Source organism: Tenacibaculum haliotis (assembly GCF_025215075.1).
GTDB lineage: Bacteria > Bacteroidota > Bacteroidia > Flavobacteriales > Flavobacteriaceae > Polaribacter > Polaribacter haliotis_B.
Genome location: NZ_JAOBTH010000027.1, coordinates 346,030 through 398,404 on the forward strand (window position 1 = coordinate 346,030; position 52,375 = coordinate 398,404).

The following is a 52,375-nucleotide window of genomic DNA, read 5'->3' on the forward strand; positions in this document are numbered from 1 at the left end:
CTTTTTTAATTATCAACAAAATAACAACATAAATAACTGATTACAAACTTATAATTTTCTTCTTATTCATAAACCAAGTAAAATATGTACTTTTATCCCTTTAATTTTCTAATAATGAGATACATTTTATTCGTTTTATTTTCTTTTATATTGATTGTTTCTTCTTGTAAAAAAAAGGACATTGAAAAAAATGTTCCGGTTCAAAAAACTGGAATGGATGCCATTGTTAAACACTCGAAATACACACGTTTAGACGAAACCTCTAGTAAAGAAATAAAGGAATGGAAAACATATTTTACTGCGGAAGAGTTTATTCAGCAATTAGAAAACGTTTCACCTACTGAAGCTTTAAATAGCGCATTAGAGCTAAAAACACTAACAAAACAACTAAAGGATAGCTTAACTATAAAAACGCTAAAAACACCTGCATTTAAAGCACGTGCTAATGTTTTTGAAAATGAAGTTTTAAGGTTGGTTGATATGACTTATATCCCGGCAATTACTTCCAAAGAAATAAACGCTCAAGTAAAAAAAGTACTTGCCCTTTTTGGAAGCATGAATCATAAAATAAATACCGTTTACGCTAAAAAAAGATTTGATAAAGAAATTGCACTAGATAGCCTTTTTAATTTTAAATAGATTTTAACGCCTCGTATACCAAGCTACTTTCAAAACCTCGATACAATAAGTAATCAGCTATTTTCTTTTTTCTTTTAAATAAATTTGTTTCTGTTACTAACTTGTTTTTTTTATTAACTAAACTATATAGAGTAGTTATATAATCTTCTTCATTAATTTCTTTTAAAGCCGTTTTTATATTGTATTCAGAGATGTTTCTGAATCTTAACTCTCTAACTATTCGTTGTTTTCCCCATTTTTTTATTCTGAACTTTCCTCTTGCAAAACTTTTAGAAAATCGCTCTTCATTTAAAAAATTATCTTTTAGTAAACTTAAAAGAATTATTTCTCGAGCTTCAGGAATTATACTATACTCTCTTAACTTATTTTCTACCTCTTTATGGCAACGATCTTGGTAAGCACAATAATGCTCCATTTTTCGCTTAACCTCATCAACAGTAAAAACTTTTTTATCCATAGATCAAAAATAAAAAAAGAGTTGAAAGTATATACACTTTCAACTCTTTTTCACTAACAAAAACCAAAAATTATTATATGTTTCTTCTCAACCACATTTTAAACTTCGTTATTAAGAAGAATAAAATAGGTACAGCAATTAAGGTTAAGAAGGTAGCTATTAATAAACCGTAAATTACAGTCCATGCTAATGGCCCCCAAAAAATTACGTTATCTCCTCCCATGTATATTTTAGGGTCAAAATCTGCAAACAACGTAAAGAAATTTATGTTAAACCCTATTGCTAAAGGGATTAAACCAAGAATCGTTGTAATTGCAGTTAATAATACGGGTCTTAAACGTGCTTTACCTGCTCTTACAATTGCCTCGAACAAATCGCTTGTTTCTAAATAAGCTGTTTCCTCTAAACCTAAATCAAGTTTTTTTCTATCAATTAATAGTTGTGCATAATCTAGTAATACTACGCCATTATTCACCACAATTCCTGCTAATGATATAATTCCCATCATGGTCATCATAATAACAAAAGAAGAACCTGTAATTACCATTCCGCCAAACACACCTATAAGGCTTAACAAAATAGAAATCATGATGATTGTTGGTTTTGAAATGGAATTAAATTGAAAAATCAATATAAAGAAAATCAACCCTAAACCAGTTAATAATGCCCCCATTAAAAAAGCCATTTGTTTGTTCTGTTCTTCAATTTGCCCTGTATAATCTATTTTGATGTCTTTAGGCATTCCTTCAAACGATTTCATTTCGTTTTGTACTTGATTTACAATCGCGCCAGCATCTGTAAAACCTGGTGACAATTGAGAATATACCGTTACAACTCGCTTAACATCCTTATGCTTAATGGCACTAAATCCTGAATTATTACTATGCTCTGCCACTGCAGAAATTGGGATTTCTTTTATTTGCCCCGTATTGTCTCTAAAAGTTATTTTCTGATTAAAAATAGCACTAGAATTGTATCTATTCGCTTTATTAAAACGAACATATATATCATAATCCTCACCATCCTCTTTGTAAATTCCTGCTTTGGCACCAAAGATAGAATTACGAATTTGTTGTCCAACTTGTGATGCGTTAACCCCTAATTCTCCAGATTTTTTTCGATCTATAAGAACTTGCATTCCTGGTTTATCTTTATTTACATCTATCTTAATTTCATCTACTCCAGGTATATTTCTTGCATTGATGAAATCACGCATTTTTTCTGCAATAGCAATTAACTCACTATAATCATTCCCTTCTATCTCAATATTAATTGGCGCACCAGCTGGTGGACCATTCGCATCTTTTTCAACAGAAATTAAAACTCCAGGATAAATACCTACTAAAGCTTGCTGTACTTTTTGACGCAATAATTCACTATCTTCTCCCCTACGGTATTTATACTCGCGCATTGAAGCTGTAATTTTTCCTTTGTGCGGTAATTCACCTCCAGAACCTGCATCAGCAGTCGGATTCCCAGCACCTTCACCTACTTGCGAAACGGTACTTTCTACTAAGAAGTTATAATCACCATCTGTATATTGTGCATCATTTAAAACAACATCAACCCTCTTTTCAATTTGCTTGGTAATTCTGTTTGTTTTTTCAATATCTGTTCCTTGCGGATACTCGATATAAACAATAATTTGATTTGGCTTATTATTAGGGAAAAACTCAACTTTAGTACGTTGTGAAGCTAATGATGCTCCAAATGCAATAAAAGAGATAATAAGTAAAGCAAAAGTTCCTCCTATTAACCAATATGGTCTAGATTTAGATAATGCGCGACGTAGTTGACGCTCATACCAATTTTCTAAACGAGGTAGTACTTTTGTTTGAAAAGCATTTGCCCAACCGCGCAAAAAGAATCGATATACCCAAAGCATGATTGCTGTAAAAACCATTAACACTCCTAAACCTCTATAAGTTCCTCCGATTAAGTATACCAAAACTCCGATAATTGTCATAATTACCGTTGTGGTAATTATCTGTTTTAAAGGCATATTTTTATCTTCAGTACTCATAAAATTAGAGACCAATACCGAGTTAAAAAAGATAGCTACTATTAATGAAGAACTTAATACAATAGCCAATGTAATTGGTAACAATTTCATAAATTCTCCCATTACTCCTGGCCATAAACCTAATGGAATAAAAGCTGCTACTGTTGTTGCCGTAGAAATAATAATAGGAAATGCAATTTCTCCAATACCTTTTTTGGCTGCATCAACTCTACTCATTCCTTCCTCATCCATTAAACGATATACGTTTTCTACAACTACAATACCATTATCTACCAACATTCCTAGTCCCATAATCAATCCGAAGAGAATCATGGTATTTAATGTGTAGCCTAATAAATTTAAAATCATCAACGACATAAACATAGACATCGGAATTGCAAAACCTACAAAAATTGCGTTTTTAAATCCTAGGAAAAACATTAAAACCATCACTACTAAAATAACACCAAAAAGAATGTTATTTACTAAATCATCTACTGCTGCTATAGTTACTGAAGATTGATCGTTCGCTATAGTAACCTCTAAATCTGAAGGAAAAACATTCTCTTTCGCATCCTGAACCATTTTCTGAATCTGCTCTGCAGCAGCAACCATATTTGATCCAGCACGTTTTTTAACGTCTAGCATAATAACTTGCTCCCCGTATTGTCGTGCATAAGTTGTAATATCTTTTTCTTTAAATGTTACATCTGCAACATCTTTTAAGTAAATAGAATTTCCTTTTTCAGATTTTACAACAAAACTTTCTAAGTCTGACGGCTTTTCTATTTCGCCCAAAATACGAATCGTACGACGTTGTCCGCTTGTAATTAAATTACCTGCAGACATGGTTGAGTTACCACCGTTAATCGTATTTATAATATCACCAAAGCTAACTTTTGCTGCTTGCATTTTATAAATATCTACAGCGACTTCAACTTCTTTGTCTTGTACACCACGAATATCTACTTGTTTAATTTCTTGCAATCCTTCAATTTCATCCTGAAGATATTCTCCAAACTCTTTTAATTTTCCTACCGTATAATCTCCAGAAATATTAATATTAAGAATTGGCATTTCTTCACTCATACTTAAAGCAAAAACGTTAGGTTCTACTTTTGCACCATTAAAAGTTGGCCAATCCTCACTAGACGTTTCAGAATCTATTTCGTCTTTAACTTTTTGTTTTGCTGCTTCTACTTCTATATGCTCGTTAAACTCAACAATTACCATTGAGTAATCTTCTTGAGATGTAGAAGTGATTTCAACAACGTTACTTACCGTTTTTAGTTTTTCTTCTAACGGATCTGTAATAAGTTTCTCGATATCTTCGGCCGTATTACCAAAAAACGGGGTACTTATATAAATTTTTGTTTCTTTAATTTCTGGGAAACTCTCACGAGGCATTTCAAAAAAAGCAGAAACACCTAAGTAAAAGATAACTAACATCACCACATACATGGTAGTTTTGTTGTTAATTGCCCAAGAAGATAAGCCAAATTCCTTATCTACCTGTTTGTTCTTTTTAGACATATTTATAATTTTACTTATGAGTTAGTTTAAAATTTGTACTTGCTGACCATTTTGAACACTACGAGCACCTTCCATAACAATTTGATCACCCGCTTTAACACCTTCTAAAATCTCTACATCATCTCCTTGTGTTTTTCCTGTAGTAATAATTACTTGTTTTGCTGTACCCATTTTATCTTTTAAAGCGGTAACAACATACACATATTGTTGTCCTTTTGCATTTTCGGAAATGATACTTTGTGGAATTAACAAGGCTGCTGTATTCGTGTAATCATTAATTTTTAACTTCGCTGATAAATTTGGTTTTATACTTCCGTCTTTATTATCAACAGCTATTTCTACTTTAAAAGTACGATTTGCTGGATTGATAAAATTACCTGCCTGACGCACACTTGAATTGATCTTTTTTCCTAAAACAGGGAATTCAACTTCAACATTTTTTCCTTTTTTAATAGAAGTAATATAACTTTCTGGTACTGCTGTTTCGATATACATTTTAGAAAGATTTACAATTCTAAAAATTTCAGCTCCCATTCCGGGTGCAACCACCGTTCCTTGCTCCTTAATTACATCGTCAATAACTCCAGAGAAAGGCGCTTTTATTACCGATTTTCCTAATTGTCTTTTTAATTGACTTACAGTATTTTTTTGTGCTTCGTAAGTAGTTTTAGCTTGTAAAAACTGTATTTCTGAACCTATTTTTTGATTCCATAATCGTTTTTGACGTTCGTAAGTAGTTTCTGCAAGTGCTGCCTGTGCTTCTACTTGTGCTAATTGATTAGATAACCCACCATCATCAATTTTAGCTAATGATTGTCCTTTTTTTACATATTGTCCTTCTTTTACATAAATTCGAACCAATTGCCCAGCCATTTCTGGATATATTAAAACGTTTTGCTTCGTTTTTACATCTCCTTGTAATTCTAAATAATGATTAAATACTGTTTGTTTTGCTGATATAATTGTTATTAACGGTACTTTTTTATTAGTATCTAATGTCGCTATTTTAGCGTTTAATACTTTAACACTTGCTGATAATGTTTGTATTTGAGTATTTAAAGCTGTTTTTTTAGCGCGTATTTTTACCAAATCGTTAGAAGCAATTACATCTTCAACTGATTGTTTTTTATTTCCTCCGCAGGAAGCTAAAATTAGTGTTACTGCGAGTAGTGAATATATTTTTTTCATTATAGGTAATTTTATTTTAGTGGTATGTTTAATGCGTTTTCTAATTGTGCCTTTACTGCTATTACGTTCAACATAGATTGTACGTAATTATTTTGTTGCGTGTATAACTGATTTTGCGCTTGTAATAAATCGAAACTTGATGAAAGCCCTTCAAAAAACTTTATTTGTTGTTTTTTCTCTATACGCTCAGCCAATCCTAAATTTTTCTTTGCAGTTTGAAAACTTTCAATACTAAGCTGATAATCACTTTTTGCAGTTTCTGCTTGCAATTTTAATTTTTGCTCAATATTTTTACTTTGTATTTCTGCGTTTTCAAGTTCTATTCTTGCTCTCGCTGTTTTTGATCGTCTTCCGAAACTACTAAATATTGGCACATTTAAACTTACTCCTAATAGTGAGTAATCAAACCATTCTTGAGAACCTTTAAGAAAATCAAAGTCATTTGAATTTGCACTTGCACCGTAATTTACAAATGCCGATAATGTTGGCAGTGCTTTACTTTGCTCTAATTTCATTAAAAGCTTTTTGCTTTCCGTTTCATTTTCTGCTATTTTAAAATCGATATGATCATCAACATTAAAAACTTTTGCTAGCAAACTTAAATCTGTATTTGCAAGAACTAAATCATCTAAATTATCAGTTACTACAATCTTTTTTTCTATTGAATTACCTAAGGCAATGTTTAACATTTTATAAGCAATGCTTTTCATTCTTTTGGCATTACTATAATTGTTTTCAATAGTACCAAGTGTTATTTGTAGCTGCTCTACGTTTTCTAACTCTGTTAATCCGTTTTCGTATATTTTTTGAGTTTCATCTAGGTTTTTTTGAAGTGCCGTTCGGTTATTCTCTAAAATATCAATTGTTCTCTCTATAACCAATACATTTCCGTACGAGTTAATAACAGCTTCTCTTGTTGCTAACTCCGTTTTCTCTTTAGCCTGTTCTGATATTTTTAAATATGTTTTTGCCGATTGTAATCCGACTAAATAAGAACCATCAAAAATTAATTGTTTTAAAGTCAATGAAGCGTCCATTGTTTGTTTCGTTCCAAAGTTCACTGGCGTAAAAGTTCCTGGAGCACCACCAGAAATTTCAGCAGGCAATAACGAAACTTGTTGTTTTAACCAATTTTGATAATCTACCTTTCCGTTTATTTGAGGTAAACCCATCGTAGTGGTTTCCCATTTTCTCTCTTTAGCTGCTTCAATATTATTTAAAGCTATCTTATTTTCGTAATTGTTCTTTATCGCATAATCAATTGCTTCTTGCATTGATATGTTAAGTTCTTCTTGCGCAAACAGAAAGCTCGTACAAAAGAATATAAATACACTGTATATGTATTTCTTCATTGGTTTTAATTTTGATTTATTGTTTTTAATTGTTTCTCTAACTCGTTAATTCCTTTTGGTGTTGCAATTGCTCTTATATGGTATTCTAAAATTTGGTACTCAATCTTCATTAACTCTTGCATTTCACTACCATACATTTCGGTTTCAAAAACACCAAAAATTAATGTGAAATAAAAATTAACTATCAATTCAATATTTAAACCTTTTCTATAAAAACCTTGTTCAATTCCCTTTTCAAGGTTATCAACATTACAATCTCTAAACATACACACTTCACGCTCCATTAAGCTCGTGTATGTTTCTGGGTAATACTTTTTAAGCTGATACATTGGTGAAGTTTTTGCATTTTTAAACATTTCTTTAAAAATTGCTTTTACAGCAAACTCTTCCTCAATTGCGTTATACCCTTGCTCTTTAATGTTAATAATAGCCTCATTAATCGTATTATGAACTGCTCCTGTACTGGCATCAACCAAAGCTGTTTTATTTGAAAAGTACTTATACAACGTCTTCTTAGACACTCCAAGTTCTTTGGCAATATCATCCATCGTTATGCTCTTAAACCCTAAGGTTAAAAACATTTCTCCTGCTTTATTTATAATTTTATCTCTCATAATTCGAGTGCAAATGTACGTATGGAAACTTTAGAAACAAAAAAAGTTTCCATAGTTTTAATCATTTTTTAACATTCTCTTGATTCTACAATTTTTGTTTAGCTTATTTTTACAAAAAAATTAAGATTTGGACATACTACAATATCAGTCAGACTTTTTATCTTACCTAGATTCTAAAAAAACTATAAAGGAACCGAAAAACCTTTATGAACCTATCGACTACATTCTTCAAATAGGCGGAAAAAGAATTAGACCCATATTAACTCTTATTGCTGCTGATATTTTCTCTGGAGACTATAAGAAAGCAATGCCTGCTGCTTTAGCTGTTGAAGTTTTTCATAACTTTACATTAGTGCATGATGACATTATGGATGATGCTCCTTTAAGAAGAGGTCATGAAACCGTTCATGAAAAGTGGGATATTAATAGGGGTATTTTATCTGGTGATGCAATGCTAATACTCGCTTATCAATATTTTGAAAACTACGAACCTACAGTTTTTCAAAAATTAGCACAATTATTTAGCAAAACTGCCCTTGAAGTTTGTGACGGACAACAATTAGATGTTGATTTTGAGACAAGAAACGACGTTACTATTGAGGAGTATATTAAAATGATTACCTTAAAAACGTCTGTTTTAGTTGCTGCCGCATTAAAAATGGGAGCTATTGTAGCCGAAGTTAATGATGACCAAGCAGAGCATTTATATAATTACGGATTAAACTTAGGAATTGCTTTTCAATTACAAGATGATTATTTAGACACCTACGGAAATCCAGAAACTTTTGGAAAGCAAGTTGGTGGTGATATCATCGAAAACAAGAAAACTTTTCTTTATTTAAAGGCTTTAGAAGTAGCAAATGACGATGACAAAAAGAAATTAAGTGCTCTTTACAATGAAAAACAAGAAAATATTTCAACAAAAATAAGTACTGTTTCCGCTATTTTTTCAAAAAACAACATCCCCAAATTTACGCACGAACTTATTGAGTACTATACAAATAAGTCTTTCGAAAGTTTAGCACACTTAAACATTTCTAATCAAGCCAAAGAAGGCTTGCGTTTGTTCGGTGAAAATTTAATGAGCAGAAAAGTATAAAAAAAGTTTTTTTATTTAAAAAAGTTACTATTTTTGCAGTCCTAATTTAACCGGTCCTATAGCTCAGTTGGTTAGAGCACCTGACTCATAATCAGGTGGTCCGAGGTTCGAGTCCTCGTGGGACCACGTTTAAATTCAACCACTTACAGCAATGTAAGTGGTTTTTTATTTTAATTGAGTTAATCTTGCTACATATTTACCAATCACATCAAACTCAAGATTAATCTTACTACCAATAGTAAAGTTCTTAAAAGTAGTATGCGCCAATGTATAAGGTATAATCGCAACACTGAATTCATCTTTCTGAGAATTCACTACTGTTAAACTTACTCCGTTTACAGTAATAGACCCTTTTTCAATAGTTACATTATCACCATCAAAATCATAAGAAAAAGTAAAAACCGTGCTCCCATCTTCATCCTTAATGTTTTTACATACCCCAGTTCTATCAACATGCCCCTGTACGATATGACCATCTAAACGAGCACCTAATTTCATTGCTCGTTCTAAATTAACTTCATTTCCTTCTTTTAAATTTCCTATATTAGTTTTATCCAGTGTTTCTTTAATTGCTGTAACAGTATATTCATCATCAACAATATTAACTACTGTTAAACAAACACCATTATGAGCCACACTCTGATCTATTTTTAATTCACCAGTAATATCACTAGCAACAGTAATATGTAAGTTTTCTTTATCTCTTGTGATTCTTTTTACAATTCCAAGAGTTTCAATTATTCCCGTAAACATTCTCTAAATTTTAATTACTTTTGTTAACATCAAAAATACAACTTTTACGTACGAAAGTAACTATGGATACTACAAACAAAATTATTGTTGGAATTTCAGTTGGAGATATAAACGGAATTGGAATTGAAATTATTTTAAAGACTTTTGAAGACAAGCGTATGCTTGAGTTTTGTACTCCTGTTATATTTGCTTCAACAAGATTGATTTCTTACCACAAGAAAAACTTGAAATTAAATACTAATATTCAAGGTATTAATTCGATTGATAAAATTTCGCATGACAAAATCAACTTAATGAATTCTTGGAATGAAGAAGTTAAGATTGAAATAGGAAAAACCACTGAAATAGGCGGTAAATTTGCTTATAAATCACTTGAAGCTGCTACAAAAGCTCTTAAAAACAATCATATTGATGTTTTACTTACTGCACCAATAAGCAAAGAAAACATTCAATCTGAAGACTTTAATTTCCCTGGACACACAGAATATCTAGAACAAAACTTAGACGGCAAGAGTTTAATGGTTTTAATGACTGATGAATTACGAATCGGTTTAATTACAGGTCATATTCCCATTTCTGAAGTAGCACAAACAATTACTCCAGAATTAATTAAAGAGAAAGTTGAAATTATGCACGCTTCATTAAAGCAAGATTTTAGCATTAGCAAACCTAAAATTGCCATATTAGGACTAAACCCTCATTGTGGTGATAACGGAATTATAGGAAGCGAAGATGATAAAATTACACGCCCGGTAATTGCCGAAATTAAAGAATCTGGAAAGTTAGTTTTCGGGCCTTATGCCGCTGACGGGTTTTTCGGATCTCAAACTTATAAACAGTTTGATGGTGTTTTAGCAATGTATCATGACCAAGGACTCGCTCCTTTTAAAACGCTATCTTTTGGTAACGGTGTAAATTTCACTGCTGGATTAAACAAAGTAAGAACCTCACCTGATCATGGAACAGGTTTCGATATTGCTGGTAAAAACAAAGCAAATCCTTCGTCATTCAAAGAAGCTTTATTCACCTCATTACAAATATTTAAGAACCGAAAACAACATATAGAACTAACAAAAAACATACTAAAAGTTAAATAGTATTTTTTTTAACGTAAAATATAAAAATATAAACATTTTTTATATCTTTGCACGCTCAAATTGATCTTACAGATGAAAGACATAAAAGAATTCAATATACCTTTTGTAGGTTTAAAAGAAGGAAGTCATTTATTTCAATATCAAATTGAAGAAAAGTTCTTTGAAGCATTTCAGTTTGATGAATTTAACGACACAAACCTAACCGCGGATATTAATTTTGTAAAAAAAAGCACCTTATTCGAGCTTACTTTTACAATAAAAGGTACTGTAAACGTACCTTGCGATACCACTGGAGAACCATTTGATTTAGAAATTGATGGTGTTTTAGATTTAATTGTTAAATTTGGCACTGAATATAATGACGAACATGATGAAATTTTAATACTTCCGCATGAAGTATATGAAATGAACGTTGCTCAATATATATATGAGTTAATTGTCTTATCAGTTCCTAGTAAAAGAATTCATCCAGATGTTTTAAACGGCACAATGAAATCTGATGCTTTAGATAGATTAAACGAATTAAGAATAAACGAAGAAAAAACTGTTGAACAAACGTCAGCAGACCCAAGGTGGGATAAATTAAAGGATTTACTAACAGATAAATAAAACATAAAATGGCACATCCAAAGAGAAAAATATCGAAAACTAGAAGAGATAAAAGAAGAACTCACTATAAAGCTTCTGTACCTCAAATAGCTGTTGATCCTACAACTGGAGAAGCTCATTTATACCATAGAGCTCACTGGCACGAAGGTAAATTATACTACAGAGGTCAAGTAGTATTAGAAAATGCAGTTGCTGAGGCTTAAAAACTAGCTCTCATAAAACAAAAAAACCCTCTATTTGAGGGTTTTTTTGTGTTTTTGCGTTAAAAATTATTTTTTTTGATGTTTTTTCTTTAAAAAAGTGAAATAATTTTCAGTACTTTTGAAAACTGGTTTTACCACAAAACAAACAATTATGACTAAAATAACTGCAGCGATTTCCGCAGTAGGAAAATTTGTTCCTGAATACATTTTAACAAATGAGGAACTAGCAACAATGGTAGATACTAATGATGAATGGATCACTAGTAGAACGGGAATCAAAGAAAGAAGAATTCTGAAAGGCGAAGGCAAAGGAACTTCTTTTATGGCGATTAAAGCAGCTGAAGATTTACTTCAAAAATCAAAAATAGACCCTAAAGATATTGATTTAGTACTAGTTGCTACTGCAACACCCGACATGCTTGTTGCCTCAACCGCGGCCTACACTGCTTCTCAAATAGGAGCTGTAAATGCTTTTTCTTACGATTTACAAGCAGCATGCTCTAGTTTTTTATTCGGAATGTCTACGGCTGCTAAGTATATAGAAAGCGGTCGTTATAAAAAAGTATTACTAATTGGAGCCGATAAAATGTCCTCAATTATCGATTATACGGATAGAGCAACATGTATCATTTTTGGTGATGGAGCTGGAGCTGTATTATTCGAACCAAATACTGATGGTTTAGGCTTACAAGATGAATACCTAAGAAGTGATGGTGTTGGTAGAGAGTTTCTTAAAATTGAAGCTGGAGGTTCTATTTTACCTACTTCTGAAGAAACACTTAAAAACGGACAACATTTCGTACATCAAGAAGGAAAAAGTGTTTTTAAATACGCAGTTTCTAACATGGCAGATGTTTCAGAAAAAATGCTTACCCGAAATAATCTTTCGAAAGACGATATTGACTGGTTAGTTCCGCACCAAGCAAACAACCGAATTATCGAAGCTACAGCAAATAGAGTTGGTTTAGAATCTGAAAAAGTAATGGTAAACATCCATAAATATGGAAACACCACTTCAGCTACTTTACCTTTATTAATTGCTGACTATGAAAAGGATTTGAAAAAAGGAAATAACTTAATTTTTGCAGCATTTGGTGGAGGCTTCACATGGGGAGCTATCTATTTAAAATGGGCATACAATTCATAAAAAACCAAACAACTAAAATTAGGAATATGGATATTAAAGAAATTCAAAATCTTATAAAATTTGTAGCAAAGTCAGGCGCAAGTGAAGTAAAGTTAGAAATGGAAGATATTAAAATCACCATTAAAACTGGAAGCGAAACTCCTGAAACTACAATTATTCAGACAGCTGCCCCAATGGGTGTAGCTCCTCAAATGATGGCGCAACCTCCTGTAGCAGCAGCTCCAACAGCTCCTTCAAATGATAATTCAAGTGCTGAAGAAGATTCTAAATACATTACAATCAACTCTCCAATTATTGGAACTTTCTACAGAAAACCATCTCCAGACAAGCCAAACTTTGCAGAGGTAGGTAGTGAAGTAAAAGTAGGTGATACTGTTTGTGTTATTGAAGCAATGAAATTATTTAACGAAATTGAATCTGAAATTTCAGGGAAAATCGTTAAAGTATTAGTAGATGATTCTTCTCCTGTAGAATTTGATCAACCATTATTTTTAGTAGATCCATCTTAAATAATATAGCACTCCAAATAAAAGTAAACACTTCATATTTGGAGTTTTAAAATTTTTAGAACGTATGTTTAAAAAGATATTAATTGCCAATAGAGGTGAAATTGCGCTACGCGTAATTAGAACCTGTAAAGAAATGGGAATAAAAACTGTTGCTGTTTATTCTAAAGCAGATACAGAAAGCTTACATGTAAGATTTGCCGATGAAGCAGTTTGTATTGGACCAGCACCAAGTAATGAATCTTATTTAAAAATGGATCGCATCATTGCTGCTGCAGAAATTACAAATGCTGATGCTATTCACCCTGGATATGGTTTCTTGTCAGAAAACGCTAAGTTTTCTAAATTATGTGATGAACATGATATAAAATTCATTGGAGCTTCACCTGAAATGATTGACCGTATGGGAGATAAAGCAAATGCTAAATCGACCATGATATCTGCTGGAGTACCATGTGTACCTGGTAGCGAAGGTGTTATAGAAACTTTTGAGGCTTGTGAAAAAACAGCCATAGAAACTGGCTACCCTGTAATGCTAAAAGCATCAGCTGGTGGTGGTGGAAAAGGAATGCGTGCTGTATGGAAACCTGAAGATTTAAAAGAAGCGTGGGATTCTGCACGTCAAGAATCAAAAGCAGCCTTTGGTAACGATGATATGTATATGGAAAAGCTTATTGAAGAGCCTCGTCATATTGAAATTCAAATCATTGGAGATTCTTACGGTAAAGCATGTCATTTATCAGAAAGAGACTGTTCAGTTCAACGTCGTCATCAAAAATTAACAGAAGAAACACCTTCTCCGTTTATGACGGATGAGTTACGTACTAGAATGGGAGAAGCTGCTGTAAAAGCTGCTGAATACATTAAATACGAAGGTGCTGGAACTGTAGAGTTTTTAGTAGATAAACACCGTAACTTCTTCTTTATGGAGATGAATACGCGTATTCAAGTAGAGCATCCAATTACTGAAGAAGTCGTTGATTACGATTTAATTCGTGAGCAGATTTTAGTAGCTGCTGGGGTGCCTATTTCAGGTAAGAATTACTTACCTCAATTGCATTCTATTGAGTGTAGAATTAATGCAGAAGATCCTTTTAACGGATTTAGACCTGCACCTGGTAGAATTACTTCATACCATGCTCCAGGAGGTCATGGAGTTCGTATAGACACGCATGTATATGCTGGTTATATGATTCCTTCTAATTACGATTCGATGATTTCAAAATTAATTGTAACTGCACAAACTCGTGAAGAAGCAATTAACAAAATGAAACGTGCATTAGACGAATATGTAATTGAAGGTGTTAAAACAACAATTCCTTTTCATAGACAATTAATGGATCACCCTGATTATATTGCTGGTAATTATACCACCAAATTCATGGAAGATTTTGAAATGAAAGCGTAAATATTAAAAAGCCTACTATGTTTTAAAACTAGTAGGCTTTTTTTATTCTTTAATATAAAATAGAATATTGTCTTCTATTTTTCGAAACTTGATTTCTCTGGTAATATACTCTCAAACGCATCACTTATATCTTGCATCACTTTATTGTAATTTCTGATATGTATATTATCATTTAAACAAACAAGCTTATATGTTTGTTCTTTAACTGCCTTAATAGCTTTTTTTGACTTAATGAGTAAAGGAAACATTTTTGTATCTTGATACGTATTATATGGCACAAAATTCGAACTACATATTTGCCATGTTTTAAATAACTCAGGAGTATAATCATCATTACTTCTAAACCTATGCTCAGACATTTCAGTAAGTTCCTCATTACAATGCTTCCAAACATCTTCAAAAGTAGATTTTAAAAAAGGTTGTGCATTATGAGGAGTACGAAGTGTAATAAACTCATTATAATACTTCAATAACTTTGTTAACCTTCCTCTCTTACCGTAAGACGGATCGTACCATTTTGCGTGATCTCTTTTAAAAACCTCCTTCTTATCAAAATGTTTATTGATAAGTCGTATGTTGTTTTTAAGCATTTTTTCGAATTGAGAAATACCTGTGTTTTTTCTAAAAGTAGCAATATCTTTAGGTAGTCCTCCTTCAAAAAAACGAGTCTCAGGAACAGTATTCGTAATAAAAAAATCATCATTAAAATACACAAATCGCTCTGACAAATCAGGAATTTTGTGCATGTAAATTTCTATTAAATTCGAATTAAAAACTGGTAAATACTGTTTTGGAATATAATCTGAATGACTTACCAAATTTATTTTAGGATGATTTTCATCTAACCACTCTGGTTTTTGACCACTCGTAACAAAATGAATTTTTCGAACCCAAGGAGTAAATTTATCAATACCTCTAAACCAATATTTTAAAAATCCATGATCACGAAAACGCGCTTCAGAAAGCTCATTCACTGAATTATCTATTTTATTAGAATACTTCGAAAATTCCTTAATCCATTTAGGATCATCCATATCAACCCAAGTAACCACAAAATCTATCCCCATCTTATTTATATAAAAATTAAACGAATCTGTATAAGATTCAAAAGTAAGTTATTTTCAATATAAACATAGTCATATTACCTAAGAATTACAGGTTATCCAATAATTCTATATCACTAAAATATTAACATTTCAATAAAATAAAAAAACTAACAGAGAACAATCATAAAGAAACAACGGGTTTACCAAAAATAAGCAGTGTTACAATTGTTACAAATAATGAGGAATTTTCCAGTACTTTTACAACGCTAAAAACAGTAGTGTTTTAATAACTAAATTAGGTGGCACAAACCAAAAGTGCATAGCAAACAGTATTGGTGGCTACTAAAATCATAATAGCATATATTAAAAAACTTTATAATGGATATTATATTACAACCATGGCCTTGGTATCTATCGGGTCCACTAATTGCCTTTGTGCTTTTCTTGTTTTTTTACTTCGGAAAAAACTTTGGCATCTCTACAAATTTAGAAACCATGTGTACCATTGCAGGTGCGGGTAAAGTTTCTGATTACTTTAAAAAAGATTGGAAAGAACGTGATTGGGCACTTACTTTTTTGGTAGGATTAATTATTGGCGGCTTTATAAGCATTACTTATTTATCAGCAACAAACACAATTAATTTAAACCCAAAAACCGTACAAGAATTAGCCGATTTAGGTTTTGCCAATGCAGGAAACTCATATGTACCTTCTGAAATTTTCAGTATCGAAAACATGCTTACTTTAAAAGGTTTTTCAATTTTACTAATTGCCGGAGTTTTAATTGGCTTCGGAACTCGCTATGCTGGCGGATGCACTTCTGGCCATGCTATTACAGGCTTAAGTAGCTTACAATTACCATCGTTAATTGCGGTAATTGGTTTTTTTATAGGTGGTTTACTAATGACATGGGTATTATTCCCTTTAATTTTCGGATAACATGAAAAATATAAAATTTTTAATAGTAGGTATTTTATTCGGAATTATTATGACAAAATCCGAAGCCATTTCATGGTATCGAATTTATGAAATGTTTAAATTCCAATCCTTCCATATGTACGGAATTATAGGATCAGCAGTAGCAGTTTCTATGGTTTTGATGTATTTCTTTAAAAACGGAAAAATAAAAGATTATCAAGGAAACAAGATCAATATTAAAGAAAAGAAAAAAGGGATTATAAGAACACTTGTTGGCGGAACCATCTTTGGGTTGGGTTGGGCTTTGGCAGGCGCTTGCCCTGCTCCTATTTTTGTGTTAATTGGTCATGGTATTTTCCCTGTAATTATTGTTTTAATAGGTGCAATGTTGGGTGCTTTTATTTATGGACTACTAAGTAAAAAACTACCTAATTAATTCTTAACAATAATTAGTAGCTATTTCCCGCTTTTCGCACTCGCTCTCTGCGAGGAGCTCAGACAATTACTACAATCGGGGCTAAACTTATTTATTGTGTTTAGCCTAAATTTTTAGTCTCTTTTTTCTATTATATCAGTTCGAGTGAAGTCGAGAACTACTTTTATAATCAATAATAACTAGCCTTAAAATTAAATAATTTATCAATTATAAAGTTTTCACTCCTTCATTAAAACAGCATCCAATAAATTGGAGTTTGTGTTATCAACCACACTCCAATTATATATTTTAGAAAGTTGATAAATCTTCGATAATTCTTCAAGTAAACGCACTTTAGCATCCTTTTGTAGTTTAGACACTGTAATTGTCGATTGTATCTTTTCAATCGCTTTAGCATTCAATTTATTAAACTCAGTCTTTGAAAAAGTATTAAACTGACTTTGTTGTAAATCGAAATACTGAATATCTGGAGATATCAAAACTTCTTCTTTCGGAATTTTGTTGATGATTATTCGTCTACCAATACTATCTATTTGAATTTCTAACTTCGATAAATCATAACCAACCTCAACTTTAGCATTAACAGAAAGAATTGCTTTTTTTTCGAAAGACAAATAATCGTATAAATATTTTTTAGTATCAGAGAAACTATACATTTCAGAAAAAACACCTTCAGAAACTACTAATTTACTTAGGTTTTGTATGCCGTTTAAAACAACTTTAATTTCTTCTTTTTGATGTTTCTCTACTTTCTTTTCATACCAAAACTTGGCAATTAAAAAGCCCAATAAAAAAATAGCTAAATATTTAAGAATACGCATACTTTTATTTTTCTATAAATATAAATGATAAACAATCAATTATAAATATAAAAAAATATATTTACTGAAAGGTTTATAGCTTAAACTTCTTTTTCTTCTTCTTTCGGAAACGCTTGCTTATTAAATATGAATAACAACGCAACTCCGATGCTTATCCAAGAATCTGCTCCGTTAAAAATAGCATTAAAAAAAGTAAAACTTTCTCCTTCATACATCGGAAAGTATAACATATCTACCACTTTTCCGTAAAATAATTCACCGTAAGGCTTATCAGAAAATAATGTTGCTACATTATGGTACGAGCTATCGAAGATTACTCCGTAAAAAACAGAGTCGATAATATTACCTACTGCACCAGCTAAAACCAATGCAATTGCAATAACAACAGCTGTATGTGCTTGTCTTTTTATGGTTTGCCATAGCCAGTATACAATACCAGAAACTGCTACAACTCTAAATAAAGTTAAAAATAACTTACCCGCTCTACCGCCAAATTCAAAGCCCCAAGCCATACCATTATTTTCAGTAAAATGTATTTTAAACCAATCACCAAAAACAACTACTTCTTCTCCTAGTTGAAAATGTGTTTTAACATATATTTTACTGATTTGATCAATTAAAATTGCTAAAACTACGGTAAGTATTGCGATATTTTTTTTAGACATTTTATAAATTTAATAGCTGCTAAAATAAGAAAAGTATTCGTTTTTATTCCGTTATTAGGAGAACATTAGCGTTCATAGAACGCACTTTAAAATCGTGGATCGCTTTTCTGGTGTTTTTAGTATAAAACTGCTGCTTATAACTATTTTCATTTACACGTATTTCTCCATTTTTTGTTTCAATACTTACGGCACTTTTCTTTGATAAAACAGCAGAAACATTTCCTAAAAACAACTGAACCAACGCATTTCTCTTTACTTTATGTAAGTTTACAGTTCCTTTATCAATATAAATACTTAAATCTCCGTTATAACTTTTAGATGTTATTGCAATCGTTTTTCCGTAGATACTTACAATCTTATTTTTTGGTATTTTAATTATTGCCGCAGCTCGTTGCAGTCGTTTTGTAATATATTTCCTAAAAACAGGTTCCTTAAATGTATTAAAATTAAGTTTAAAGCCTACTTTTAAAATGTCATTTTCTTCTGTGATAAGAATTGTATGTGTATTCGGATTTTCATCTAACAATATTACTTCTATTTGGTTACTTGTAGCAGTTTCAATAACTACATCGTCCAATCCATCTGTAATAATTTCTATTTCTTCTGATTGAAAAGTGCTTTTTTTAATTAATTTTTCTTGAGCAAAAAGAAACATGTTTGCAAATAAAAACATCGTTAAACAAACGTGCTTAAAACAAAAGAAACCTCTAAAAAGAGGTTTCCTATTATTATTGTAACTATACAAAATCTTATTGTTTACGCTTTGCCTCTATACTTAATGTAGCATGAGGAACTAATTTTAAGCGTTCTTTCTGAATTAATTTTCCTGTAACTCTACAAATACCATATGTTTTATTTTCAATACGAACTAGCGCATTTTTTAAATCACGGATAAACTTTTCTTGACGAATAGCTAGTTGCATATTTGCCTCTTTTGCCATTGTGTCTGAACCTTCATCAAACGATTTAAATGTTGGTGAAGTATCTTCTGTACCATTATCTGAACCGTTTTTATAAGAAGCTTGTAATAAGCTTAAATCTTCTTCTGACTGCTTAATTTTATTTAAAATGATTCCTTTAAATTCTTCTAAATCATTATCGGAGTATCTTATTGTAACATCTTCCATAAAGCTATATTTTTTCAATTAACATTCTACTATTTATGGTATCGAATTCAATTTCTGTACCATCTTTTAAAACATCAACAAAAACTAATTCATTTGTTAATGTTTCCGCTTTAATATAAGCGGCATTTGCTGCTACAGACCCTTGTAAATCAGCAGCTTTTAAAATGGTTAATTTTATTTTATCTGTTACTTCTAAACCAGAATCCTTACGTGCATTTTGAATTCTGTTTATCAATTCCCTTGCAACACCTTCTTTACGTAAATCTTCGTTTATTGTAACATCTAAAGCAACGGTTAAACCCTCTGCATTTGCTACCAACCAACCTTCAATATCTTTAGAAGAAATCTCTACATCAGCGGTTTCTAAATTAATCATTTTCTCATTAATCTCAACAGAAATAGTTCCTTCTTTTTCTATTTTGATAATATCTTCTTGCGTAAATTTTTGTATCTCATTCGCAATCAACTTCATATCCTTACCAAACTTTGGCCCTAAAGCTTTAAAATTTGGTTTTATTTGTTTTACTAAAATACCTGAAGCATCGTCTAACAACTCTATTTCCTTAACATTTACCTCTGATTTAATTAAATCAGCAACTGCTAAAATTTCTTCTTTTTGAGTTGCATCTAAAACCGGAATCATGATTTTTTGTAATGGTTGACGTACTTTTATCTTTTCTTTAGCTCTTAACGATAAAACTAATGAAGATATTGTTTGTGCGTTTTCCATTTTACGCTCTAAAGACTTATCAATTAAATTAGCATCGTATTTTGGAAATTCTGCTAAGTGCACACTTTCAAATCCTTCGATATTTGTTGTACTCACTAAATCTTTATACAATTTATCCATAAAGAAAGGTGCTACTGGCGATGCCAATTTAGCAACCGTAAGCATACAAGTATATAAAGTTTGATATGCTGATATTTTATCTTGTGCGTATTCGCCTTTCCAAAAACGTCTTCTACACAAACGAACATACCAGTTACTTAAATGGTCTTGTACAAAATCAGAGATTGCTCTCGTTGCTTTTGTTGGTTCATATTCTGCATAAAAAACATCAACTTTTTGAACTAAAGTATTTAATTCTGATAAAATCCAACGATCAATTTCTGGCCTTTCGTTTAAAGGAACCTCAGCTTCGCTATAATTGAAATTATCTAAATTTGCATATAAACTAAAGAAAGAATACGTGTTGTAAAGTGTTCCGAAAAACTTTCTACTAACCTCTGTAATTCCGTCTAAATCGAACTTTAAATTATCCCAAGGATTTGCGTTCGATATCATGTACCAACGCGTAGCATCAGGTCCATATTTATCTAACGTTGAAAACGGATCTACTCCATTTCCTAAACGCTTCGACATTTTTTGTCCGTTTTTGTCTAACACCAATCCGTTAGAAACAACGTTTTTATAGGCTTTATCATCAAAAACCATGGTTGCAATAGCGTGTAAGGTATAAAACCATCCACGAGTTTGATCTACTCCTTCGGCAATGAAATCGGCTGTTTTCCAACCTTCTTCTACCAATTCTTTATTTTCAAACGGATAATGCCATTGTGCATACGGCATAGAACCAGAATCGAACCAAACATCAATTAAATCTGCTTCACGTTGCATCGGTTCTCCTGAATCAGAAATCAAGGTGATTTTATCAACTACATTTTTATGTAAATCAACCGTATCATAATTTTCGTCTGACATATCTCCTGATACGAAATCAGCAAAAATATCTTCAGACATTACTCCAGCTTTTACAGCCTTTTGCATTTCTTCTTTTAACTCAGCTACAGAACCCATTATTTTAGTTTCCTTACCATCTTCTGTTCTCCAAACTGGTAGTGGAATTCCCCAAAAACGAGAACGTGACAAGTTCCAATCATTGGCATTTTTCAACCAATTTCCAAAACGACCTGTTCCGGTTGATGCTGGTTTCCAATTAACCTCTTCGTTTAAAGAGTGCATACGTTCTTTAACGTCTGTTACTTTTATAAACCAAGAATCTAATGGATAATATAAAATAGGCTTATCAGTTCTCCAACAATGCGGATAACTGTGCACATATTTCTCTACCTTAAAGGCTTTATTTTCTTCTTTTAATTTTATCGCTATTTGTACATCTACTGATTTTTCTGGAGCTTCTCCATCAGCATAGTATTCATTTTTAACGTACATCCCTGCAAACTCACCTACTTCTTTAGTAAACTTACCTTGTAAATCTACTAAAGGAACTAAATTATCGTTCGCATCTTTAACTAACATTGGTGGTACACCTGCATCTTTACAAACAATAGCATCATCAGCTCCAAAAGTTGGTGCTGTATGTACAATTCCTGTTCCGTCTTCCGTAGTAACAAAATCTCCTGGAATTACTCTAAACGCATCCTCAGCATTTTCATAAGGTAGTACATACGGTAATAATTGCTCGTATTTAGTACCCACTAAATCTGCTCCTTTACATTCTGCTACAACCAAGTAAGGTATTTGCTTATCATCTGCTTTATAACTTGCTAAATCTCCTTCATTTTCAACAGCCTTAAACTTCTTTCCTGCAAATTGCTTTCCTACTAAAGGCTTTCCTAAAATTACTTGCGTAGGTTCGAATGTATATTGGTTAAATGTTTTTACTAAAACATAATCAATTTTTGGCCCAACGGTTAGTGCTGTATTACTTGGCAACGTCCAAGGAGTAGTTGTCCAAGCTAAAATATGAACATCACTTCCGTTTTGTAAAATACTTGGTAGTGTTTCGGTAACTGCTTTAAACTGTGCTACAACAGTAGTATCGGTAACATCTTGATACGCTCCTGGTTGATTTACCTCATGAGAACTCAATCCAGTTCCTGCTTTTGGTGAATATGGCTGAATTGTATATCCTTTATACATCAAATCTTTGTTATAGATTTGTTTTAACAACCACCAAACAGTTTCCATATATTTTGGTTTATAGGTAACATACGGATCTTCCATATCTACCCAATATCCCATTTTTTCGGTAAGTGTATTCCAAATATCCGTATACTTCATTACTGCTTTTTTACAAGCAATATTGTATTCTTCTACCGTAATTTTAGTACCGATATCTTCTTTGGTAATTCCTAATTCTTTTTCTACACCAAGTTCCACTGGTAAACCATGGGTATCCCAACCAGCTTTACGCTTTACTTGAAATCCTTTTAAGGTTTTGTAACGGCAAAAAATATCTTTAATGGTACGTCCCATTGCGTGGTGAATACCCGGTAAACCATTTGCTGAAGGTGGTCCTTCAAAAAAGATAAACGGCTTGTTATCATCACGGGTAGTTATACTTTTTTCAAAAATGTTGTTTTCTTTCCAGTAATTAAGGATTTCATCAGCAACATTTGGCAAGTTAAGCCCCTTGTATTCAGTAAACTTCGTACTCATTTTGTAATTGTATTAATTGAATTGGCAAAATTACGTATTTTCTTGTAATTGTAGTAGTTGACACTAAAAAAAAGCCCTTAAATAAAGGCTTTTTAATTCGATTCTACTTTTTAAGAAATACCTCTCTCTTCTTTTATTTGTTCGTAAGCAGCTTGAATTTTTTGAAATTTCTCTTTCGCTCCCTGTTTATGTTCCTCTCCAAAGCCTTCTAATTTATCTGGATGGTATTTTTTAGCCATCTTTCTATATGCTTTTTTCAATTCGTCGTTGGTAGCTGTTTTGGTTATTTCTAATATTTTATATGCGCTATCTGACTCATTATAAAACATCGCTTTTATTGATGAATAATCAGGGTCGTTTATATATAAATATCCCGCTATTTTTCTTATTTCTTCTTCTTCGGATGAAGCTACTTGTCCGTCTGCTTTTGCTATTCCGAATAAAAAATGTATTAATTGTAATCGAGAAGAATGCGACATATGTTGGCGAATTTGCATACACACCTGACGGGTTGATATCTGCTTTTTAATAATTCCGCTAAATAACTTAAACGCATGATTTGCCCGTTCTTTTCCATACATTTTCACAAAATGCATGCGTACATAATCTAACTCTCGTTGATCAATTTTACCATCTGCTTTAATAACTACTGAGGCTAAAATCAATAAAGTGATTTCAAAATCGCCAGAAGTAGCCCTTCCTCTTCGTTGCGGTTCTGATTGTCGTTGATATTCTTTTTGTTCTGCCGTAAAATCTTCTACCGAAACTCCATCAATAAAACTACCAACTGCAAACCCAATAATGGCACCTATTGGACCACCCATTGTAAATCCTGCTCCGGCTCCAAGCCATTTTGCAAATTTTCCCATTTTTTAAATTTAAAGATGTAAATATACTATTAAGTCTTTACAAAAAGCAGCATTTGTTTTCGCTTGATTTTTGCTGTTAAATAAAGTACCTTTGCTTAAATTATTTAATTAAAAATTATGTACCCAGAAGAATTAGTAAAACCGATGCGTGACCAATTAATCGATGCTGGTTTTGACGCTTTATATACTGCCGAAGATGTTAATACAGCTTTAGCAAAAAAAGGAACAACTTTAGTAATGGTAAACTCTGTTTGTGGTTGTGCAGCAGGTACTGCTAGACCAGGAGCGATTGCTTCTTTAGGAGCTGACAAAACTCCTACAAACTTAACTACTGTTTTTGCAGGTGTAGAAAAAGAATCTACCGCTAGAGCAAGAGAACTTATGGTTCCTTTTCCTCCGTCATCTCCTGCAATTGCATTATTTAAAGATGGTAACTTAGTACACATGTTAGAGCGTCACCATATTGAAGGTCATTCGGCTCAAGCTATTGCTCAGAACTTAGCAGGAGCTTACGATGAATTTTGTGAATAATAATTCGCATTAGAGTCAATAAAAAAATCCAGCAAATTTGCTGGATTTTTTTGTTACACTTTTTTTATTACACTGGTAACAATACCCCAAATAATAAAATTATTTTCTTCGGTAATTTTTATGATTGGATAGTCTGGATTTTCAGGCTGCAACCATACCTCATCTTTTTCTACTCTTAATCGTTTTACGGTAAATTCTCCATCTAAAAAACAGACCGCTATTTTATTGTTTTCAGGTGAAATACTTCTATCAATCACCAATAAATCGTTATCATCTAACCCTGCACCAATCATAGATTGACCACTAACTTTGGCAAAAAAAGTAGCCTCTTTATTTCGTATCAACTCTTCATCTAACGAAATACGTGTTTCTTTAAAATCATCCGCAGGTGAAGGAAATCCAGCAGAAATACCAATATCCATAAAAATTGCCCCTGCACTTTCATTCATTTCTTTTGGCAATAAAAAAGTTAATGCTTCTGTTGTTTTCATAAATTATTTTACCCTAATAATATCGTTAATATTTGTGGTGTATTTTGGCGATAATCGCTCTTGACGCATTTTCCAAGTACGTTTTAAATCTTGATTTGCTAATTTAACCTTATCTGACTTAAAAGTCTGATTTATTTTATCAATAGCTTGCATTAGTGGTTTATGCTTCGGATTTTCTGTAGCAAACATATTTATTTGATAATTATCCGAAGGTACTAATCCTGTTACAATAACTCCTGCTCGCTTGTATTTTACGCCTTTTTTAAAAATAGTTTTTACGGCTTCTACAGCACTTTTGCTTATTGTTAAAGTTGAATCTGTTGGATATGAAAAAACAACCGTTCTGCTTGCACGATGTTGTTCGCTATCTTTTTTATGGCGGTCGCTGTGCAACACAACCATAACCATATGGCAACTTGAATTTTGCTTGCGTAATTTTTCTGCACAACTTACTGCGAAGGTTGAAATACGTTCTTTTATATTATCAATATCAGAAAAAGTATGTTCGAAACTTCGGGTGGTGGCAATTGCTTTTTTGGTAGCTGGCTCGTCTAGGAATATCTTAGAATCTCCTTCTAAGTCTTTTTTCAATTTCCAAATGGTGATTGATAAATTTTTACGCACCCAAGTATCATCTAATTGTGTAAAATCATACGCTTTTATACATCCTTTTGCTTGTAGCTTTTTTGATAAACGGCTTCCTATTCCCCAAACGTTTTCTATCGCTGTCCATTTTAATGCTTTTATTCTTTTCTCATCAGAATCTATTACATACACCCCTTTTGTTTCCTTCGGAAATTTACGCGCAATCTTATTCGCTATTTTAGTTAATGCTTTGGTTGGCGCAATACCTACACAGGTTGGAATCCCTGTCCACTGTAAAACTTTACTTCTAATTTCGGTTCCGTATTCTTGGAGATTATAATTTTCGAATCCTTTAAATTGTAAAAAAGCTTCATCGATGGAATACACTTCAATATCTGGAGAAAACTGTTCTAATATTTTCATTACTCGAGTGCTCATATCGCCATACAGCGGATAATTGGAAGATAATACGGTAATATTATTATTCTTACAAAACTGATTCCATTTAAAAATTGGAGCACCAAACGGGAGGTTTATGCTTTTAGCCTCGTCGCTCATCGCAATTACACAACCATCATTATTGCTTAAAACGGCAACTGGTTTCCCTTGCAAATTCGGATTAAAAACCCGTTCACAAGAAGCATAAAAATTATTACAATCTACCAACGCATACATATTGGTAAAGGTAATTAATCTTAAGTTTTAGTCTTCTACAAATTCTAAAATATCTGCTGGCTGACATTCTAAAGCTTTACAAATTGCTTCTAAAGTTGAAAATCGAATTGCCTTGGCTTTTCCTGATTTTAAGATGGATAAATTTGCCGTAGTTATCCCCACAATTTCTGCCAAATCTTTACTTTTCATCTTGCGTTTGGCAAGCATTACATCTAAGTTTACAATTATCGGCATAGTTATATTGTTAGATCGTTTTCTTGTTTCATGTTTTTAGATACTTTAAAAATTTCAGAAAGCACCACAAAAAACAACCCGAAGCAAATACATAAATAATGTGTACTGATTCCGAAATCAAAACTTATTTTAGATTCAATAGCTAGTTTTAATCCAACTTCACTTATAATCATTAATAAACCTGCTATCATTAAAATGTTTCCTGCTGATTTTAGGTTTGCAATTACTTTTTCTGTAAAAATTCGAGCGCGAACAAATTCATTTAAAACCAATCTGAATTTATAAATCGTGTAATAAATCAACAAATAAGAAAGTAAAAAAATCGCGAAAAAAACTTTGTGCAGTATCGTTATACTTTCGGTAATATTTATTTTTAAAAAATCACTTGTAATATTTTCTGACAGTATAAAAACAGCGGGGATTCCTAAAATTAAAAAAGGAACTACGCAACTTGTAGTAATAAAAAGAAAGTCAACCAGGCTTTTAAGTATGTGTAATTTTCTCATAATCTATATAGTTAAATCATTTTCTGTTTGAATTTCAATTCCTCTTTTTACAATTTGTGCAAAAATGAAAATCACTACTGATAAGAAAACAAAATCACTTGAGAATAAGTACATCTGAAAACCATGTTTTTTACCAATCAATTGCATGTGCGTGTTATGCACAATAGCTAAAATCCATAAATAGAAAATACCATAACTTATTTGTTGCATAAATTTTTGAACATTCTTATTAAATGGGTGTTTCATATTTAAGCTTCTAAGTAATTTTATTACTAAAAATGCAATATAAGCTTCAGTTGCAAATAGTAATATTTTATACCCAACAATAAATGAATATTGCATAAAACTATACTCTCTGTATTCAAAAAGATTCATGCCTTCATATAAATTTCTTGAAACCTCTGGATTGCCAATACTTAATAAATAAGTTACTAAAATTGCTCCAGATTTAATCATTAATCCGATAAATGCAAACCATGAAAAGAATTTCATAATTTTTAATATTCTTTCTGTTTTCATATTTTTAAGCTTTAATAATTTAGGTTATGTCAACCTGAACTTGTTTCAGGTTCTCATCACAACTACAGCTTACTGTAAAATGTGATTCTAAAATAAATTCATTTACACTGCAAATATAATAAAATTATCGAAAAACAATAATTTATTATTAATTATTGATAATTAAACTTTTCTTATTTTTGCTGTATGATTAAGAAATTAAAGATTGACGGAATTGATAAAATCATTATCAAACGATTGGTTGCAGATGCTCGTATACCTATTTTAAGTATTGCCCGCGAAGTAGGAATTTCAGGAGCTGCCATACATCAACGTTTACGAAAACTAGAAGCTTCTGATTTAATTGATGGCTATAAAATGACATTAAACCCGAAGGCTTTAGGCTATAATACTACCGCTTTTGTAGGGGTGTTTTTAGATTCTTCTAGCATGTATTCATCAGCAATAAAACGTTTAAAAGAAATCCCTGAAATTGTTGAAAGCCACTATACAACCGGTAATTATGCTGTTTTTATTAAAATTTTGTGTAAAAACAACGAAGATTTAATGCACTTGTTAAATAAAGATATTCAAAACATAAAAGGGGTTTCAAGAACAGAAACTTTTATATCTTTAGACCAACAAATAGACCGACAAATAAAAATTTAAAAATCCCGAATGAACGAATTTATTTTCTACTTTAAAATGGGCTTATTTCATGTACTTGATATTAGAGCTTACGATCATATTTTATTTTTAATAGTACTTGCCGTTGTATACTTATTTAAACAGTGGACAAAAGTATTATGGCTTATCACATTATTTACCATTGGGCATTCTATAACCTTAGCTTTATCGGCTTACGGAATTTTAAATGTAAACAGCAATTTGGTGGAGTTTTTAATTCCGCTAACCATTTTTATTACTGGTTTAATGAATGTGTTAACCGCTAAAAAAGCATCCGTAGGAAAAGAAAATCAGAATTTATTTTTTGCCTTATTCTTCGGATTAATTCACGGGCTCGGTTTTTCTAATTATTTTAAAATAATGATTGGTAAAACTTCGGATAAATTAGTACCTCTTTTAGAGTTTGCAATCGGTGTAGAAGCCGCACAAATTATAATTGTTTTAATCATTTTATTGATAGGAACCTTAGCGCAATCTATATTTGGTGTAAATCGTCGCGATTGGATTTTAATTATATCATCAATCGTAATTGGTTTTGCTTTTCAAATGATGGTAAACCGCGTTTTTTGGTAAAAATTTAACGACACACCTTTTTTAATCTACCTATCTTAGCACTTCACACAACTTTAACTTTGAGTAAAAAACAATTAAAATACGACAAAGCCTATTTAAAAATGGCGCAAGAATGGGGTAAATTATCACATTGTAAACGTAAACAAGTAGGTGCTATAATTGTTAAAGATCGTATGATAATTTCTGACGGATACAACGGTACGCCATCAGGATTTGAAAATTACTGTGAAGACGAAGAAGGTTATACAAAATGGTATGTTTTACATGCTGAAGCAAATGCCATTTTAAAAGTTGCAGCCTCTACACAATCGTGTAAAGGAGCTACTTTATACATTACACTTTCTCCTTGCCAACAATGCAGTAAATTAATACACCAGGCAGGTATAAAACGTGTTGTATATGCTGAAGCTTACAAAGACACCTCTGGTGTAGATTTTCTAGAAAAAGCAGGTGTTGAATTAACCAATTTACCTTATGAACAAGAATAATTTACCTATATATTTTTCAATTGCCGTAGTTTTCGGTATTCTTATCGGAACTTTTTTTAGCAACGGAAGCTCAACTAATTTTATTAGCAAGAATTCATCCAACGAAAAAAAAATAAAACGACTCATTGATTATATTCAAAGTGATTATGTTGATAACGTAAATACTGATGAATTACTAGATGGAGCTATTAAAGAAATGCTTGGTAAACTCGATCCACATTCAGTATATATTCCAAAAGAGAACTTACAACTAGTAACCGAAAATATGCAAGGTAATTTTGTAGGAATCGGAGTGCAATTTCGTAAGATTGGCGATACAATTACTGTTATTGCCCCTATAAAAGGAGGACCAAGTATAAAAGTAGGTATTAAAGCTGGTGACAGAATTTTAATGGCTAATAAAGATACTTTGTACGGTAAAAACCTACAAACTCCTCAAATAATGAAGGCCTTAAAAGGGAAACCTAACACAAAGGTAGACGTTCAGATTTATAGAAAAACAACTGATAGTATTTTTAATGTAACCATAAACAGAGGCAAAGTAAATATTAAAAGTGTTGATATTGCCTACATGTTAAACGACAGTGTTGGTTACATAAAGTTAAACCGTTTTGCACGTAATTCTTACCGAGAATTTAAAACTTCTTTAGATACTCTTAAAGAAACCGGAATGACCGATTTGGTACTTGATCTTCGTGGAAATGGCGGTGGATTTATTGATATTGCTAATAGTATTGTTGATGAGTTTTTAGAGGATGATAAATTAATCGTTTTTACAAAAAATAATAAAGGAGACATTAATGAATCTTTTGCAACCGATAAAGGTGATTTTGAAAAAGGCGGTTTGTATGTTTTAATTGATGAAAACTCTGCTTCAGCTTCAGAAATTGTTGCGGGTGCTTTACAAGATAACGACAAAGGAATTATTATTGGACGTCGTTCTTTTGGTAAAGGATTAGTACAGCAAGAAATGGATTTAGGTGATGGTTCTGCTGTTCGTTTAACAACAGCTCGTTATTATACTCCAACTGGTAGATCTATTCAGAAACCATACACAAAAGAAGCACCTTCTTCTATTTATGCAAACGATTTAGAAAACAGGTATTCTAACGGTGAATTATTTAACCGAGATAGTATAAAAACTATTGATAGTTTAAAGTTTACAACCCCGAAAGGTAAAATAGTATTTGGTGGTGGTGGAATAATTCCCGATCATTTTGTAGCTGTTGATACCGCAACCTATATTCCTACCATATTTTTCAGACCATTAAATGACTTCGCATTTACCTACGTAGATACCAATCGTAAAAAATTAGAGAACACCACTGTTAGCGATTTTATTGACAATTTTGATACAGATAACGAAGTATCTAATGAATTTTTAGCAAAACTTAAAAGCTATAGACTCTCTAAAAAAACAAAAAATCAACTTAAAAGAAACTTAAAAACATTAATTGCTCGCGAACTTTTTAGCGACGAAGGTTTATATAAGGTAAACGAAGCAGATGATAAAATGCTTCAAAAAGTATTTGAATTAGAGAAAGAGAACTAAACTTCTTTTTCTACTCTTTTATTTTGATAAACAGCTGTAATTGTTAAATTCTCAGGACAAGATTTTATTTGCACAAATTCATCTCCTGTTTTCACAAAACCAGTTTGTAGTATTTTAAAATAAAGCCCTGGCAAGTTTTGTTTCCAAAATTGTTTTACCATTTTCATATCATTAAAACGAACACCTAATTTTAAGCAAGGCAAGCGTGGTTTTGTTACCTCTAAAATAGCTTCGCCAACCTTAAAAGTATCCCCTACATGAAGTTTCGACTCCTCTAAATCATCAACTGTTAGATTTTCGCCAAACATACCTAATTGCCAATCTAAATTTGGGTGTATTGCTTTCCAATATTCATAATGTTTTAAAGAATATGCGTACACTGCCTGGTCTACTCCACCATGATTTTCCCTATCACAAACCGTATCTCCAACAACATCTTCTATATCTAAAAAAATAGGAGAAGTTACTGGATATTTAAAAATCCCTGTAGTAATAACTTCTCCTTTCCAATTAACGTCCTTTCTATCACCAATATTTGTAGATACAATTTTCATTTAATCTAATTTTTATTTAAAATACTTTTATTTCCTAAAACACTTATACCTTTTTATCATACGTTACTCCCCTATTTTAAATCGCTGAGGAATTGTATTTTAAACAAATAACAATGGCTCATTATATTTACATCAGTTAAGATATAAAAAGGGGATTATTTTAACTGACTAATTAAGAATACACATAGGGGTAACATTCTTAATCAACACGTTCAAGAAAAGGAGCTTTAAGATATAATCCATAAAGGGGAGATTATATTTTATGTCTCCTTTTTTTTTTACTCCTTTCAAAATAAAAAACGCTTATATCGTTTCTACACACGCTTATACTTAAATCGCATTCATTTAAAGATTTACTTTACAAAGAACCTTAATAGAAGTATACTTTTGAAATAGTTAAAAGCGGTAATTAACATAACTAATTTCGGGGGGAAATACATTGTGTTTTTTACTGCTTTTTTATCTGAAAATAGTATTATTCTTTACAAACTGATTCTTGAAACGTTCGCTAAATAATATTTTGTGGTTATTTTGTAAAATCAATAAATTATCTTCAAAATAAATCTCCTGAATCTTTGCTGTGTTCACCAAATAGTTTCTGTGAGTTTGTGTAAAATCTGCATCACCAAGTAATTCTTTAATTTTGATTAACGATAATTTTATTAAATAATCATCTTCATTACAAACCAGTTTACAGTACTTTTCTTTTACTTCTACATAAATAATAGAATGCGTATCAACCTTCATAATACTTCTTTTCTTTTTTACGAATAAAAAAGACGGACTTACAATTGCATTTTTATCACTTAAACTAATACTACTTGACTGTTCATGGAACTTCTCTAAAGCTAGTTCTAATGAATATAATAATTCTAACTTATTGAAAGGTTTTAACAAGTAAGTATATGGCCTTGTAAGCTTTGCTTCATCAAAAACAACTTTACTTTGCATACTTGTTAAGAATAAAAAAGGAACTTCAATGTTTTGTTTATTTAATCGATGTGCTAACGAAATACCTTCTGGTTTTCCATCAATCATAATATCAAGAAGAATAACATCAAAAAAACGATTCTTTATTTCTTTTTCAGCATCAACTGCATTTTTAACATGAACAACTTCGTAATTATTATCTTCTAAAAAATCAATAATTTCTGAAGCCTCCTCATCTAAATCTTCTAAAAGTAGTAACCGTAAATTAGTCATTGAAGCAAAAATGTTTTTAGTGTTTGTTTTTACGAAGATACTTCTTTAGATAATAAGTCTTAATCAAAAAACTACTTAGCTTTCTGTAATATAACGCATTATTATGAAAAAGAACTACAAAGTAATCTTAACGTTTTAGAATATGTTACAAACAGGTTGTTTAGTATCTCACAATAACAAAACACTCGTCATTACGAGGAAGAATGACGAGGTAATCTTAAATATTTAGAACTCACCAAATACAAATTGCTTCACTGCATTCGCTATGACGTAATAAAACTGGTTCATACTTCGAAATCATAACAAAATAAAAAAAGAGGTAAAAATACGAGTGATTTTTATACCACTCGTATTATAATAAAATTAAGCTAAAGGCAACAATATAACCGCTGTGGTACTTGTTCCTTCTTCGCTTTTAAAGAATAATGTTCCGTTGTTTTTTTTAACTAGCGTTTGGCATAATAACAAGCCTAATCCAACACCTTTAGAACGATCAATTTTATCAACAGATAAATCTTTTAATGCATTAATTTTTTGAAGTTTTTCTTCACTAATTCCAATACCTGAGTCTTTAATTTCAATGCGAGCTAGAATCTCTGAATATTTTTCTGTTTTCACAGAGATACTTCCAGAACCATCCATGTATTTAATCGAGTTATCAATTAAATTTCGGATTACTATTTTTAACGATTCTTTGTCTGTAAGCACAATAACATCACTCTCTAAATTACTAGAAATTGAAATATCTTTGGCTTCTGCTAAATCTTCATAATCATATAAAACATGTTCAATAACAGGTTGTAATGCGTGTTCTTCTCGAGAAAAATTTAACATATTACTTTGCTCTAACGACCAGTGTAATACATTATTTAGTAAATGGCTAGTACTTTCGGTAACAGCAATCGCCGATTTCATAGCTTCGTTAATTGCGGGTAAATCGTTCTTAGCAATGTGTTTTGCTAATTTTTGATGTTGCCTTTTTATCATATTTATAGGCGAACGTAAATCGTGTGATACCACCGAAAACAAATAATCTTTGGTTTTATTAGCTACATTTAAAGCTTCTTTTTGTTCGGTAATAAGCTTATTTTTATTTTTTAGCTTTTTATAAAAAAAGGCCAAACCACCTAAAAACACTAACAAACCAGAAGCACCGAAAAGCAAACCTTTTTGAACTACTTTTTGACGTTTTATTTGCTCATCTTGTACAGTAATTTCTTGTTGTTTTTGTGCAACTGCTATTTTTTTATCTTTCTCTGTAAGCTGCCAAACTTTATCACGATTCCAAATAGAATCTTTCCACTTATCATGTTCCTTATAATAAGTTACACTTTCTTTATAACGTTTTCTATTTTCTTCAACAACAGCCATATTCAGAGCTGAATTCTGTTTTAAATTTATATCAGAAAATATTTTTGCTAAATCATACGCTTCTTTAAATAAAAGAATAGCTTCTTTATCTAGATATTCTTCATAATATACATTTGCTAAATCCATTTTTGCTCTAATTACAGAAGAAGAATCACTTTTTTTAATTAGAGCCAGCTCTTTATCAAAAAAAAATTTTGCTTTTTTAAATTCTCTTTTTCCAAAATAAGATAAACCTAAATTATGATATACACCTTTTCTTTCAGTGATAACCCCAATCGTATCTTTAGATAACCATTTTTCAAGGTTTAGTATTGCCTTGTCATGTTCTTTTATATTTAGGTAAATATTACCTAATAAGTACGTTTTTATTAATTCATAACGTTTATCATTAGATATTAACGACAAACTTGTTAACGATTTTTGATAAAATTTCTTATAATAAGCACTATAGGCTAAAATATAATTTAAAAAATCTATTTCTTCTACTGTTTTTGCTGAAGACAATGCCTTATTTGAATACGCATAACAAGAATCATATTGCTTCTCTTTGTAAAAAAAAAATGCTTTACAATTTTTTTTATTTTTATTACATAACTCAATACCTTTAGCTGAAAGAAAATTAACCTTATTAATTTTCTTGTTTTGTGAAAAAGTTAATAACGTTGTACCGAAAAATAAAATTAAAATACTTTTTTTAAACATATATATATATAGGTTATAATGTCGGTGCTGGTACTGTTACGGGCGTAGTTATGGTACCTCTAGATCCTCTTTCATCTCCAACACCATTGCTCTCATTCTCATCTCTAACCCAAATAACATCTGCAGATGCACCTTTTTCTTCTACTTTGTATGTAAATTGAACATAATACAAATCAAAATTAGCTGCCACTTCTTCAATATTAAAATCTATACGAAAATCTCTTCCTTGCACAATATCACCTCCTCCTTGCTTGTTTAAAATACTTACTGGATTGATACCATAATAGTTCAAATAAATTTCATTTCCTTGTAACTGCAACCCAGTCGTATTATTTATAGGGCTTAAAATAGTAGTATCTGGTAAATAAGCTAAAACAGTTACCGCATAGGGTGTATTATTATTCCCTTCTGCACCTGATATGTTTACTAAAGGTCCTGTAGGTTTATTCTCCACTGGAATATTAGTTTCAAATTTCTCAAATTTTATTAGTGTTAATGTTACTCCGTTAGTTGTTATACTCATCTTATTCTTATTAACTAAAGCTATAAATTTACAATAAAAATTCTTTTAATACATCAGCAATCTTGCGATTATCAGATAATTGCGGAATTTTATTTTGTCCGCCAAATTTACCTATCGACTTCATGTATTCATGAAATCCACCTTTTTTAACCTTTCTAATAATTAATGGTTGTAAAATTTTTCCTGAAATTAAATCGAAATAATATACATTTTGAGTTTGCATAGAAGCATCTATTTTTAATGCTAATTCCTGTAAATTATCTGGCTCATTTTCAAATTCGATAAACCATTCGTGATATGGCAATCCGCTTTCCGGATTTACCTGTGGTGCTACTGTAAACTCACTTATATTTACATTAGTTCCTACAATTGCATCGTTTAATGCTTTTTCTACTTCTTTACCAATTACATGTTCGCCAAAGGCAGAAATAAAATGTTTTATACGACCAGTTACTTTAATTCTATATGGCTTTAAAGAAGTAAACTCAACAGTATCGCCAATATTATATCCCCAAAGACCTGCAGAAGTATTTAAAATAATAGCGTAATTAACGCCTAATTTTACATTCTTTAAAGAAATACGTGTTGGATTTTCGTCAAAAAACTCAGTTGCAGGTATAAACTCGTAAAAAATACCCGAGTTTAATTGCAATAACATTCCTTTTTCGGTTTGTGAATCTTGATAAGCTATAAAGCCTTCGGATGCTGGGTATAACTCTATATAATCAATCTTTTTACCTATTAAAGTTTCGAATTTATTTTTATATGGCTCAAAGTTTACACCACCGTATACAAAAAAGTTAAAATTCGGAAATAACTCTGAAATCGTTTTTCCTGTTTTATCAATTAGCTTCTCAAAATACATCTGTACCCAAGACGGAATTCCGCTAATAACAGACATGTCTTCATTAATAGTTTCTTCAACTACTTTATCAACCTTCGTATCCCAATCTTCAATACAATTCGTTTCCCAACTAGGCAAACGGTTTTTTAGTAAGTAATTAGGCACATAATGTGCTGCAATTCCACTTAATCGTCCTAATCTTATACCATTCATGTCTTCTAAAACCGGACTTCCTTGTAAAAAAATCATTTTCCCATTTACAAAACTAGCATCGTTTTTTTCGGCTGCATAAAACAACAAAGCATTTCGTGCCGCTGTAATATGTGTTGGCATAGATTCTTTTGTAATAGGAATGTATTTTGCTCCAGAAGTAGTACCTGAAGTTTTAGCGAAATACAACGGTTTTCCTTTCCATAATATATTTTCTTCACCTGCAACCATTCTATCTACATAAGTACACAAACCTTCATAATCGTTTACTGGAATGCGTTTTTTAAAATCTTCATAATTATTGATAGAAATAAAATCATGATCTTTTCCGAAGGCAGTTTTACACCCTTCTGCTACCAAATACTGAAAAACTTTTTCTTGAGTTTCATGAGGCTTATTTGCCCATTTATAAACTTGCTTTCGCACTTTTTTTGCAAAAGGAATTGCGAGGATTGATTTAATGCCCATTTTAATATGAAATGTTTTAATTCTATAAATACCATTATTTTACGAACAACAATGGTATGTTTACTATTGAAAATCTACGTAATCTGTCGGGTTAACAGGAAAACCGTTACTCCACAACTCGAAATGTAAATGTGGCCCTGTAGTTAATTCACCTGTAGAACCAACACTTGCTATTGCTTCTCCAGATTTTACAATATCACCTTGTTGTTTCAGTAACGTTCCGTTGTGTTTATAAACCGATATAAACTCGTTAGGATGCTGTATGGTAATTACATAACCTGTTTCGGCAGTCCACTCTGCTAAAATCACAGTTCCGTCTGCGATTGCTTTTACAGGCGTTCCTGTTTGTGCAACAATATCAAGGGCATAATGCTTATCATTCATACTAAACTCTTGTGAAACATTACCTGTTAAAGGTGAAAAGAACACTACTTTAGCTCTGCCTTCAGCTCCTTCTAACAATGGGTAACGATCTTTACCCTCAACCTTTGCCCTAAACAAAGAATCTTGTTTGGTTGCTTGTAACTTGGCTTCATCTAGTGTAATACTTTGTGCTTCGTTTTTTATAGAATCTATTTTTTCGGGAACTATTTCTCCCGTTAAAACAGGCCTTAGTGCCTTTGTATAGTGCTCTATAATTGCCAATCGCGTTTTTAAAGAATCTGCTTCATATACTAATCGCGTAGCTTTCTTTTTTAATGAGGTAGATGAGTAACCTGGTATGTATTCTCTTAAACCTGTAAAGGCAATTAATAATGAAGTTAATACGATAAGTAATACCGAAAATACACCGCCAAAGACAAACACGTTTAGTCGTGATAATTTTAACGAAAATTTTTCTTGAAAAGTGTTTTCATTTAAAATTACCAATCGATATTTATCAACAAGTTTTTGTTTAAACTTGCGCTTATTTTGAATTTTTGTCACTTTAATACTGGTTTGGATTTCAAATATACAACGAAAAAATTTCGAATCTATTTTTTATAGAAATTCATCTCATCGATATAACTCCAAACTTTAGCAACTAATAATGGCTGAATATTCTTTTGAGATTTGATTCCGTTACGAATCATAGTAGAGGAAATTTGTACAATTGGCGCATCAACCCTATGAATTTTGGCATGATCTTTAAATTGATTTTCAACGATTCCATCTGAAATTCTTGGATATACATATATCTTATAATCTTCTAAAATAGCTTCATAATTACGCCATTTATGAAAACTTTTTAAATTATCTTCTCCCATGATTAAATTAAAATTATAATTTGGGTACTTTTCTGAGATATGTGTTAATGTATTAATCGTATAATTTGGCTGTGGTAAGTTAAACTCAATATCTGACGGCTTAATTTTATCGTATTGTTTGGTTGCCAAGTACACCATTTCTAAACGGTGATTATTATTTAATAAAGAGCTTTTCTTTTTAAACGGATTGTGAGGTGTAACAACCATCCAAATTTCATCTAAATCAGAATTTTCAACCATGTGATTGGCGATAATTAGATGCCCGATATGAATGGGATTAAAAGTACCAAAATATAATCCGATATTTTTCATAAGCTTCCTTAAAACTTCTTTTTACTATTAAGAAATAGTTTTATCTAATTCTAAAAAATCAGCTACCAAATCTTCTGTTTCTTTTAAAGCAACTTCTAAATCGTAGTTTTTAATAATTTCATCAAACTGTGGTGCCGTTGCTAACTCAACCGATGCTTTGGCAATACGCATGTTTATTTTATCTTCACTTTCGGTACTTCTTTTCTTTAAGCGAATTTTAAGCTCATCAACACTAGGTGGCTTTACAAAAACAGCTAATGTTTCTTCTGGAAATTTATGTTTTATACGCAAACCTCCAACTACATCAATGTCAAAAATAACGTGTTTTCCTAATGCCCAAATACGTTCTACTTCTGTTTTTAAAGTTCCGTAAAAATTATCTCGATATACTTCTTCCCATTCTAAAAACTCGTCGGCTTTAATTTTATCTTTAAAATCTCTTGTAGAAATAAAATAATAATCTTCACCATCAACTTCAAAACCTCTTGCTTCTCTTGAAGTAGCAGAAATAGAAAACTCTAAATTAAATTTTTCTTGTTTTAATAAGTGACGAACGATTGTTGTTTTCCCTGATCCTGAAGGTGCTGAGAATACAAATAATTTTCCTTTAAAATCTTTAGACATTTTATAAAACGTTTAAAATTTGTTCTTTTATTTTTTCTAATTCATCTTTCATTTGAATCACTATTTTTTGCATTACCGCAAAATTAGCTTTAGAGCCCATCGTGTTTACCTCTCTTCCGATTTCTTGGACGATAAATCCTAATTTTTTTCCATTAGAATCTGCTGTATCTAACTGCTCCAAAAAATATATTAAGTGATTTTCTAAACGAACTTTTTCTTCGTTGATATCTAATTTCTCTAAGTAGTAAATAAGCTCTTGCTCGAAGCGATTTTCATCAATTTCAACCTTTAATTCTGTTAAAGCTTTTTGCAAACGATCTTTTACGTTTTCTACTCTATCTCCGTCTAACTTTTTAACTTCTTCTAAAGCTGATTGAATATTTGCTATTCGTAATTTAAAATCATCTTCTAACGATTTTGCTTCATCAGTTCTATAAGCTATAATTTCTTTTAAAGCTTCATCGATATGCGCGTCAATCTGAGTCCACTCATTTTCATCTAACTCTTCACGATCGGTCTTTAAAGCATCTGGCATTTTTATAGCCATTTTCAATAGCTCAACATCATTATCTGAACCCGTAAACAATGTGTTTTTTAACTGCTGAACATACTCTAATACAACATTTTTATTAACCCTTGTTGAGGTTTCTTCTGCAGTCATTTCTACCCAAATAGAAAAATCTATCTTACCTCTCACTAAATTACTAGCTAGTTTTTTACGAACCGCTAATTCTTTTTCTTTATAATAAGATGGCATTCTGGCATTTAAATCTAAGTTTTTACTGTTAAGTGACTTGATTTCAATGGTTACTTTTTTCGTAGGTAAATGTAATACGGATTTTCCATAACCCGTCATAGACTGTATCATATTCTCAATTTAATAAAGCGCAAAGATACATTTATTTATTTTTAGCAGCTACCTGTTTAGTTACCAAAAAGACTCCTAAAAAGATTAAAAGAGTTGCAACTATCTTCACGGTATTTAAACTATCACTTCCTACTATCAACGCATAAATTGATGCAATAACTGGCTGTATATAAATAAAAACACTAACCGTAGTTGGCTTTAATTTTGATAATGCAAATAGATTAAACAAGTATGTTATACAAGTTGTAAATAACACTACAAAACCTACCTTTAAATAAATTGATGCAGGCATTAATTGCCATTGAACCTCTGTTAATTCAGAGAAGCCAAACGGAATTACAAATAACAACCCAAATAAATACAACCACTTTACAAATACGATCGGATTGTATTTTGCGATTAGCTTTTTTACTTGTACTAAATACATTGCATAAGAAGCAGCATTGATAAACACTAAAAAGTTACCCAACATCATGTTTTTAGCGTCTACATTTGATGAACTCCCGTAAACAATTAAAATAATCGCGCCTATTAACCCGATTACAACTCCCGTTATTTTCCTTAGAATTAATTTTTCTTTTAAAAGAATACTTGCAAAGATTAAAACCAAAATAGGTGCCGTTACCATCATTACCGATGCACTGATTGGTGTTGTATAATTTAATCCTTTAAAAAAAGTAAGCATATTAAACCCTACTCCAAAAAAAGCAGCAATCATTATTTTTTTATAATCCGATTTTTCTATTGGTTTTGCGTTCACAAAAAGCCCTAGCAACCAAAAAACAATAGTTGCACCACCTACACGAAGCAATATAAAACCAAAAGGCTTAATATATACGGGCATAACTTCTTTAGCTACCGTAAAAGTAACCCCGTAAATAAGGGTAGCAATTGATGCTGCTATAAGCGCCAACGTTCTTTGATTCATTTTTTACATGTTTAATATCGCTGCAAAGATGAAAATTATTGTTGGATTTTATTCAAAAAAAAACACTGCAAAATGCAGCGTTTCTCTTTTAATTTATAACCTTCTTTAATTAATCTACTAAAGGTGGCACTCTTAATAATTGCCCTGGATAAATTTTATCAGGATGTGATAACATTGGCTTATTTGCTTCAAAAATTACAGGATACTTCATTGCGTCTCCATAAAATTCTTTTGCAATTTTACCTAAAGTATCGCCACTAACTACGGTATGAAATTGTGCCATTGCTGCAACATCAATTTCTTCAACCTCAGCAACGGTCATATTATCTTCTACAGATGCAATTCCGTTTGTATTTCCAACGACTAAAACAACCTTTTCTTTTGTTGCTAAATCTGATGCTTCACCAGAAACCGTTGCCTTATCATCGTCGATTGCTACAACTAAGTTTTCAACAGATAATTCTAATTTGTTTACTGCATCCACTAATTTTGCAGATTTCTCAGCAGCTTCTTCTTCAGTTGTTTTTCCAACACCAAATACTTTGGCACCAGCATTTTTAATAAATGAAAAAATTCCCATTCTTTTTTTGATTTTTTGTTAATTACTAATTTACTTTCTGCTTACTAATATACACTTTTTATGCCATTTTTAATTATTAAGAAAATAATTTTTAAAGTCAGAAGGTAATTTCTACTTTAATAAACAGCAAAAAAGCCACACTTTAAAAGTATGGCTTTTCTTATTATTATAATGTGTGAAATTTATTCCTCAAACGAATTCCACCCTTGAGCTTTTAATGCAATTTCTTGATCTGCTCTAGTTACTAAATTTATACCTTGATTTTCTTCAACCATATGACCAATAATTGACAAATTTGGATTTGCTTTAATTTTATCGAAATCGGCAAGTGGCACGGTAAACAATAATTCATAATCCTCACCTCCACTTAAAGCAATCATCGTGCTATCCATCTTAAATTCTTCCGAAGTAGAAATCACTTGTGGATCTAAAGGTAATTTATCTTCATAAATTTTACAGCCCAACTTACTTTGTGTACAAATATGCATAATTTCAGAAGAAAGTCCATCAGAAATATCAATCATTGCCGTTGGTTTTACTTCTAGTTCTTTTAATAATCCTGAAATATCTTTACGTGCTTCTGGCTTTAATTGACGTTCAATTAAATAAGTATAATTATCTAAATCTGGTTGATTTTGTGGATCTACCTGAAATACTTGTTTTTCTCTTTCTAAAACTTGTAATCCTAAATAAGCGGCACCTAAATCACCAGAAACAACGATTAAATCAGTTGCTTTAGCGCCGTTTCGATATACAATATCTTCTTTTTTTGCCGTTCCTATTGCAGTAATCGAAATTAACATTCCTTTAGTCGACGAAGTTGTATCTCCACCAATTAAATCCACCTTATAAGTATCGCACGCTAATTGAATACCTGCATACAATTCTTCTAAAGCTTCTAACGGAAACCTATTTGAAACAGCAATCGATACCGTAATTTGTTCAGCAACACCGTTCATTGCATATACATCTGATAAATTTACCATTACCGCTTTATAACCTAAATGTTTTAAGGGCATGTAACTTAAATCGAAATGCACACCTTCTACTAATAAATCGGTTGTTACCAATAGCTCTTTATCAGTTGAACCGATAACAGCTGCATCATCGCCAACTCCTTTTTCAGTTGATGAATTATGCGTTTTAAAATGCTCCGTTAAATGGTTTATCAACCCAAATTCTCCTAATTGAGCTAATGATGTTCTTTCTTGGTTTTTATCTTCTAACATTTTGCAAAGGTACTAAACATAGCTTTTAAACAAAACCAATCGTTTTTAAAATAAATATAAGGTTTTGTCGTTTTTAAATGTTTTATAATTAGTATATTTTTTAACTTTATCGTTTTTTAAACGAAACATTGTTATTAATACAAAAAGAATGGTTAACACAGCTAGCATACATCAAAATCAGTATATAAAAAGGAAACAATATTTAATGTTTTTTTTAAGTCTACTCTTTTTTTCCTGCAGCTCAGATAATGACGAATTGATAAAAGAAGTAGCCGTTAAAGTTAATTTTACACAAAACTGGGATGCTGTTACAATTGAAAAATCAGATTTAAATAACACCCAATTTACTAACAAATCAGGAACTAAACTTACCATTAATAACTTACGTTATTTAATTTCAAAAATCACTTTAACAGATGGCGCTGGCATTTCTACCATTTATGATGGTTATCAATTAATTGATTTAAATAATAAGGAAAGTTTAACTACTGATTTATTTTCTAAAATAACTGAAGGAACCTACAATCTATCTATAACCTTTGGCTTTAATAACGACGACAACATTAATATTTATAGTGATTTAACTACACTTCCTTGGGATACGAATCGTAACAGCTATCATTTTATGCAACTTGATGGGGAGTTTTTCAATGAAGAAAATACTTGGGAAGACTACAAATTTCACACTACAAACTATATAGATACTAATATTACTGACAACAAAGGCACTTTTTTCACTGTTGATTTAGGCTCAATAAATATTAAAGACAATGCTACTATAGAAATCAGAATGAATGTTTCTCAATGGTTCAAAACCCCAAATGATTGGAATTTAAATGAACTAAATTCAATGTTAACAGAAAATCTTGATGCTCAAAAAAAAATGTCAGAAAATGGGAGAAATGGTGTTTTTAGCTTAGGGAAAATTTCACAATAAACTTATCATACACCTCACAACATTTATTACTTCTTTTAAATACCTTTACTAAAAAAACTATCTTAAAGTACTCAGAACAAAAAGCCCAACTTAAAAGCATTTTTACTTTCACTATCTGACAATTCTTTTGTTAATAATTTAGATTTTCAAGAATAATCAGAAAATCTAATAAACCCATCAAAAAACACAATGCCGACTTGTGTACTTAACTGATACTTATATTGTATATTTGCAAACTATTTAGAGTTAATCCACTTAAATAATGATAAAAGTTTCAGATACAGCAAAAAACAAAGTTATCGAGTTAATGACTCATGACGGTTTTGATGCTACAGTAGATTTTGTGCGTGTTGGCGTAAAAAGCGGAGGTTGTTCAGGTTTATCTTACGACCTAACTTTTGACAAAAGCACACAAGAAAACGATAAAATTTTCGAAGAGAACAACGTTAAAATCGTTGTTGATAAAAAAAGTTTTTTATACTTAGTAGGAACAACATTAGAATACTCTGGAGGTTTAAACGGAAAAGGATTTGTATTTAACAATCCGAATGCAAACCGTACCTGTGGATGTGGCGAAAGTTTTTCACTATAATATTACAACTCAATTATGAGCAAGTATACAGAAGATGATTTAAGAGAAGAGTTAAAAACCAAAGAATATGAATATGGTTTTTATACTGAAATAGAAAGCGAAACCTTTCCTAAAGGACTGAATGAAGACGTAGTTCGTGCAATTTCTAAAAAGAAAAACGAACCAGAATGGATGACCGAATGGCGTTTAGAAGCTTTTAGAGTTTGGCAAACAATGGAAGAACCAGAATGGGCAAATGTTCATTATGAAAAACCAAAATTCCAAGACATTGCTTACTATTCTGCACCGAAAGAAAAGCCAAAATTAAATAGTTTAGATGAAGTTGACCCAGAATTACTGGATACTTTTAAACGTTTAGGTATTTCTTTAGATGAGCAAAAAAAACTAGCCAATGTTGCTGTTGATATTGTAATGGATTCAGTTTCTGTTGCAACAACTTTTAAAGAAACATTAGGAGAAAAAGGTATTATTTTTATGCCTATTTCTGAAGCTATTCAAGAACATCCAGAATTAGTAAGAAAGCATTTAGGAACCGTAGTTCCTACTACCGATAATTTTTATGCAGCGTTAAATTCAGCAGTTTTTTCTGATGGATCTTTTTGTTATATACCGAAAGGCGTTCGTTGCCCGATGGAATTATCAACCTACTTCAGAATTAACGAAGGAGGAACCGGTCAGTTTGAAAGAACATTAGTAGTTGCCGATAAAGGCAGTTACGTTTCTTACTTAGAAGGTTGTACTGCACCAAGTAGGGATGAAAACCAACTACATGCCGCAGTTGTTGAGTTAATTGCATTAGATGATGCTGAAATTAAATACTCAACAGTTCAGAATTGGTATCCTGGAAACGCTGAAGGAAAAGGTGGTGTTTATAACTTCGTTACCAAAAGAGCTATTTGCGAAACGAACGCAAAAGTTTCTTGGACACAAGTTGAAACAGGATCGGCAGTTACTTGGAAATACCCTAGTTGTATTTTAAAAGGAAACAATTCTGTTGGAGAATTTTATTCAATTGCTGTAACTAATAATTATCAGCAAGCTGATACCGGAACGAAAATGATTCACTTAGGTAAAAACACCAAGTCGACTATTATTTCGAAAGGAATCTCTGCTGGAAAATCACAAAATTCATATAGAGGTTTGGTTCAAATTGGATCACGTGCAGAAAATGCTCGTAACTTCTCTCAGTGTGATTCTTTATTAATGGGTAACGAATGTGGCGCACACACGTTTCCATATATCGAAACTAAAAATAAATCAGCACAAATAGAACACGAAGCTACCACAAGTAAAATTGGTGAAGATCAATTATTTTACTGTAACCAACGTGGTATAGATACCGAAAAAGCAATTGCATTAATTGTTAACGGATTTAGTAAAGAAGTACTAAATAAGTTACCAATGGAATTTGCTGTTGAAGCTCAAAAACTATTAGAAATTAGTTTAGAAGGCTCTGTAGGATAATAAAAGAAGGTGAAATGAAAAAAATAGTATTTATAATACTTTCTATCTTAGTTATTGGTTGTAAAAAATCAGAAAAGAAAGAAGTTAAAAACGAAATCAAAAAAACTGAAGTAAAATTATTTCAGTTAGTTGGAGGTTCTATTTTAGTAAATAAATTAGAGGTTTTTTCGCAAGATACAACTTACACAGGGCAAACAAAACAGTTTACCGATGCTTACTACGTAATTTCACATCCGAAAGGAAATTTAATGTGGGATGCTGGTTTACCAGAAAATCTAGTATTACCAGAGCCTGTAACTCCGGGTGATGGAACATTCACAGTACAAAGACCAGACTCTTTAGTAAATCAATTAAAAACTATTGGTTTTAAAATTGAAGATTTTAAATATTTTGCAATGTCTCACTCGCATTTCGATCATACCGGCCATGCAAACTACATGAAAAATGCAACTTGGTTGGTACAAGAAAACGAATATAATTCGGTTGCTGGAGATTCTTTAAAACAGAAAAATCCTGCGGTAGCAGCATTAAAAAATGTTAAAAAATTAAATGGTGATTTTGATGTTTTTGGCGACAGTACTGTTGTTATAAAATACATGCCAGGTCATACAGTTGGCCATCAAGCTTTATACGTAAAAGTATCAGGTATAGAAAAGCCAGTTTTATTAACGGGTGACTTATATCATTTTGAAGAGAACAGAGCCAGTAAAGGTGTTCCTTCATTCAACTATAATGTTGAGCAAACTTTAGAAAGCATGCAAAAATTTGAAGCTTTCGCTAAAGAAAAAAATGCTGAGGTGATTATTCAACATTCACCAAAAGCTTTCAAGAAATTACAAAATCTATTAAAAAAGTAACTAGTAATGTTAAAAATAGAAAACTTACACGCTAACATAGAAGATAAATCAATTTTAAAAGGATTGAATTTAGAAGTTAAAGCAGGTGAAATTCACGCAATAATGGGGCCTAATGGTGCTGGTAAAAGTACGTTGGCCAACGTAATTGCAGGAAAAGAAGAGTACGAAGTTACAGATGGCTCAATAGAGTTAAATAACGAAGATATAAGCGAATTAGGTCCTGATGAAAGAGCACACAATGGTGTCTTTTTATCTTTTCAGTATCCTGTAGAAATTCCTGGTGTTTCGGTTACTAACTTTATTAAAACAGCTATTAACGAAAATCGTAAAGCTAAAGGTTTAGAAGACATGCCTGCAAAAGACATGTTAAAAATGATTCGCGAGAAATCTGAATTATTAGAAATAGACCGTAAATTTTTATCTCGTTCTTTAAACGAAGGTTTTTCTGGAGGAGAAAAGAAACGTAACGAGATTTTTCAAATGGCAATGTTAGAGCCTAAATTAGCTATTTTAGATGAAACAGATTCTGGTTTAGATATCGATGCATTGCGTATTGTAGCTAACGGTGTAAATAAATTAAAATCTAAAGACAATGCTGTAGTTGTAATTACACACTATCAACGTTTATTAGATTATATAGTTCCTGACTTTGTACACGTATTATACGATGGTAAAATTGTAAAATCGGGTGATGCTTCTTTAGCTTTAGAGTTAGAGGCAAAAGGATATGATTGGATTAAGGAAGAAGTTAATTCTTAAGAAAAATGGAGTTAAAAGATAAATTAACCACGTCGTACGTTGCTTTTGAAAATGGTGTGGATATCAATTCGGATATACACGATATTAGAACAAAAGCGCTACAGAACTTTGAAGATTTAGGCTTTCCTACTAAGAAATTAGAAGCTTGGAAATACACCTCTTTAAACGCTGTATTAAAACAAGACTATAGTATTTTTCCTTCTTCGGAAAACACTGTAGAATTGGCAGATGTTAAGAAATATTTTATTCATGATATAGATACTTATAAAATTGTATTTATCGACGGAAAATATAGTTCTTTCTTATCTGAAACTACACATGATAAGATTGATGTTTGTTTAATGTCATCAGCATTAACAAAGCCAAAATATAAAGCTGTTATTGAAAACTATTTCAATAAAATTGCTAAGCAAGATAATTTAACATCGTTAAATACTGCTTTTGCTAATGAAGGTGCTTACATCAATATTCCTAAAAATGTAGAAGTAGACAAGCCAATTCAGGTTATCTATTTTACTACAGGTGCTGAGGAAGCTACGATGACACAGCCTCGTAATTTAATTGTTGCAGAACAAAATGCACATGTTCAAATTATAGAACGTCATCAGAGTTTAACTTCTAATTCGGTTTTAACAAATGCCGTAACAGAAGTGTATGCTGCAAAAGATGCCACGGTAGATATTTATAAGATTCAGAATGATAATGAAAATGCTTCTTTGGTAGATAATTCTTACATAGAGCAAAAATCAAATAGTATCGTTTCTGTACATACTTTTTCTTTCGGAGGAAATATTACACGTAATAACTTAAACTTTTATCAAAGAGGAGAGCATATCGATTCTATCTTAAAAGGAATTACTATTACTGAAGGAAAGCAACATGTAGATCATCATACATTAGTACATCATATAGAGCCTAATTGTGAGTCTCATCAAGATTACAAAGGTATTTATGGTGATCGCTCTACAGCTGTTTTTAATGGAAAAGTTGTTGTTGAAAAAGAAGCTCAGAAAACAAATGCTTATCAGCAAAATAATAATATTTTAATTAGCGATAAAGCAACAATCAATGCAAAACCTCAATTAGAGATATTTGCTGATGATGTAAAGTGTTCTCACGGTTGTACTATTGGTCAGTTAGACGAAGATGCGTTGTTTTACATGCAACAACGAGGAATTCCGAAGAAAGAAGCAAAAGCTTTATTAATGTACGCCTTTGCTAATACAGTGTTAGAAAGCGTAAAAATACCTGAAGTTAAAAAACGAATTAACAAATTAATAGCTAATAAATTAGGTGTTAATATTGGATTCGATTTATAACATAAAAATTACCATTTTACTATAAAAGACCATTCAATATTGAATGGTCTTTCTTTTTTTAATTGGGTTTTGTAATGATGTAAAAAAAATTTCGTCAAAAGGAATAACCAAAACTCAAAACTAGAAAAAGATGCGCAAAACAATAATACTCTTCAGTTTACTATTTATTAGTATTCAATCGCAATCACAAACCGATGTTTTTAACGCTCTACTTAAAACTTATGTTAGTACAACAGGAAATGTGGATTATAAAGGACTAAGAAAAAATCGTGCTTTATTAGATTTATACTTAAATCATTTAGAAAGAACAATCCCTGGTAAAAGATGGTCAACTTCAAAAGCAAAAGCATTTTGGATTAATGCTTACAACGCATATACCATTAAATTAATATTAGATAGTTACCCTTTAAAGAAGATTACAGATATTAAAAGAAAAGGGAGAAATGCATGGAAAATACCTTTTGCTATAGTAGGTAGAAAAACATATTCTCTTGATTATATTGAACATAAAATATTACGTCGTTGGCATGACGATCCTAGAGTTCATGTAGCTATAAATGCAGCTTCTAAATCAGGCCCTCGTTTTGCAAATTATGCTTTTACGGCTAAGAATATTGAATCGGAATTAGAATCGTTAATGCGAGGCTTTATTAACGATAATACTAAAAATAAAATATCTTCTAGTAAAATTGAAGTTTCAAAAATGTTTGAGTGGTATCAAGAAGATTTTACAATAAAATATTCTTTAGTTGATTATATAAACAAATATTCTGATATTCAAGTGAACGATAATGCCAGCGTTAGTTATTTAGAATATAACTGGAATTTAAACGGAATATAAAACGCAGCCCCTTATTTACTCCCCTAATATCGGAAAAACATTTGATGTTTTTTCGATATTATTTTTTATTATAAGTCTAATGATTTCAACACCATTCTTAATTCCATATAACTATAATCCATCGCTACTTTTTCTTTTAAGTCGGTTAAACTTTTAAAAGTTACACTTTCAATAGCTTTTACAATTTTGTTATATTTTTTTAACGGAATGAGTTCTAACACATCAATGTCACCAGTTTCAATAAAACTAGCTAAATGACTCTCTATTGTATTAACCGTTAATCCTCTTTTTGATGCTATATCTTTAGCTGAAACACCTTCCTTAAAAAGCTTAAATGTTACTTCTCTTGTAGGAATTTTATCTTTTTTTGATTGTTCTTCCTGTTTAATTCCGTGTTCTTTACAATAACTACTTACAGCATCTAAAATTCTACCACCATATTTTTGGACTCTAATTTTCCCCATTCCATCAACTTTTAATAGTTGTTGTGCAGTTTTAGGAAGCGTATCACAAATAGCATATAACGTTTTTTGAGTGAAAATTTGAAAATGAGGAATCTTATTTTTTTTATGAATTTCATCACGTAAATCACGTAAACTTAATGCTAAAATAGGATCTCTAGAAGAACTTATTTTTTTCTTCTTAGCTTTTTCTACATTTTGCAAAACTGCGTTAGCTCTAATCTTTAAATAGTCTTCAACTTGAAAACCATCTTTTAATTTCAAAAAACAAAATAACTTTATAGACAATGCATCCTGCAACGTATAAATTTGTTTTTCTAAATCTTTTTCAACGGCTTTGTTATCCGTAGAAAAAGAAATTTCTTCCAATGGTTTTTTAATAAATTCTTCTGTTTGATTGATAAAATAAGCCACTGCTTTTATAAAACGTTCATTAATAGCTTCACTATTTTCAGCTAAAATATCATCTTCTGAAAGTTGCTGTAGTTGAATTTTAAAACCGTTTGCAATCTTTAACAAGGCAATAGCGCCGTTATCTTTTATCGTCAACAACTGATCAATTATAGTACCGTTTAAGCTCGTTCTATTTTTATAAAAAATATCAATAGCTCTGGTTACTGGATATAAAAATGCCCTGAAATCAAACAATTCAGCAATTAAATTTAGTTGATAGGTTTTTTCTGCCTCACTTAAAACGCTTTCATCAGGAAGATTCTCATTTACATTTTTATTAAAAGAATCTACAGTTTTATCATTAATAATCGAACTATTTTTAATCTGTGTTTTTAAAACAATTCCTTCTAAAGTTGTACACCTACTAAGAGCTACATAAGTTTGCCCGTGTGCAAAAGATGCTTCTGCATCAATAATCGCTCTTTCAAAAGTTAAACCCTGGCTTTTATGAATAGTAATTGCCCAAGCCAATCGTAATGGAATTTGAGAAAAAGCACCAGTAACATCTTCTTTTATCTCTTTGGTTTCTTCATTTATCGAGTAATTTATATTCTCCCAGGTTTCTTTTTTAGTTTCAATTTCAGCATCGTCATTCGGACATTTTACATAAATAGTATCATCATCTATCATTGTAATCATACCGATTTTTCCATTAAAATATCTTTTTTCAGGTGAACTGTCATTTTTGATAAACATTACCTGAGCACCAACTTTCAATTCTAGTTTTTCACTATTGGGATAAGCATTCTCATTAAATTTACCAGAAACAATTGCTTTAAAAAAAACACTTTTTTTCTTTAGCTTTTCTAACTCTAAGTTATTAATAGCGTCCGCACGTCTGTTATGCGTTGTTAAGGTAATATAACCGTCGTTTTTCTGTGGTTCAAAATCCGGATTATATCTTTTGTTCAATATTTGTTCAGATTTCTCTGATAAAGAATCATTTCTAATCTCATTTAAAATAGCGATAAATTCTTCGTTATCTTGTCTGTAAATTTTCTTTAATTCAATACTTACTGTGTTTGATTCTTGAAAGGCTTTACTACTAAAAAAATAAACCGAATTATAATGCTGTTGTAACAAGCTCCATTCGTTTGGTTTTACAACAGGTGACAATTGTTGCAAATCGCCAATCATTAAAACTTGGGCGCCTCCAAAAACTTTATTACGGTCTTTATATTTACGTAAAACTTGATCTATACCGTCTAATAAATCCGCTCTAACCATACTAATTTCATCAATAATAACTAAATCTAACGATCTTATAATGTCTATTTTAGTTTTATTGAATTTACGTTGTTGATTGGTTGTATTTGTTAATTGATTGGGTAAGATTGGCCCAAATGGCATTTGGAAAAAAGAATGAATAGTAACTCCTTTAGCATTAATTGCTGCTACACCAGTTGGCGCAACAATAACCATTCTTTTTAAAGACTCACTTTTTATTTTATGTAAAAAAGTAGTCTTTCCGGTACCTGCTTTTCCTGTTATAAAAAGATTTCTATCTGTTTTTTCTATAAACTGAATGGCAAGTTCTAATTCTCTGTTTTCTGTCATTGCAAAATTATGCTACGCTTCTCTTAAAGTTGTAAAAATAGTTTTTTTAAGATAGTAATTTGTATAAATTAACAAGAGCCAATATTATTTATAAACAGAATAAGACTATACTTTATTCTAATCTTAATATTTTTTCCATTTTTCTCCCTATAACTAACTTATCTATCAATTTTTTAAAAATGCATGTATTGTTTGTATACTTCAAATTCATCGTTTATTTTTTAATTAGATAGCCACAAACAACTCCTTTAATAATATGTGCATTAGGATGGATTTTTGCACTCTCAAAAAACGTTTTAAATGTTAATTTATTTCAATAAGTGATTGTAATTTATTTTCATCATAACCTGTAAACCATTTTACTATCTGATGAAAGTCTTCTTTTTTTTCACTCTATTTTCCCAATCTATTCCAATAAATAGGATGAATCGTTATAAACATCTTCTTATAAAACTCTACATCAATATATCCAAATCCCACAACTATTGGTCCTGCCCATCATTATTCTTCATTTCAGTTTAGCGCAAAAAAAAACCTCGATCTTTTCAGATTGAGGTTTAAAAGAAAGGCAACGACCTACTCTCCCACCATTGGCAGTACCATCGGCGCTAATGGGCTTAACTTCTCTGTTCGGGATGGAAAGAGGTGAGCCCCATTGCGATAATCACCTTAAATCGTTCAGTATATTTCAACTGTATAAGTTAACATATTAGTAAAATCATATCGTAAATTATCAAAAGAGTTGCGCTTGCTCCCTTTC

The 52,375-nt window shown here is 31.3% G+C and carries 55 protein-coding genes, 1 tRNA gene and 1 rRNA gene; 23 read left to right on the plus strand and 34 right to left on the minus strand.

Translation table 11 applies throughout. From position 1 onward, the window contains the following. The first annotated feature begins 114 nt into the window (after positions 1-114). On the plus strand, positions 115-639 hold the full coding sequence (locus N2251_RS09275) for a hypothetical protein (protein WP_260586444.1): 525 nt from the start codon (positions 115-117) through the stop codon (positions 637-639). Here the strand turns inward: N2251_RS09275 and N2251_RS09280 are convergent. From N2251_RS09280 to N2251_RS09300, 5 genes are all read right to left on the minus strand, one after another. After that, the gene (locus N2251_RS09280) at positions 632-1,096 is read right to left on the minus strand and encodes a regulatory protein RecX (protein WP_260586445.1); all 465 of its coding nucleotides are present in this window, start codon (positions 1,094-1,096) and stop codon (positions 632-634) included. The two genes, N2251_RS09275 and N2251_RS09280, sit on opposite strands and share 8 nt — an antisense overlap. 73 nt (positions 1,097-1,169) lie before the next feature. Next, positions 1,170-4,631 (minus strand): efflux RND transporter permease subunit, encoded by a 3,462-nt coding sequence (locus tag N2251_RS09285; protein WP_260586446.1) that lies wholly within the window; start codon positions 4,629-4,631, stop codon positions 1,170-1,172. 21 nt (positions 4,632-4,652) lie between these two features. After that, positions 4,653-5,819, minus strand: coding sequence for an efflux RND transporter periplasmic adaptor subunit (locus N2251_RS09290; protein ID WP_260586447.1), 1,167 nt, complete (start codon positions 5,817-5,819; stop codon positions 4,653-4,655). Between the two features lie 11 nt (positions 5,820-5,830). Continuing rightward, positions 5,831-7,171, minus strand: coding sequence for a TolC family protein (locus N2251_RS09295; protein ID WP_260586448.1), 1,341 nt, complete (start codon positions 7,169-7,171; stop codon positions 5,831-5,833). A gap of 5 nt (positions 7,172-7,176) precedes the next feature. Continuing rightward, positions 7,177-7,785, minus strand: coding sequence for a TetR/AcrR family transcriptional regulator (locus N2251_RS09300; RefSeq protein ID WP_260586449.1), 609 nt, complete (start codon positions 7,783-7,785; stop codon positions 7,177-7,179). Positions 7,786-7,912: 127 nt separating this feature from the next. On the opposite strand from N2251_RS09300, the gene N2251_RS09305 reads away from it, so the two are divergent. Together N2251_RS09305 and N2251_RS09310 are read left to right on the plus strand one after the other, a co-directional pair. After that, positions 7,913-8,884: a polyprenyl synthetase family protein gene (locus N2251_RS09305; protein ID WP_260586450.1), complete on the plus strand. Its 972-nt coding sequence runs from the start codon at positions 7,913-7,915 to the stop codon at positions 8,882-8,884. Between the two features lie 52 nt (positions 8,885-8,936). Then, positions 8,937-9,010, plus strand: a tRNA-Ile gene (locus N2251_RS09310). Between the two features lie 39 nt (positions 9,011-9,049). On the opposite strand, the gene N2251_RS09315 is transcribed toward N2251_RS09310, so the two are convergent. Continuing rightward, on the minus strand, positions 9,050-9,637 hold the full coding sequence (locus N2251_RS09315; RefSeq protein ID WP_260586451.1) for a riboflavin synthase: 588 nt from the start codon (positions 9,635-9,637) through the stop codon (positions 9,050-9,052). A gap of 62 nt (positions 9,638-9,699) precedes the next feature. Between N2251_RS09315 and pdxA the strand changes: the two genes are divergently transcribed. The 6 genes from pdxA to accC all read left to right on the plus strand — a co-directional run bounded on the left by pdxA (position 9,700) and on the right by accC (position 14,607). After that, positions 9,700-10,734, plus strand: coding sequence for a 4-hydroxythreonine-4-phosphate dehydrogenase PdxA (pdxA, locus tag N2251_RS09320; RefSeq protein ID WP_260586452.1), 1,035 nt, complete (start codon positions 9,700-9,702; stop codon positions 10,732-10,734). Between the two features lie 72 nt (positions 10,735-10,806). Then, positions 10,807-11,343, plus strand: a complete 537-nt coding sequence (locus N2251_RS09325; protein ID WP_260586453.1) for a YceD family protein — start codon at positions 10,807-10,809, stop codon at positions 11,341-11,343. Between the two features lie 8 nt (positions 11,344-11,351). Then, positions 11,352-11,546 (plus strand): 50S ribosomal protein L32, encoded by a 195-nt coding sequence (gene rpmF, locus N2251_RS09330; RefSeq protein WP_218771557.1) that lies wholly within the window; start codon positions 11,352-11,354, stop codon positions 11,544-11,546. 151 nt (positions 11,547-11,697) lie between these two features. Then, entirely contained in the window at positions 11,698-12,693 is a 996-nt protein-coding gene (locus N2251_RS09335) for a beta-ketoacyl-ACP synthase III (protein ID WP_260586454.1), read from the plus strand. Positions 12,694-12,719: 26 nt separating this feature from the next. Then, entirely contained in the window at positions 12,720-13,202 is a 483-nt protein-coding gene (gene accB / locus N2251_RS09340; protein WP_260586455.1) for an acetyl-CoA carboxylase biotin carboxyl carrier protein, read from the plus strand. Between the two features lie 64 nt (positions 13,203-13,266). Then, positions 13,267-14,607 (plus strand): acetyl-CoA carboxylase biotin carboxylase subunit, encoded by a 1,341-nt coding sequence (gene accC, locus N2251_RS09345; protein WP_260586456.1) that lies wholly within the window; start codon positions 13,267-13,269, stop codon positions 14,605-14,607. Positions 14,608-14,681: 74 nt separating this feature from the next. Here accC and N2251_RS09350 read toward each other — a convergent pair whose 3' ends face one another. Then, positions 14,682-15,674: a stealth family protein gene (locus N2251_RS09350; protein WP_260586457.1), complete on the minus strand. Its 993-nt coding sequence runs from the start codon at positions 15,672-15,674 to the stop codon at positions 14,682-14,684. A gap of 357 nt (positions 15,675-16,031) precedes the next feature. Here N2251_RS09350 and N2251_RS09355 point away from each other — a divergent pair, with 357 nt between their 5' ends. Together N2251_RS09355 and N2251_RS09360 are read left to right on the plus strand one after the other, a co-directional pair. Then, positions 16,032-16,592 (plus strand): YeeE/YedE family protein, encoded by a 561-nt coding sequence (locus N2251_RS09355; RefSeq protein WP_260586458.1) that lies wholly within the window; start codon positions 16,032-16,034, stop codon positions 16,590-16,592. A gap of 1 nt (position 16,593) precedes the next feature. Next, positions 16,594-17,007: a DUF6691 family protein gene (locus tag N2251_RS09360; RefSeq protein ID WP_260586459.1), complete on the plus strand. Its 414-nt coding sequence runs from the start codon at positions 16,594-16,596 to the stop codon at positions 17,005-17,007. Between the two features lie 218 nt (positions 17,008-17,225). Here N2251_RS09360 and N2251_RS09365 read toward each other — a convergent pair whose 3' ends face one another. The 6 genes from N2251_RS09365 to N2251_RS09390 all read right to left on the minus strand — a co-directional run bounded on the left by N2251_RS09365 (position 17,226) and on the right by N2251_RS09390 (position 23,892). Next, complete coding sequence (locus N2251_RS09365) at positions 17,226-17,828, minus strand: DUF4230 domain-containing protein (protein WP_260586460.1); 603 nt, start codon at positions 17,826-17,828, stop codon at positions 17,226-17,228. Between the two features lie 80 nt (positions 17,829-17,908). Beyond that, a complete protein-coding gene (locus tag N2251_RS09370; protein ID WP_260586461.1) occupies positions 17,909-18,493 on the minus strand; it encodes a lipoprotein signal peptidase in 585 nt (194 codons plus the stop codon). Between the two features lie 43 nt (positions 18,494-18,536). Beyond that, positions 18,537-19,166: a hypothetical protein gene (locus tag N2251_RS09375; protein ID WP_260586462.1), complete on the minus strand. Its 630-nt coding sequence runs from the start codon at positions 19,164-19,166 to the stop codon at positions 18,537-18,539. Between the two features lie 76 nt (positions 19,167-19,242). Beyond that, positions 19,243-19,620, minus strand: coding sequence for a TraR/DksA family transcriptional regulator (locus N2251_RS09380; RefSeq protein WP_260586463.1), 378 nt, complete (start codon positions 19,618-19,620; stop codon positions 19,243-19,245). 4 nt (positions 19,621-19,624) lie between these two features. Then, positions 19,625-23,023, minus strand: a complete 3,399-nt coding sequence (gene ileS / locus N2251_RS09385; RefSeq protein ID WP_260586464.1) for an isoleucine--tRNA ligase — start codon at positions 23,021-23,023, stop codon at positions 19,625-19,627. A 110-nt stretch (positions 23,024-23,133) separates the two neighbouring features. Next, on the minus strand, positions 23,134-23,892 hold the full coding sequence (locus N2251_RS09390) for a TerB family tellurite resistance protein (RefSeq protein ID WP_260586465.1): 759 nt from the start codon (positions 23,890-23,892) through the stop codon (positions 23,134-23,136). A gap of 117 nt (positions 23,893-24,009) precedes the next feature. Between N2251_RS09390 and N2251_RS09395 the strand changes: the two genes are divergently transcribed. Beyond that, positions 24,010-24,423: a BrxA/BrxB family bacilliredoxin gene (locus N2251_RS09395; protein WP_260586466.1), complete on the plus strand. Its 414-nt coding sequence runs from the start codon at positions 24,010-24,012 to the stop codon at positions 24,421-24,423. A 53-nt stretch (positions 24,424-24,476) separates the two neighbouring features. Here N2251_RS09395 and N2251_RS09400 read toward each other — a convergent pair whose 3' ends face one another. Genes N2251_RS09400 through N2251_RS09420 form a run of 5 tightly spaced genes read right to left on the minus strand, consistent with a single transcriptional unit; the run spans position 24,477 to position 27,433 of the window. Then, entirely contained in the window at positions 24,477-24,914 is a 438-nt protein-coding gene (locus N2251_RS09400) for a LexA family protein (RefSeq protein WP_260586467.1), read from the minus strand. Positions 24,915-24,917: 3 nt separating this feature from the next. Continuing rightward, positions 24,918-26,174 (minus strand): Y-family DNA polymerase, encoded by a 1,257-nt coding sequence (locus tag N2251_RS09405; protein ID WP_260586468.1) that lies wholly within the window; start codon positions 26,172-26,174, stop codon positions 24,918-24,920. 27 nt (positions 26,175-26,201) lie between these two features. Further along, positions 26,202-26,408 carry a helix-turn-helix domain-containing protein gene (locus tag N2251_RS09410; RefSeq protein WP_218771573.1) on the minus strand — a complete coding sequence of 69 codons (207 nt, stop codon included), beginning with the start codon at positions 26,406-26,408 and terminating at the stop codon, positions 26,202-26,204. A gap of 2 nt (positions 26,409-26,410) precedes the next feature. Further along, entirely contained in the window at positions 26,411-26,914 is a 504-nt protein-coding gene (locus N2251_RS09415; protein ID WP_260586469.1) for a DUF2975 domain-containing protein, read from the minus strand. 3 nt (positions 26,915-26,917) lie between these two features. Then, positions 26,918-27,433, minus strand: coding sequence for a DUF2975 domain-containing protein (locus tag N2251_RS09420; RefSeq protein WP_260586470.1), 516 nt, complete (start codon positions 27,431-27,433; stop codon positions 26,918-26,920). Positions 27,434-27,619: 186 nt separating this feature from the next. On the opposite strand from N2251_RS09420, the gene N2251_RS09425 reads away from it, so the two are divergent. Genes N2251_RS09425 through N2251_RS09440 form a run of 4 tightly spaced genes read left to right on the plus strand, consistent with a single transcriptional unit; the run spans position 27,620 to position 30,712 of the window. After that, positions 27,620-28,081 carry an Lrp/AsnC ligand binding domain-containing protein gene (locus tag N2251_RS09425; RefSeq protein WP_260586471.1) on the plus strand — a complete coding sequence of 154 codons (462 nt, stop codon included), beginning with the start codon at positions 27,620-27,622 and terminating at the stop codon, positions 28,079-28,081. Between the two features lie 9 nt (positions 28,082-28,090). Continuing rightward, positions 28,091-28,672, plus strand: a complete 582-nt coding sequence (locus N2251_RS09430; protein WP_218771578.1) for a HupE/UreJ family protein — start codon at positions 28,091-28,093, stop codon at positions 28,670-28,672. A 59-nt stretch (positions 28,673-28,731) separates the two neighbouring features. Continuing rightward, a complete protein-coding gene (locus N2251_RS09435) occupies positions 28,732-29,160 on the plus strand; it encodes a deoxycytidylate deaminase (RefSeq protein WP_260586472.1) in 429 nt (142 codons plus the stop codon). Next, the gene (locus N2251_RS09440) at positions 29,147-30,712 is read left to right on the plus strand and encodes a S41 family peptidase (protein WP_260586473.1); all 1,566 of its coding nucleotides are present in this window, start codon (positions 29,147-29,149) and stop codon (positions 30,710-30,712) included. Before N2251_RS09435 ends, N2251_RS09440 begins: the two co-directional genes overlap by 14 nt. Here N2251_RS09440 and N2251_RS09445 read toward each other — a convergent pair. The 12 genes from N2251_RS09445 to thiL all read right to left on the minus strand — a co-directional run bounded on the left by N2251_RS09445 (position 30,709) and on the right by thiL (position 42,375). Beyond that, a complete protein-coding gene (locus tag N2251_RS09445; protein ID WP_260586474.1) occupies positions 30,709-31,266 on the minus strand; it encodes an MOSC domain-containing protein in 558 nt (185 codons plus the stop codon). The two genes, N2251_RS09440 and N2251_RS09445, sit on opposite strands and share 4 nt — an antisense overlap. Positions 31,267-31,725: 459 nt before the next feature. Next, positions 31,726-32,469, minus strand: coding sequence for a LytR/AlgR family response regulator transcription factor (locus N2251_RS09450; protein WP_260586475.1), 744 nt, complete (start codon positions 32,467-32,469; stop codon positions 31,726-31,728). 363 nt (positions 32,470-32,832) lie between these two features. Continuing rightward, positions 32,833-34,344 (minus strand): tetratricopeptide repeat-containing sensor histidine kinase, encoded by a 1,512-nt coding sequence (locus N2251_RS09455; RefSeq protein WP_260586476.1) that lies wholly within the window; start codon positions 34,342-34,344, stop codon positions 32,833-32,835. Positions 34,345-34,555: 211 nt separating this feature from the next. Continuing rightward, on the minus strand, positions 34,556-35,065 hold the full coding sequence (locus tag N2251_RS09460; protein ID WP_260586477.1) for a hypothetical protein: 510 nt from the start codon (positions 35,063-35,065) through the stop codon (positions 34,556-34,558). 28 nt (positions 35,066-35,093) lie between these two features. After that, positions 35,094-36,587: a GH3 auxin-responsive promoter family protein gene (locus N2251_RS09465; RefSeq protein ID WP_260586478.1), complete on the minus strand. Its 1,494-nt coding sequence runs from the start codon at positions 36,585-36,587 to the stop codon at positions 35,094-35,096. A 63-nt stretch (positions 36,588-36,650) separates the two neighbouring features. Then, entirely contained in the window at positions 36,651-37,514 is an 864-nt protein-coding gene (locus tag N2251_RS09470; RefSeq protein ID WP_260586479.1) for a M23 family metallopeptidase, read from the minus strand. Positions 37,515-37,561: 47 nt separating this feature from the next. After that, entirely contained in the window at positions 37,562-38,146 is a 585-nt protein-coding gene (gene nadD, locus N2251_RS09475) for a nicotinate (nicotinamide) nucleotide adenylyltransferase (protein WP_260586480.1), read from the minus strand. 27 nt (positions 38,147-38,173) lie between these two features. Next, entirely contained in the window at positions 38,174-38,770 is a 597-nt protein-coding gene (gmk, locus tag N2251_RS09480) for a guanylate kinase (protein WP_260586481.1), read from the minus strand. Position 38,771: 1 nt separating this feature from the next. Continuing rightward, positions 38,772-39,638 carry a YicC/YloC family endoribonuclease gene (locus N2251_RS09485; protein WP_260586482.1) on the minus strand — a complete coding sequence of 289 codons (867 nt, stop codon included), beginning with the start codon at positions 39,636-39,638 and terminating at the stop codon, positions 38,772-38,774. A 31-nt stretch (positions 39,639-39,669) separates the two neighbouring features. Next, positions 39,670-40,566: a DMT family transporter gene (locus N2251_RS09490; protein WP_260586483.1), complete on the minus strand. Its 897-nt coding sequence runs from the start codon at positions 40,564-40,566 to the stop codon at positions 39,670-39,672. Between the two features lie 109 nt (positions 40,567-40,675). Then, positions 40,676-41,146, minus strand: a complete 471-nt coding sequence (gene lysM, locus N2251_RS09495) for a peptidoglycan-binding protein LysM (RefSeq protein WP_260586484.1) — start codon at positions 41,144-41,146, stop codon at positions 40,676-40,678. A gap of 182 nt (positions 41,147-41,328) precedes the next feature. Further along, positions 41,329-42,375, minus strand: coding sequence for a thiamine-phosphate kinase (gene thiL, locus N2251_RS09500; protein ID WP_260586485.1), 1,047 nt, complete (start codon positions 42,373-42,375; stop codon positions 41,329-41,331). A gap of 256 nt (positions 42,376-42,631) precedes the next feature. Between thiL and N2251_RS09505 the strand changes: the two genes are divergently transcribed. The 7 genes from N2251_RS09505 (at position 42,632) to N2251_RS09535 (ending at position 49,144) form a co-directional block, all read left to right on the plus strand. Continuing rightward, the gene (locus N2251_RS09505; protein ID WP_260586486.1) at positions 42,632-43,312 is read left to right on the plus strand and encodes an MbnP family protein; all 681 of its coding nucleotides are present in this window, start codon (positions 42,632-42,634) and stop codon (positions 43,310-43,312) included. Between the two features lie 262 nt (positions 43,313-43,574). After that, positions 43,575-43,904 (plus strand): HesB/IscA family protein, encoded by a 330-nt coding sequence (locus N2251_RS09510; RefSeq protein WP_260586487.1) that lies wholly within the window; start codon positions 43,575-43,577, stop codon positions 43,902-43,904. A 15-nt stretch (positions 43,905-43,919) separates the two neighbouring features. Then, entirely contained in the window at positions 43,920-45,368 is a 1,449-nt protein-coding gene (gene sufB / locus N2251_RS09515) for a Fe-S cluster assembly protein SufB (protein ID WP_260586488.1), read from the plus strand. Between the two features lie 14 nt (positions 45,369-45,382). Continuing rightward, positions 45,383-46,225: an N-acyl homoserine lactonase family protein gene (locus tag N2251_RS09520; RefSeq protein WP_260586489.1), complete on the plus strand. Its 843-nt coding sequence runs from the start codon at positions 45,383-45,385 to the stop codon at positions 46,223-46,225. Between the two features lie 6 nt (positions 46,226-46,231). Further along, on the plus strand, positions 46,232-46,984 hold the full coding sequence (gene sufC, locus N2251_RS09525; protein WP_260586490.1) for a Fe-S cluster assembly ATPase SufC: 753 nt from the start codon (positions 46,232-46,234) through the stop codon (positions 46,982-46,984). A gap of 5 nt (positions 46,985-46,989) precedes the next feature. Next, the gene (sufD, locus tag N2251_RS09530) at positions 46,990-48,303 is read left to right on the plus strand and encodes a Fe-S cluster assembly protein SufD (RefSeq protein WP_260586491.1); all 1,314 of its coding nucleotides are present in this window, start codon (positions 46,990-46,992) and stop codon (positions 48,301-48,303) included. Positions 48,304-48,433: 130 nt separating this feature from the next. Next, a complete protein-coding gene (locus N2251_RS09535) occupies positions 48,434-49,144 on the plus strand; it encodes a DUF547 domain-containing protein (protein ID WP_260586492.1) in 711 nt (236 codons plus the stop codon). Positions 49,145-49,212: 68 nt separating this feature from the next. Here the strand turns inward: N2251_RS09535 and N2251_RS09540 are convergent, their stop codons facing one another. The 4 genes from N2251_RS09540 to rrf all read right to left on the minus strand — a co-directional run bounded on the left by N2251_RS09540 (position 49,213) and on the right by rrf (position 52,287). Further along, on the minus strand, positions 49,213-51,615 hold the full coding sequence (locus N2251_RS09540; RefSeq protein ID WP_260586493.1) for a helix-turn-helix domain-containing protein: 2,403 nt from the start codon (positions 51,613-51,615) through the stop codon (positions 49,213-49,215). Positions 51,616-51,829: 214 nt separating this feature from the next. Continuing rightward, positions 51,830-51,889 (minus strand): hypothetical protein, encoded by a 60-nt coding sequence (locus N2251_RS09545; protein WP_260586500.1) that lies wholly within the window; start codon positions 51,887-51,889, stop codon positions 51,830-51,832. Between the two features lie 29 nt (positions 51,890-51,918). Then, on the minus strand, positions 51,919-51,981 hold the full coding sequence (locus N2251_RS14010) for a hypothetical protein (protein ID WP_376741003.1): 63 nt from the start codon (positions 51,979-51,981) through the stop codon (positions 51,919-51,921). A 197-nt stretch (positions 51,982-52,178) separates the two neighbouring features. Continuing rightward, positions 52,179-52,287, minus strand: a 5S ribosomal RNA gene (gene rrf / locus N2251_RS09550). Positions 52,288-52,375 lie beyond the last annotated feature (88 nt).

Coding starts and splice junctions, on each gene's coding strand:
- N2251_RS09275 (WP_260586444.1), top strand. CDS start 115: ATGAGATACATTTTATTCGTTTTATTTTCTTTTATATTGATTGTTTCT.
- N2251_RS09280 (WP_260586445.1), bottom strand. CDS start 1,096: ATGGATAAAAAAGTTTTTACTGTTGATGAGGTTAAGCGAAAAATGGAG.
- N2251_RS09285 (WP_260586446.1), bottom strand. CDS start 4,631: ATGTCTAAAAAGAACAAACAGGTAGATAAGGAATTTGGCTTATCTTCT.
- N2251_RS09290 (WP_260586447.1), bottom strand. CDS start 5,819: ATGAAAAAAATATATTCACTACTCGCAGTAACACTAATTTTAGCTTCC.
- N2251_RS09295 (WP_260586448.1), bottom strand. CDS start 7,171: ATGAAGAAATACATATACAGTGTATTTATATTCTTTTGTACGAGCTTT.
- N2251_RS09300 (WP_260586449.1), bottom strand. CDS start 7,785: ATGAGAGATAAAATTATAAATAAAGCAGGAGAAATGTTTTTAACCTTA.
- N2251_RS09315 (WP_260586451.1), bottom strand. CDS start 9,637: ATGTTTACGGGAATAATTGAAACTCTTGGAATTGTAAAAAGAATCACA.
- pdxA (WP_260586452.1), top strand. CDS start 9,700: ATGGATACTACAAACAAAATTATTGTTGGAATTTCAGTTGGAGATATA.
- N2251_RS09325 (WP_260586453.1), top strand. CDS start 10,807: ATGAAAGACATAAAAGAATTCAATATACCTTTTGTAGGTTTAAAAGAA.
- rpmF (WP_218771557.1), top strand. CDS start 11,352: ATGGCACATCCAAAGAGAAAAATATCGAAAACTAGAAGAGATAAAAGA.
- N2251_RS09335 (WP_260586454.1), top strand. CDS start 11,698: ATGACTAAAATAACTGCAGCGATTTCCGCAGTAGGAAAATTTGTTCCT.
- accB (WP_260586455.1), top strand. CDS start 12,720: ATGGATATTAAAGAAATTCAAAATCTTATAAAATTTGTAGCAAAGTCA.
- accC (WP_260586456.1), top strand. CDS start 13,267: ATGTTTAAAAAGATATTAATTGCCAATAGAGGTGAAATTGCGCTACGC.
- N2251_RS09350 (WP_260586457.1), bottom strand. CDS start 15,674: ATGGGGATAGATTTTGTGGTTACTTGGGTTGATATGGATGATCCTAAA.
- N2251_RS09355 (WP_260586458.1), top strand. CDS start 16,032: ATGGATATTATATTACAACCATGGCCTTGGTATCTATCGGGTCCACTA.
- N2251_RS09360 (WP_260586459.1), top strand. CDS start 16,594: ATGAAAAATATAAAATTTTTAATAGTAGGTATTTTATTCGGAATTATT.
- N2251_RS09365 (WP_260586460.1), bottom strand. CDS start 17,828: ATGCGTATTCTTAAATATTTAGCTATTTTTTTATTGGGCTTTTTAATT.
- N2251_RS09370 (WP_260586461.1), bottom strand. CDS start 18,493: ATGTCTAAAAAAAATATCGCAATACTTACCGTAGTTTTAGCAATTTTA.
- N2251_RS09375 (WP_260586462.1), bottom strand. CDS start 19,166: ATGTTTTTATTTGCAAACATGTTTCTTTTTGCTCAAGAAAAATTAATT.
- N2251_RS09380 (WP_260586463.1), bottom strand. CDS start 19,620: ATGGAAGATGTTACAATAAGATACTCCGATAATGATTTAGAAGAATTT.
- ileS (WP_260586464.1), bottom strand. CDS start 23,023: ATGAGTACGAAGTTTACTGAATACAAGGGGCTTAACTTGCCAAATGTT.
- N2251_RS09390 (WP_260586465.1), bottom strand. CDS start 23,892: ATGGGAAAATTTGCAAAATGGCTTGGAGCCGGAGCAGGATTTACAATG.
- N2251_RS09395 (WP_260586466.1), top strand. CDS start 24,010: ATGTACCCAGAAGAATTAGTAAAACCGATGCGTGACCAATTAATCGAT.
- N2251_RS09400 (WP_260586467.1), bottom strand. CDS start 24,914: ATGAAAACAACAGAAGCATTAACTTTTTTATTGCCAAAAGAAATGAAT.
- N2251_RS09405 (WP_260586468.1), bottom strand. CDS start 26,174: ATGTATGCGTTGGTAGATTGTAATAATTTTTATGCTTCTTGTGAACGG.
- N2251_RS09410 (WP_218771573.1), bottom strand. CDS start 26,408: ATGCCGATAATTGTAAACTTAGATGTAATGCTTGCCAAACGCAAGATG.
- N2251_RS09415 (WP_260586469.1), bottom strand. CDS start 26,914: ATGAGAAAATTACACATACTTAAAAGCCTGGTTGACTTTCTTTTTATT.
- N2251_RS09420 (WP_260586470.1), bottom strand. CDS start 27,433: ATGAAAACAGAAAGAATATTAAAAATTATGAAATTCTTTTCATGGTTT.
- N2251_RS09425 (WP_260586471.1), top strand. CDS start 27,620: ATGATTAAGAAATTAAAGATTGACGGAATTGATAAAATCATTATCAAA.
- N2251_RS09430 (WP_218771578.1), top strand. CDS start 28,091: ATGAACGAATTTATTTTCTACTTTAAAATGGGCTTATTTCATGTACTT.
- N2251_RS09440 (WP_260586473.1), top strand. CDS start 29,147: ATGAACAAGAATAATTTACCTATATATTTTTCAATTGCCGTAGTTTTC.
- N2251_RS09445 (WP_260586474.1), bottom strand. CDS start 31,266: ATGAAAATTGTATCTACAAATATTGGTGATAGAAAGGACGTTAATTGG.
- N2251_RS09450 (WP_260586475.1), bottom strand. CDS start 32,469: ATGACTAATTTACGGTTACTACTTTTAGAAGATTTAGATGAGGAGGCT.
- N2251_RS09460 (WP_260586477.1), bottom strand. CDS start 35,065: ATGAGTATAACAACTAACGGAGTAACATTAACACTAATAAAATTTGAG.
- N2251_RS09465 (WP_260586478.1), bottom strand. CDS start 36,587: ATGGGCATTAAATCAATCCTCGCAATTCCTTTTGCAAAAAAAGTGCGA.
- nadD (WP_260586480.1), bottom strand. CDS start 38,146: ATGAAAAATATCGGATTATATTTTGGTACTTTTAATCCCATTCATATC.
- gmk (WP_260586481.1), bottom strand. CDS start 38,770: ATGTCTAAAGATTTTAAAGGAAAATTATTTGTATTCTCAGCACCTTCA.
- N2251_RS09485 (WP_260586482.1), bottom strand. CDS start 39,638: ATGATACAGTCTATGACGGGTTATGGAAAATCCGTATTACATTTACCT.
- N2251_RS09490 (WP_260586483.1), bottom strand. CDS start 40,566: ATGAATCAAAGAACGTTGGCGCTTATAGCAGCATCAATTGCTACCCTT.
- lysM (WP_260586484.1), bottom strand. CDS start 41,146: ATGGGAATTTTTTCATTTATTAAAAATGCTGGTGCCAAAGTATTTGGT.
- thiL (WP_260586485.1), bottom strand. CDS start 42,375: ATGTTAGAAGATAAAAACCAAGAAAGAACATCATTAGCTCAATTAGGA.
- N2251_RS09510 (WP_260586487.1), top strand. CDS start 43,575: ATGATAAAAGTTTCAGATACAGCAAAAAACAAAGTTATCGAGTTAATG.
- sufB (WP_260586488.1), top strand. CDS start 43,920: ATGAGCAAGTATACAGAAGATGATTTAAGAGAAGAGTTAAAAACCAAA.
- N2251_RS09520 (WP_260586489.1), top strand. CDS start 45,383: ATGAAAAAAATAGTATTTATAATACTTTCTATCTTAGTTATTGGTTGT.
- sufC (WP_260586490.1), top strand. CDS start 46,232: ATGTTAAAAATAGAAAACTTACACGCTAACATAGAAGATAAATCAATT.
- sufD (WP_260586491.1), top strand. CDS start 46,990: ATGGAGTTAAAAGATAAATTAACCACGTCGTACGTTGCTTTTGAAAAT.
- N2251_RS09535 (WP_260586492.1), top strand. CDS start 48,434: ATGCGCAAAACAATAATACTCTTCAGTTTACTATTTATTAGTATTCAA.
- N2251_RS09540 (WP_260586493.1), bottom strand. CDS start 51,615: ATGACAGAAAACAGAGAATTAGAACTTGCCATTCAGTTTATAGAAAAA.